52 protein-coding genes (1 of these 52 only partly in view) are annotated in these 55,046 nt (G+C 73.4%); 23 read left to right on the top strand and 29 right to left on the bottom strand.

Annotated elements, in window-relative coordinates:
* Both ACZ6PY_RS28855 and ACZ6PY_RS28850 read right to left on the bottom strand, forming a co-directional pair.
* Positions 1-1,757: the 5' portion of a helix-turn-helix transcriptional regulator gene (locus tag ACZ6PY_RS28855; RefSeq protein ID WP_466077907.1), read on the bottom strand. Its footprint begins 271 nt before the window's first position; only the first 1,757 of its 2,028 coding nucleotides appear in the window; it begins with the start codon at positions 1,755-1,757; the stop codon falls past the left edge of the window.
* A gap of 177 nt (positions 1,758-1,934) precedes the next feature.
* Positions 1,935-4,058: a hypothetical protein gene (locus ACZ6PY_RS28850; protein ID WP_466078033.1), complete on the bottom strand. Its 2,124-nt coding sequence runs from the start codon at positions 4,056-4,058 to the stop codon at positions 1,935-1,937.
* A 367-nt stretch (positions 4,059-4,425) separates the two neighbouring features.
* On the opposite strand from ACZ6PY_RS28850, the gene ACZ6PY_RS28845 reads away from it, so the two are divergent.
* Positions 4,426-4,965 (top strand): DUF1697 domain-containing protein, encoded by a 540-nt coding sequence (locus ACZ6PY_RS28845; RefSeq protein ID WP_466077904.1) that lies wholly within the window; start codon positions 4,426-4,428, stop codon positions 4,963-4,965.
* A gap of 45 nt (positions 4,966-5,010) precedes the next feature.
* On the opposite strand, the gene ACZ6PY_RS28840 is transcribed toward ACZ6PY_RS28845, so the two are convergent.
* On the bottom strand, positions 5,011-6,000 hold the full coding sequence (locus tag ACZ6PY_RS28840) for an MBL fold metallo-hydrolase (RefSeq protein WP_466077901.1): 990 nt from the start codon (positions 5,998-6,000) through the stop codon (positions 5,011-5,013).
* Between the two features lie 154 nt (positions 6,001-6,154).
* Positions 6,155-7,036, bottom strand: a complete 882-nt coding sequence (locus ACZ6PY_RS28835) for a serine hydrolase (protein ID WP_466077898.1) — start codon at positions 7,034-7,036, stop codon at positions 6,155-6,157.
* Positions 7,037-7,084: 48 nt separating this feature from the next.
* Between ACZ6PY_RS28835 and ACZ6PY_RS28830 the strand changes: the two genes are divergently transcribed.
* Together ACZ6PY_RS28830 and ACZ6PY_RS28825 are read left to right on the top strand one after the other, a co-directional pair.
* Positions 7,085-8,071, top strand: a complete 987-nt coding sequence (locus tag ACZ6PY_RS28830; RefSeq protein WP_466077895.1) for a LysR family transcriptional regulator — start codon at positions 7,085-7,087, stop codon at positions 8,069-8,071.
* Between the two features lie 141 nt (positions 8,072-8,212).
* Complete coding sequence (locus tag ACZ6PY_RS28825) at positions 8,213-9,067, top strand: aldo/keto reductase (RefSeq protein WP_466077892.1); 855 nt, start codon at positions 8,213-8,215, stop codon at positions 9,065-9,067.
* 46 nt (positions 9,068-9,113) lie between these two features.
* On the opposite strand, the gene ACZ6PY_RS28820 is transcribed toward ACZ6PY_RS28825, so the two are convergent.
* Positions 9,114-9,950 (bottom strand): helix-turn-helix transcriptional regulator, encoded by an 837-nt coding sequence (locus ACZ6PY_RS28820; RefSeq protein ID WP_466077889.1) that lies wholly within the window; start codon positions 9,948-9,950, stop codon positions 9,114-9,116.
* Positions 9,951-10,052: 102 nt separating this feature from the next.
* Here ACZ6PY_RS28820 and ACZ6PY_RS28815 point away from each other — a divergent pair, with 102 nt between their 5' ends.
* Together ACZ6PY_RS28815 and ACZ6PY_RS28810 are read left to right on the top strand one after the other, a co-directional pair.
* The gene (locus ACZ6PY_RS28815; RefSeq protein ID WP_466077887.1) at positions 10,053-10,802 is read left to right on the top strand and encodes an SDR family oxidoreductase; all 750 of its coding nucleotides are present in this window, start codon (positions 10,053-10,055) and stop codon (positions 10,800-10,802) included.
* 63 nt (positions 10,803-10,865) lie between these two features.
* Positions 10,866-11,849, top strand: a complete 984-nt coding sequence (locus ACZ6PY_RS28810) for an aldo/keto reductase (protein WP_466077884.1) — start codon at positions 10,866-10,868, stop codon at positions 11,847-11,849.
* A gap of 51 nt (positions 11,850-11,900) precedes the next feature.
* Here ACZ6PY_RS28810 and ACZ6PY_RS28805 read toward each other — a convergent pair whose 3' ends face one another.
* Positions 11,901-13,445 carry a hypothetical protein gene (locus ACZ6PY_RS28805; RefSeq protein WP_466077881.1) on the bottom strand — a complete coding sequence of 515 codons (1,545 nt, stop codon included), beginning with the start codon at positions 13,443-13,445 and terminating at the stop codon, positions 11,901-11,903.
* Between the two features lie 198 nt (positions 13,446-13,643).
* Positions 13,644-14,150: a GNAT family N-acetyltransferase gene (locus ACZ6PY_RS28800; RefSeq protein ID WP_466077878.1), complete on the bottom strand. Its 507-nt coding sequence runs from the start codon at positions 14,148-14,150 to the stop codon at positions 13,644-13,646.
* 130 nt (positions 14,151-14,280) lie between these two features.
* Here ACZ6PY_RS28800 and ACZ6PY_RS28795 point away from each other — a divergent pair, with 130 nt between their 5' ends.
* The 3 genes from ACZ6PY_RS28795 to ACZ6PY_RS28785 are packed head-to-tail and all read left to right on the top strand — an operon-like array spanning position 14,281 to position 16,728.
* Positions 14,281-14,835, top strand: a complete 555-nt coding sequence (locus tag ACZ6PY_RS28795) for an NADPH-dependent FMN reductase (RefSeq protein WP_466077875.1) — start codon at positions 14,281-14,283, stop codon at positions 14,833-14,835.
* A 28-nt stretch (positions 14,836-14,863) separates the two neighbouring features.
* Complete coding sequence (locus ACZ6PY_RS28790; protein WP_466077872.1) at positions 14,864-15,877, top strand: ATP-binding cassette domain-containing protein; 1,014 nt, start codon at positions 14,864-14,866, stop codon at positions 15,875-15,877.
* A complete protein-coding gene (locus ACZ6PY_RS28785; RefSeq protein WP_466077869.1) occupies positions 15,874-16,728 on the top strand; it encodes an ABC transporter permease in 855 nt (284 codons plus the stop codon). Before ACZ6PY_RS28790 ends, ACZ6PY_RS28785 begins: the two co-directional genes overlap by 4 nt.
* Positions 16,729-16,770: 42 nt before the next feature.
* Here ACZ6PY_RS28785 and ACZ6PY_RS28780 read toward each other — a convergent pair whose 3' ends face one another.
* Positions 16,771-20,217 (bottom strand): ATP-binding protein, encoded by a 3,447-nt coding sequence (locus ACZ6PY_RS28780; protein ID WP_466077866.1) that lies wholly within the window; start codon positions 20,215-20,217, stop codon positions 16,771-16,773.
* 169 nt (positions 20,218-20,386) lie between these two features.
* Between ACZ6PY_RS28780 and ACZ6PY_RS28775 the strand changes: the two genes are divergently transcribed.
* Positions 20,387-20,608: a hypothetical protein gene (locus ACZ6PY_RS28775; protein ID WP_466077863.1), complete on the top strand. Its 222-nt coding sequence runs from the start codon at positions 20,387-20,389 to the stop codon at positions 20,606-20,608.
* Between the two features lie 20 nt (positions 20,609-20,628).
* Here the strand turns inward: ACZ6PY_RS28775 and ACZ6PY_RS28770 are convergent, their stop codons facing one another.
* The 5 genes from ACZ6PY_RS28770 to ACZ6PY_RS28750 form a co-directional block, all read right to left on the bottom strand.
* On the bottom strand, positions 20,629-21,033 hold the full coding sequence (locus tag ACZ6PY_RS28770; RefSeq protein WP_466077860.1) for a hypothetical protein: 405 nt from the start codon (positions 21,031-21,033) through the stop codon (positions 20,629-20,631).
* Complete coding sequence (locus ACZ6PY_RS28765) at positions 21,030-21,290, bottom strand: hypothetical protein (RefSeq protein ID WP_313722807.1); 261 nt, start codon at positions 21,288-21,290, stop codon at positions 21,030-21,032. The genes ACZ6PY_RS28770 and ACZ6PY_RS28765 overlap by 4 nt, the downstream gene beginning before the upstream one ends.
* A 13-nt stretch (positions 21,291-21,303) precedes the next feature.
* On the bottom strand, positions 21,304-22,011 hold the full coding sequence (locus ACZ6PY_RS28760) for a hypothetical protein (protein ID WP_466077856.1): 708 nt from the start codon (positions 22,009-22,011) through the stop codon (positions 21,304-21,306).
* Between the two features lie 168 nt (positions 22,012-22,179).
* Complete coding sequence (locus tag ACZ6PY_RS28755; RefSeq protein WP_466077853.1) at positions 22,180-23,433, bottom strand: sensor histidine kinase; 1,254 nt, start codon at positions 23,431-23,433, stop codon at positions 22,180-22,182.
* Positions 23,430-24,086 (bottom strand): response regulator transcription factor, encoded by a 657-nt coding sequence (locus tag ACZ6PY_RS28750; protein WP_466077850.1) that lies wholly within the window; start codon positions 24,084-24,086, stop codon positions 23,430-23,432. The genes ACZ6PY_RS28755 and ACZ6PY_RS28750 overlap by 4 nt, the downstream gene beginning before the upstream one ends.
* Before the next feature lie 132 nt (positions 24,087-24,218).
* Between ACZ6PY_RS28750 and ACZ6PY_RS28745 the strand changes: the two genes are divergently transcribed.
* The 4 genes from ACZ6PY_RS28745 to ACZ6PY_RS28730 all read left to right on the top strand — a co-directional run bounded on the left by ACZ6PY_RS28745 (position 24,219) and on the right by ACZ6PY_RS28730 (position 28,046).
* Complete coding sequence (locus ACZ6PY_RS28745) at positions 24,219-24,773, top strand: hypothetical protein (RefSeq protein WP_466077847.1); 555 nt, start codon at positions 24,219-24,221, stop codon at positions 24,771-24,773.
* A gap of 323 nt (positions 24,774-25,096) precedes the next feature.
* Entirely contained in the window at positions 25,097-26,149 is a 1,053-nt protein-coding gene (locus tag ACZ6PY_RS28740; RefSeq protein ID WP_466078030.1) for a peptidoglycan-binding protein, read from the top strand.
* Positions 26,146-26,841, top strand: coding sequence for an ABC transporter ATP-binding protein (locus tag ACZ6PY_RS28735; RefSeq protein ID WP_466077844.1), 696 nt, complete (start codon positions 26,146-26,148; stop codon positions 26,839-26,841). Before ACZ6PY_RS28740 ends, ACZ6PY_RS28735 begins: the two co-directional genes overlap by 4 nt.
* Positions 26,838-28,046 carry an ABC transporter permease gene (locus ACZ6PY_RS28730; RefSeq protein ID WP_466077841.1) on the top strand — a complete coding sequence of 403 codons (1,209 nt, stop codon included), beginning with the start codon at positions 26,838-26,840 and terminating at the stop codon, positions 28,044-28,046. The genes ACZ6PY_RS28735 and ACZ6PY_RS28730 overlap by 4 nt, the downstream gene beginning before the upstream one ends.
* 68 nt (positions 28,047-28,114) lie before the next feature.
* Here the strand turns inward: ACZ6PY_RS28730 and ACZ6PY_RS28725 are convergent, their stop codons facing one another.
* Positions 28,115-28,960: a helix-turn-helix transcriptional regulator gene (locus ACZ6PY_RS28725; RefSeq protein ID WP_466077838.1), complete on the bottom strand. Its 846-nt coding sequence runs from the start codon at positions 28,958-28,960 to the stop codon at positions 28,115-28,117.
* Positions 28,961-29,060: 100 nt separating this feature from the next.
* Here ACZ6PY_RS28725 and ACZ6PY_RS28720 point away from each other — a divergent pair, with 100 nt between their 5' ends.
* Positions 29,061-29,825, top strand: coding sequence for an SDR family oxidoreductase (locus tag ACZ6PY_RS28720; RefSeq protein WP_466077835.1), 765 nt, complete (start codon positions 29,061-29,063; stop codon positions 29,823-29,825).
* A gap of 75 nt (positions 29,826-29,900) precedes the next feature.
* On the opposite strand, the gene ACZ6PY_RS28715 is transcribed toward ACZ6PY_RS28720, so the two are convergent.
* Complete coding sequence (locus tag ACZ6PY_RS28715) at positions 29,901-32,291, bottom strand: pentapeptide repeat-containing protein (protein ID WP_466077832.1); 2,391 nt, start codon at positions 32,289-32,291, stop codon at positions 29,901-29,903.
* Positions 32,288-33,889: a nuclease-related domain-containing DEAD/DEAH box helicase gene (locus ACZ6PY_RS28710; RefSeq protein ID WP_466077829.1), complete on the bottom strand. Its 1,602-nt coding sequence runs from the start codon at positions 33,887-33,889 to the stop codon at positions 32,288-32,290. The genes ACZ6PY_RS28715 and ACZ6PY_RS28710 overlap by 4 nt, the downstream gene beginning before the upstream one ends.
* 272 nt (positions 33,890-34,161) lie before the next feature.
* Here ACZ6PY_RS28710 and ACZ6PY_RS28705 point away from each other — a divergent pair, with 272 nt between their 5' ends.
* Positions 34,162-35,619, top strand: coding sequence for an NYN domain-containing protein (locus tag ACZ6PY_RS28705; RefSeq protein WP_466077826.1), 1,458 nt, complete (start codon positions 34,162-34,164; stop codon positions 35,617-35,619).
* An 8-nt stretch (positions 35,620-35,627) separates the two neighbouring features.
* Positions 35,628-36,425, top strand: coding sequence for a hypothetical protein (locus ACZ6PY_RS28700; RefSeq protein WP_466077823.1), 798 nt, complete (start codon positions 35,628-35,630; stop codon positions 36,423-36,425).
* Positions 36,426-36,671: 246 nt separating this feature from the next.
* Here the strand turns inward: ACZ6PY_RS28700 and ACZ6PY_RS28695 are convergent, their stop codons facing one another.
* Positions 36,672-37,994, bottom strand: a complete 1,323-nt coding sequence (locus tag ACZ6PY_RS28695) for an AAA domain-containing protein (RefSeq protein ID WP_466077820.1) — start codon at positions 37,992-37,994, stop codon at positions 36,672-36,674.
* A 67-nt stretch (positions 37,995-38,061) separates the two neighbouring features.
* Complete coding sequence (locus ACZ6PY_RS28690; RefSeq protein ID WP_466077817.1) at positions 38,062-38,703, bottom strand: 8-oxoguanine DNA glycosylase OGG fold protein; 642 nt, start codon at positions 38,701-38,703, stop codon at positions 38,062-38,064.
* Positions 38,704-38,962: 259 nt separating this feature from the next.
* On the opposite strand from ACZ6PY_RS28690, the gene ACZ6PY_RS28685 reads away from it, so the two are divergent.
* From ACZ6PY_RS28685 to ACZ6PY_RS28675, 3 genes are all read left to right on the top strand, one after another.
* Positions 38,963-39,718, top strand: a complete 756-nt coding sequence (locus tag ACZ6PY_RS28685) for a hypothetical protein (RefSeq protein WP_466077814.1) — start codon at positions 38,963-38,965, stop codon at positions 39,716-39,718.
* Between the two features lie 98 nt (positions 39,719-39,816).
* The gene (locus ACZ6PY_RS28680) at positions 39,817-40,182 is read left to right on the top strand and encodes a VOC family protein (protein ID WP_466077811.1); all 366 of its coding nucleotides are present in this window, start codon (positions 39,817-39,819) and stop codon (positions 40,180-40,182) included.
* A 186-nt stretch (positions 40,183-40,368) separates the two neighbouring features.
* Positions 40,369-41,295: an NAD-dependent epimerase/dehydratase family protein gene (locus ACZ6PY_RS28675; protein ID WP_466077808.1), complete on the top strand. Its 927-nt coding sequence runs from the start codon at positions 40,369-40,371 to the stop codon at positions 41,293-41,295.
* Between the two features lie 38 nt (positions 41,296-41,333).
* Here ACZ6PY_RS28675 and ACZ6PY_RS28670 read toward each other — a convergent pair whose 3' ends face one another.
* The 4 genes from ACZ6PY_RS28670 to ACZ6PY_RS28655 all read right to left on the bottom strand — a co-directional run bounded on the left by ACZ6PY_RS28670 (position 41,334) and on the right by ACZ6PY_RS28655 (position 44,857).
* A complete protein-coding gene (locus ACZ6PY_RS28670) occupies positions 41,334-42,197 on the bottom strand; it encodes an aldo/keto reductase family oxidoreductase (RefSeq protein ID WP_466077805.1) in 864 nt (287 codons plus the stop codon).
* Positions 42,198-42,386: 189 nt separating this feature from the next.
* Positions 42,387-42,929 carry a hypothetical protein gene (locus ACZ6PY_RS28665; RefSeq protein ID WP_466077802.1) on the bottom strand — a complete coding sequence of 181 codons (543 nt, stop codon included), beginning with the start codon at positions 42,927-42,929 and terminating at the stop codon, positions 42,387-42,389.
* A 165-nt stretch (positions 42,930-43,094) separates the two neighbouring features.
* On the bottom strand, positions 43,095-44,021 hold the full coding sequence (locus tag ACZ6PY_RS28660) for an alpha/beta hydrolase (RefSeq protein ID WP_466077799.1): 927 nt from the start codon (positions 44,019-44,021) through the stop codon (positions 43,095-43,097).
* The gene (locus ACZ6PY_RS28655) at positions 44,018-44,857 is read right to left on the bottom strand and encodes an MBL fold metallo-hydrolase (protein WP_466077796.1); all 840 of its coding nucleotides are present in this window, start codon (positions 44,855-44,857) and stop codon (positions 44,018-44,020) included. The genes ACZ6PY_RS28660 and ACZ6PY_RS28655 overlap by 4 nt, the downstream gene beginning before the upstream one ends.
* Positions 44,858-44,979: 122 nt before the next feature.
* On the opposite strand from ACZ6PY_RS28655, the gene ACZ6PY_RS28650 reads away from it, so the two are divergent.
* Complete coding sequence (locus tag ACZ6PY_RS28650) at positions 44,980-45,315, top strand: winged helix-turn-helix transcriptional regulator (RefSeq protein ID WP_466077793.1); 336 nt, start codon at positions 44,980-44,982, stop codon at positions 45,313-45,315.
* A gap of 228 nt (positions 45,316-45,543) precedes the next feature.
* On the opposite strand, the gene ACZ6PY_RS28645 is transcribed toward ACZ6PY_RS28650, so the two are convergent.
* Both ACZ6PY_RS28645 and ACZ6PY_RS28640 read right to left on the bottom strand, forming a co-directional pair.
* Positions 45,544-46,092: a TFIIB-type zinc ribbon-containing protein gene (locus ACZ6PY_RS28645; protein WP_466077790.1), complete on the bottom strand. Its 549-nt coding sequence runs from the start codon at positions 46,090-46,092 to the stop codon at positions 45,544-45,546.
* 117 nt (positions 46,093-46,209) lie between these two features.
* Entirely contained in the window at positions 46,210-48,555 is a 2,346-nt protein-coding gene (locus tag ACZ6PY_RS28640; protein ID WP_466077787.1) for an acylase, read from the bottom strand.
* 848 nt (positions 48,556-49,403) lie between these two features.
* On the opposite strand from ACZ6PY_RS28640, the gene ACZ6PY_RS28635 reads away from it, so the two are divergent.
* A complete protein-coding gene (locus ACZ6PY_RS28635) occupies positions 49,404-50,273 on the top strand; it encodes a DUF2637 domain-containing protein (protein ID WP_466077784.1) in 870 nt (289 codons plus the stop codon).
* Between the two features lie 452 nt (positions 50,274-50,725).
* On the top strand, positions 50,726-51,664 hold the full coding sequence (locus tag ACZ6PY_RS28630; protein WP_466077781.1) for a replication-relaxation family protein: 939 nt from the start codon (positions 50,726-50,728) through the stop codon (positions 51,662-51,664).
* Positions 51,665-51,765: 101 nt separating this feature from the next.
* Here the strand turns inward: ACZ6PY_RS28630 and ACZ6PY_RS28625 are convergent, their stop codons facing one another.
* The 5 genes from ACZ6PY_RS28625 to ACZ6PY_RS28605 form a co-directional block, all read right to left on the bottom strand.
* Complete coding sequence (locus ACZ6PY_RS28625) at positions 51,766-53,226, bottom strand: SNF2-related protein (protein WP_466077778.1); 1,461 nt, start codon at positions 53,224-53,226, stop codon at positions 51,766-51,768.
* A gap of 153 nt (positions 53,227-53,379) precedes the next feature.
* A complete protein-coding gene (locus ACZ6PY_RS28620; protein WP_466077775.1) occupies positions 53,380-53,787 on the bottom strand; it encodes a GIY-YIG nuclease family protein in 408 nt (135 codons plus the stop codon).
* 9 nt (positions 53,788-53,796) lie between these two features.
* The gene (locus ACZ6PY_RS28615) at positions 53,797-54,060 is read right to left on the bottom strand and encodes a hypothetical protein (protein ID WP_466077772.1); all 264 of its coding nucleotides are present in this window, start codon (positions 54,058-54,060) and stop codon (positions 53,797-53,799) included.
* The gene (locus tag ACZ6PY_RS28610) at positions 54,057-54,320 is read right to left on the bottom strand and encodes a DivIVA domain-containing protein (protein WP_466077769.1); all 264 of its coding nucleotides are present in this window, start codon (positions 54,318-54,320) and stop codon (positions 54,057-54,059) included. Before ACZ6PY_RS28610 ends, ACZ6PY_RS28615 begins: the two co-directional genes overlap by 4 nt.
* On the bottom strand, positions 54,317-54,571 hold the full coding sequence (locus ACZ6PY_RS28605; RefSeq protein ID WP_466077766.1) for a hypothetical protein: 255 nt from the start codon (positions 54,569-54,571) through the stop codon (positions 54,317-54,319). Before ACZ6PY_RS28605 ends, ACZ6PY_RS28610 begins: the two co-directional genes overlap by 4 nt.
* Positions 54,572-54,916: 345 nt before the next feature.
* On the opposite strand from ACZ6PY_RS28605, the gene ACZ6PY_RS28600 reads away from it, so the two are divergent.
* Positions 54,917-55,046, top strand: a 130-nt coding sequence (locus tag ACZ6PY_RS28600; RefSeq protein ID WP_466078027.1) for a GntR family transcriptional regulator, incomplete at its 3' end; no start/stop codon positions are given.

Raw genomic sequence — 55,046 nt, 5'->3', positions numbered from 1 at the left:
GCCGGGCGGCGGCGGGTCGCGGCGAGCCGACGGTCCCACCGCTCGGCCCGCTCCTGGTCGCCGGTCGCGCCGAGGCGCCCGTACCGGGCGGCGGCCTCCTGCGCGGCGGGCCGGGCCTCGGCCAGCCGCACCCGGGGCGAGCGGGCGAGGTCCAGCAGCGCGTCGGCCAGCGCCGGGCCGGCACCGGTGGCCCGCAGCGCCCGCACGGCCGCCCGCAGCGCCGACGGGTCCCGGCGGACCAGCGCGTCGGCGTGCCCGGCCAGCCCCTGCCAGAGGGGTACGGGGGTCCGCTCGGCCACCGCCGCGAGGCGGTCGGCGACGGCCCGCGCCCGGTTGGCGTCGCCGAGCAGCAGCAGGGCGCGGACCAGCCGGGGACCGTGCTGGGCGACCAGCAGCAGCGGGCGTACCGACCGGGCCGCGTCGGCGGCGGCGGCCCGGATCAGCCCGGGATGGCGTAGCGGCTCGGGGTCGGCGGCCGCGGCACAGCGCAGCAGCGCCCACGGCATCCGGTCGGGCCAGGGGTGCTCGGGCAGCTCCCGGTCGAGCACGGCCCGGGCCGCCGCCGGCCGGCCGAGCCGGTACGCGACCTCGACGACGACCGAGAGCAGGGCGGCGCGGGTCTCGTCGGTCAGCGGGCCGGGTGGCCGGTCCAGCGCCAGCCGGGCCTGCGCCCCGGCCTCCGGCAGCTCCCCCACGCCCAGCATCCGCAGGCAGGACAGCGCGAGCACGGCCGGGGTGCCGGAGGCGGGCAGGTCGTCGTGCGCCGCCCGGATCGCGGTGGCCGCGTCCGGGTACTCGCCGAGGGCGAGCCGCACGGCGATCCGCTCGGCGCGGACGGCGGCGGCCTCGGCGCGCAGGGCCGGCCGGCCCGGGTCCACGCCGGCCAGCACGTGGCGGGCACCGGGCACCGCGCCGAGGGCGAGCGCCCGCGCGGCCCGGGCGAGCGCCAGCCGTACGCCGGCCCGGGCGGACGGGTGCGCCGCCTGCGCCCGGCCGGCCTCGCGGAGCAGGGCGTCGGCGCGCGGGTGACCGGCCCGGGCGGCCACGCCGGCCGCCGTGGCGGCGAGCCAGGCGTGGTGTTCGGGTCCGGCCAGGCGGCGGGCCCGGTCGAGCTGGTCGAGCGCGACCGAGGGCCGGCGGCCGGCCTGCCAGGACCCGAGCCGGCCGAGCAGCAGCCCGCGGTCCGGCGCGCCGGCGCGGTCGGCGGCGAGTTCGGCGGCGAGCAGGTCGGCGGCCTCGTCGCCGCGCCCGGCCAGGACGAGCAGGTCGCCCGCCGTGAGCAGCCACCGGGTCCGCGTCCCGGCGTCGGCGCCGGGGAGCACGGCGAGCAGCAGGTCCGCCCCGGCGGACGGGTCGACCGCGGCGTCGGCGACGAGCCGGTCGACCCGCCCGGGATCGACCTCGCCGGTGGCGCGGACCGCCGCCAGCAGGTGCCCGACGGCGCGGCCCGGATCGGCGCCGGCCAGCACCTCGGCCGCCCTCCGGTGCAGGTGGCCCAGGAGGGACGGCGGCAGGGCGTCGGCCTGCTCGCGGAGCAGCCGGCCGGCGGTCAGCCCGCCGCCGGTGTCGGCGAGCAGCCCGCGGGCGGTCAGCGCGGCCACCGCGTCGGCGACCTCCGGTTCGGGCCGGCCGGTCAGCCGCGCGAGCTGCGGCAGCCGGCACGGTCCGGGCGCGAGCGCGGCGGCCCGGGCCACCGCCCGCTCGACGGCGGTCGACGGTGGAGCATCGCGCGGCGCCACCGGCGTCGGTTCGGTCATCCGGCACCCCCTCGGCGCGGGCCCGCCGCGGGCCGGCGGGTCGGGTCCCGCCGAATCAACCACGAGCCGGGCGCGGGTGAAGGGTGTTCATGTGAAAGACGCTCGGGATGGTGACCCGGTCCGGACGGCGTCGGGCCCGCGCCGAGGTGCGGCGCGGGCCCGAACGGGAGGGTGGAGCTACTTGCCGTTGCCCGTGTTCCTCACCCGGAACGTGTAGTCCGCGTCCAGGTAGGTGAGGTCACCGGTCGGCAGGTTGGAGATCAGGACGGCGAAGTCGTCCTGGTTGCCGTTGGCGCACTTCGTCTTCAGGCCGCCGGCGGTGAACTGGTCGCCGGTGGACCGGTAGACCCAGTTGCCGGCGCCGTCGGTGGTCTCCCCCGCCGAGGTGACGCCCGGCGTGAGGTCGCAGTGGCTGACCACCTGGACCGTCCAGTTGTTGTTCTGCACGCCGTCGGTGGTGATCCAGTTGCCCGCCGCGGAGGTGAGGTTCGCCGCGGCCCCGTTGACCCGGACGTCATCGACGAACCAGCCGGTGTCCATGTACGCGGCGTCGGTGGAGTAGCTGAACCGCACGTCCGTGGTGCCGGCCGGCAGGTCGGCGGTGAGGTGCTGGTAGACCGGGTCGTCGACGAAGTACTCGCCGCCGGAGGTGCCGGTCAGGCCGTTGCCCTCCTCGTTGTTGCCGTGCGGATCGTCGTCGGTGGTGACGACCTGACCGGCGTCGTCGCGCAGGGGCACGGTCACCCAGGTGCCGCCGACGAGGGCCTCGACGAAGCCGTAGTCCCAGCCCTCCTCGATGAAGTGCCAGCTCCAGAAGTCCAGCGAGGTGACCGCGCCGGAGGTGGTCACGTCGAGGATGTTGTCGTCCTGGCTCTCGTAGCCGGCGTACCAGTGCGTCGTGCCGGTGTGCGGCGCGATCACCGTCTCGTCGTCGCCGTCGAAGGCCACCGATACGGTCGGGCCGGGGTTGCGGAACCGCTCGACCGACATGCCGAACGGCACGGCGGTGGTGTCCGGGCGGTTCTTCAGCCGCGCCCACTTGGCCTCGGGGGTGGCGCCCTGGTAGCTGCCCCGGCCACCCCAGAAGACGTCGTCGGCGATGTCGATCGTCCACGAGGTGTCGGCCGGGTCGCCGAAGTTGAACGCCTTGATGTCGTAGATCGGCGAGTCCTCGTCGTCCAGGTAGACCGCCACCGACCAGTCGCGGAACAGGTCGGCCGCGCTGCGCAGGTGCGCGCCCGTCGCCGCGTTGAACGAGTCGATGGCGTTCTGCACGCCGGTCATGCCGTCGGCCTGCTCCTCGAAGATCGTCTTGATGAGCAGGTCACCGGCCCTGCCGTCGTACTGCTTGTCCGGGGTGTAGGTGCCGTCGCCGTTGCCGCCCGCCTGCTCCCAGAGGTACTGGAAGTAGGTGAACGCCGCCCCGTAGTTCGCGAGGCTGCCGCCCCACCGGGTCAGCGAGGTCTCCTCGTACAGGACCTGGTGGTTGGTCAGGTGCGAGCCGCCGGCGTCCAGGCCGTTGAGGAAGATGGCGAAGTCCGCCAGGCCCTCGTCGACCCAGGACAGCTCGCCCGGGTCGCTGTAGTTGTGCAGGAGGTGCTGCAGCTCGTGCGCCACCGTGCCCTCGTACAGCTCCGGGCGGTCGTTGGCCGGGTCGGCGTCCCGCCACGGCGAGTCGTTCGGCCCGACCCGGTTCGCCCAGTCCAGGGCGTCGACCACGATGACGTTCATGCCGTTGCTGTCGATGAAGTCCGGCGCGAAGTAGCCGGCCGTGTACGACGTCTGCGCGCAGTCGTAGTAGGCGTCGTCCTGGATGTTGTAGAGCACCATGACCAGCGAGTCGCTGGCCGGCTCGTCCGGGTCGGCCGCGTCCATCGGCCCGAAGTGCTCCTCGTCCACGGCGACGATCTGGTCGGCGAGCTTGTCGCCGACGTAGTCGATCTGCGCCTGGGTGAGCGCGAACTGCGCCGCGGTGGCCGTGGCGCAGGGGGTGAACGCGTCGCCCGGGTTGTGGTCGAACTGCGGGTCGAGGCTGGCCACGCCGGCCGGCGCGGTGCCGTCGAGCGGGGTGCCCTCCGGGACGTAGATGTAGACCGGGGTGCCGTCCGGTGTCGTGTTGGCGTAGACCCGGGTGAAGTCCTGGTTGTAGGTGCCGCCCGCCGCGCTGTCGTTGATCGGCAGCGTGATCGTCGGTTCGCCGGGAAGGTTCTCGTGGTCGTTGGCCTGGGCCGGGGCCGAGACCGTGAAGGCGAGCGCTGTCACGCCCGCCACCGCGGCCGCGATCCGGCTCGGTCGTCGCATTCGCACGTGGTGCCTCCTGCCGTGAGGCGGTGATCAGCTCCGGCCACCGCCGTCGGGTGTGCAGTTGCCCCGTCGGTGCCGCCGAAGCGGTAGCTGACCAGGGGAATTTTGTTCTCAGGCAACCACTTGCGACGGGGGCGGGGAGGGGGCCGGAGGTCACAAATTCGTCACGAACGCGAGTCGCCTGACCGTACGTGCGACCCCCGCCAGCGGCCGGCCGATCCGGGTCGGCGGATCGGCCGAGGGGCCGGCGTCCGCCCGGCCTTCCACAGTGTCCCGACCGGGCCGGAGCCACCACCGTTCGGGTCTTCGGGCCCAGGCACGCTCTAGGCTTGGTCGTCGAGTGACGCCGGCGCGAGGAGGCCCCATGACCCGCTACGCCGCCCTGCTGCGGGGCGTCAACGTCGGCACCACGCGGCTCGCCATGGCCGACCTGCGCCGCCTCGTGGGCGACCTGGGGCACGAGGACGTCAAGACCTACCTGCAGAGCGGCAACGTCGTCTTCAGCAGTCCGCCCACGACGGACGAGATCCTGGCCGAGGGCATCGCGCGGAAGCTCGCCGACGAGCTGGACCTGCGCGTGCCGGTGCTGGTGCGCAGCGGCGACGAACTGGCGGCGGTCGTGGCGGCCAGCCCGTACGCCGGACAGCAGGACGACCCGACGCGGGTGCTGGTGGCCTTCCTCTCGGCCGCGCCGAGTCCGGCCAGGGTCAAGGAGCTGGCGGCGCCGGCCGGGGAGAACCTGGAGTTCACGGTCGACGGGCGCGAGGTGCACCTGCACTTCCCCGACGGTGGCTACGGGCGGACGAAGTTCACCAACGCCCACCTGGAGAAGAAGCTGGGCGTGGTGGCGACCACCCGGAACTGGAAGTCGGTGCTGGCCCTGCGCGACCTGACCGCCGGCTGAGCGGAGGGACCGGCCCCCGTGGCCCGGCCCCTCCGCGACCGATCCTCAGAAGTGGTACGCCGTGTGGTACTCCGGCACCAGCACGCGGCTGCGCGGCGACACCTTCCGCACCGCGGCGATCAGGTCGTCGAGGCGCTTGCGGTCGTTCGGCGCCACCGTCGGCGGGTTGGTCAGCGGCGTCTCGAAGTTGTCCCAGTGCACCGGCACCACGACCTTCGGATAATCGAGGGCGGCCATCAGCCGGGGCACGTAGTCGGCCGTGGCGGTGGTCGCGGCGGAGGCCACCATCGCCACGTCGGGAGCCAGGCCGACCAGGTTGCGCTCGGCGAAATCGCTGGCCCCCATGAAGAACACCGACGGGCCGCCGTCGACGCGGATCTGGTACGCCAGGGTGTCCCCCTCGGGCAGCTCGGAGATCGTCTCCGGTTTCGGCGGCCGGCTGACCCGCACCCCCGGGAAGGCCATCGACCAGGCGCCGTTGCGGCTGTGCAGCGAGCTGACCACCTCGACCGTGTACGCGCCGAAGTCGAGCACCTCGCCGCCCCGGACCGGCGCGAGCTGCCCGCTCGGCAGCCCGTACGCCAGCCCGAGGTGGTAGGCGGTCAGCGTGCCGACGACCCGCGCGCCCGTCCGCCCGGCGATGTGCGGGACGTCGTTGAAGTGGTCCCAGTGGGTGTGCGTGACCAGGATGTTCTCGGCCCGGTCCACCAGCCGGTCGACGACGGCGGCGTCCACCTTCAGCGGGGTGTTCTCGTTGAACGCGCCCGTGAACAGGCCGGTGTCGTAGCGGCTCAGGTACGGGTCGACAAGCACCGTGCGGTCGCCGATGTCGATCCGCCAGCCGGAGGTACCCCACCAGCGGAAGCTGACCGCGCCGGAGCGCCGGGTCCCGGCGGCGGCGACCGGGGCGGCCGTGGCGGCCTGCGCCGGCGCGGCGGATGCGCCGGCGACCAGGCCAGCGGTGGACACGGCGGCGGTGCCGACGGCGGCATCGCGCAGGAAGCGGCGGCGGTCGTAGGGGCGTGTGTCGAGCATGAGGCGTCCTCCCCGGCGGGACAGGTTGATCGGTCCGTCCACCCCACCACCGGCCGCCGGGCGGTGTCCAAGATCGTCCGGCGGAAGGTGCGATACGCGTTCGGATATCGGACCAGGTCGCGGCCGTCGGCGCGGACCGGCCCCGGCCGGATATTCAGCCGGCGCGCAACGCCTCGACGGCGGCCCGGGCGGCCTCGCCCATGGCCAGGTCCACGTCGATCCGGCGGGTGCTGAGCCGCTCGGTGCGGGCGAGGACCGCGACCGCGTACCGGCCGCCGTCGGGATACTCGACGACCCCGGCCTCCAGGTGCAGGCCGGGCAGGGTGCCGGTCTTCCCGGCGACCCGGACGCCGGGCGGGAAGCCGGCGGCGAGCCGGGTCCAGAAGAGCTGCCGGGCCATCAGCTCGCGGACCATCGCGCAGGCGGCCGGCGGCCCCGCCTCGTCCCGCCAGACGAGGCCGAGCAGCCGGGTCAGCTCCCGGGCCGTGCTGGAGGTGGTGTGCTCCGGGTCGAAGACCCGCATGGCCCGGACCCGTTCCGGCGGCAGGGTGGGGAAGATCCGGGCGAAGTCGGCCTCGGTGCGGGCCCCCACGTCGGCGAGCATCGTCTCGACCAGCTGCCGGGGGCCGCCGACGATCCGGGTACGCGGCAGGCCCAGCTCGGCGGCGAGCATCGGCAGGACGTCCGGGCCGACCCGGCGCAGCAGCAGGTCGGCGGCGGTGTTGTCGCTCACCGACATGGCGAAGTAGGCCAGGTCGCGCAGGGACACCTCGACGTCGTCGGCGCAGCCGGCCACGCCCCAGCCGCCGAGCCGGTCGGCCGCGCCGACCAGCACCCGCTCGACCGGGTCGAGCTGGCCGGCGACGGCCTGCCGGGCGAACTCCAGCACCAGCAGGATCTTGAACACGGAGGCGATGACCACCTGCTCGTCCGCCCGCAGCGCCACCTCCCGCCCCGGCACGTCGACGTCCTCGACGTGCAGGCAGCCGCTGATCCCGGCCCGCCCGAAGATCTCCTCGATCCGCTCCCCGCTCACCCCGACACGCTAACCAGCGGCGACCGGGGCGGGCGTAGGGTGCCCGTCGTGGACCTGCTGCGACACCTGCGGCACTTCGTGGTGGTGGCCCGGGAGCTGCACTTCGGGCGGGCGGCCGAGGTGCTGGGCATGGCGCAGCCGCCGCTGAGCCAGTCGATCCAGCGGCTGGAACGCGAGCTGGGCGCCACCCTCTTCGACCGGTCGCAGCGCCAGGTCCGGCTCACCACGGCTGGCCAGCTCCTGCTCGGCGAGGCCGACGAGCTGCTCGCCGGGGAGCGCCGGCTGCGCAACCTGGTCGACCAGGTCCGCCGGGGCGCGCTCGGCGTGCTGCGCGCCGGCGTACCCCCGGAGACCCCGGCCGTGACGCTGCGCGCGCTGCTCGACGGGCTCGCCGCGCGGGCCCCCGGACTCGACCTGGACCTGCACGAGCTGACCAGCGCCGAGCAGCGGCGGATGCTGGCCGAGGGGCGGCTCGACGTGGGCCTGCTGCACCACCCGGTGGAGGAGGCCGGGCTGCGCTTCGGCCCCGCCGTGGACGCGCCGGTCGGGGTGCTGCTGCCCCGGGCCGCTCCGGCGGCCCGGGCCCGCGAGGTGCGGCTGGCCGACCTGGCCGGCCTGGACCTGATCACCGCGCCGCCGGCCACCGCGCCCGGCTGGCACGGGCACCTGCTGGCGGTCTGCCGCCGGCACGGCTTCGCGCCGGCCCGGGTCCGGCCCGCCCGCAACCCGGAGTTCCTGTTCGGGCTGCTGCTGGCCGGTGGCGCGGTCGCCCTGGAACCGGAGCCGGTGGCCCGCCGCGAGCCGCGGATCGCCTGGCGGCCGCTGGTCGACGCGCCGCTGGTCAAGCGGACCTCGGCGGCCTGGCCGGCGCGGGCCGGGCACCCCGCCGCCCCGATGTTCGGGCAGCTCGCGGCCGAGGTGCTGGCCGCCGCGGAGCCGCCACCGGCGACCGCGGCGCTCGCCTCGGCCGCCCGGCCCTGGCCGGTGCTGTTCGAGGCCGGTCAGGACCCCGGTGAGCAGCCGCAGACGGGGTGAACTGGCCGATGGCGGCGCAGATCACCCCGACGGCCGCCGTGACGAGCCGGGCCCAGCGGGTAGAGAAGCCTGGTGGCAAGGCCCGGCGCCGCGCGTGGAAGCGTTCCCCCGGGCACCCCGGACGATCGGAGATGAAGCTTCATGGCCCCGAACAGCGTTCCCGACATCTCACTCAACGACGGCAACACCATCCCGCAGCTCGGCTTCGGGGTCTTCCAGATCGAGCCGAAGGACACCGTGCGGGCCGTCAGCACGGCCCTGGAGGTCGGCTACCGGCACATCGACACGGCCGAGATGTACGGCAACGAGGCCGAGGTCGGGCAGGCCGTGCGCACCTCCGGGCTGGACCGCAGCGAGGTCTTCGTCACCAGCAAGCTGAGCAACGCCTTCCACCGCCCGGACGACGCCCGCAAGGCGTTCGAGTCGACCCTCGCCGAGCTGAAGTTCGACTACCTGGACCTGTTCCTGATCCACTGGCCGCTGCCGACCCGCTACGACGGCGACTTCGTGGCGACCTGGCGTGTGCTGGAGGAGCTGCAGCGCGACGGCCGGGTCCGGTCGATCGGCGTCTCCAACTTTCAGGTGGCCCACCTGGAGCGGCTGGCCGCCGAGGCGGAGATCACACCCGCGGTGAACCAGATCGAGGTACACCCCTACTTCGGCAACGAGGACGTGCGCGCCTACGGCAGGGCCCACAACATCCTCACCGAGGCGTGGTCGCCGATCGCGCAGGGCAAGGTGCTGGACGACCCGACCGTCGTCGACATCGCCGAGGAGGTCGGGCGGACCCCGGCCCAGGTGGTGCTGCGCTGGCACGTGCAGCGCGGCGACATCGTCTTCCCGAAGTCGACCACGCCGAGCCGGATCGAGGAGAACTTCCGGATCTTCGACTTCGAGTTGGACGGCGCGACCGTGGACCGGATCAACGGCCTGAACCGGGGCGAGGCGGGCCGGCAGGGGCCGGACCCGGACACCTTCGACTACATCCCGGACTGAGTCGCCACCGCGACCCGGGGCCGGGCCACCGGCCCCGGTCGCGGGCTCAGGAGCCGACCCGCTCGGCGGCCCGGCGGAACGCGGACTGCGTCGGCGACCCCGGCTCGGGGACGTAGACGATCAGCCGCTGGTCGGTCTCCGGCACGTGCAGCACCCGGCACTCGAACTCCAGCGGCCCCAGCTCCGGGTGGGCGACCCGCTTCACCGTCGGGCGCCGCTCCCCCACCTCGTGCTCGGCCCAGAGCGCGGCGAACCGCGGGGAGAGCCCGAGCAGCTCGGTCACCAGCCCGGCCAGGGCCGGGTCGGCCGGGTAGCGGCCGTACGCGGCCCGCAGGTCGGCCACGGTGGTCCGGGCGAAGCGCAGCACCTCCGGGTCGGCCCAGTGCGACTCGGGCACCGTCGCGCCGAACATCCAGCGGACCATGCTCCGCTCGCCGGCCGGCACCGTCGACAGGTCCCCGACGAACCAGGCGGCCAGCCGGTTCCAGGCCAGCACCTCGTATGCGGCGTCGACCAGGTAGGCGGGCGTCTCCGTCATGGCGTCGAGCAGGTGCCGCAGCCCGGCCGGCACCTCCCGGGCCGGGCCGACCGCGTCCGGCGGGCTCTCCCCGGCGACCCGGAACAGGTACGCCCGCTCGTCCCGGCTGAGCAGCAGCGCCCGGGCCAGCGCGGACAGCACCTGCCGGGACGGGTGCGGCCCGCGCCCCTGCTCCAGCCGGATGTAGTAGTCGATGGACATCCCGGCGAGCTGGGCCACCTCCTGGCGGCGCAGGCCCGGCGTGCGGCGGCGTACCCCCTCGGGGAGGCCGACCTCGGCGGGGCGCAACCGGGCGCGGCGGGTGCGCAGGAACCCCGCCAGCTCGTCGCGGCGCAGTGTGCTCATGCCCCCAGCCTGCCGCACGGCCGGCTCCCGAGGCTGGTACCGCCGGTACCAGCCTCGGCGGGCCTCTCCCGCCACCGGGCGCCCGGCGGCAGCCTCGACCGCATGACGACGACGATCGCCCTGGTCACCGGGGCCAACAAGGGAATCGGGCTGGCCACCGCCCGGCAGCTCGGCGCGCGCGGGATGACCGTGCTGGTCGGTGCGCGCGACGCCACGCGGGGCCGGGAGGCCGCGGACAAGCTGCGGGCCGAGGGGGCGGACGCCCGCTCCGTGCCGCTGGAGGTCACCGACGCGGCGTCGGTCGCCGCCGCGGCCGAGCTGGTCGAGCGGGAGTACGGCCGACTGGACGTGCTTGTCAACAACGCCGGCATCATCCGCGCCGACGGCGCCGGGCTGCCCAGCGAGACCACCCTCGACTCGCTGCGCGAGGTGTACGAGACGAACGTGTTCGGCGTGGTCGCGGTGACCAACGCGCTGCTGCCGCTGCTGCGCCGGGCGCCGGCCGCGCGGATCGTCAACGTCTCCAGCGAGGTCGGCTCGATCGCGGTGATGACCGACCCGGAGGGCGCCCTGTTCGCGCTGACCTCGATCCCCTACCCGTCCTCGAAGACCGCGCTGAACATGGTCACCGCCATGTACGCCAAGGAGCTGCGGGACACCCCGATCAAGGTGAACGCCGCCAACCCCGGCTACTGCGCCACCGACCTCAACCACCACAGCGGCTTCCGCACCCCGGAGGAGGGCGCCGAGGTGAGCGTGCACCTGGCCACCCTGCCGGCGGACGGGCCGAGCGGCCTGCTCTGGGGCTACCAGATGGACGCCGGCGGCGGCTACGGGGTGCTCCCCTGGTGAGGTTTGACTTCGCGCGCACTCGAAGGTGGAGGGTGATGGCACCGTTCTGACGGGGAGGAACCCATGCGTTACCGCACCATCGGCACCGACCCGGCCACCCGGCGCGAGGTCAGCGTGCTCAGCCTCGGCGCGATGCTCTTCGGCACCGCCACCGACGAGGCCACCTCGTACGCGATCCTCGACCGGTACGTCGAGGCCGGCGGCACGTTCATCGACACCTCGGACAACTACGCGTTCTGGCAGAACGGGGGCCAGGGCGGGGAGAGCGAGGAGCTGCTCGGCCGCTGGCGGCGCAGCCGCGGGATCGGCGGCGAGGTGGTCATCGCCACCAAGCTCGGCGCCCGCCCCCTCGCCCCGGGCACCAGTTACCTGGACAACGCCGAGGGCCTGTCCGCCAAGGTGATCCGCGAGTCGGCCGAGCGCAGCCGGGAACGGCTCGGGGTGGAGAAGCTCGACCTGCTCTACGCGCACATCGAGGACCGGTCCGTGCCGCTGGAGGAGACGGTCCAGGGCTTCGCGGAGCTGGTGGCCGAGGGCACGGTCGGGCTGCTCGGCGCCAGCAACCACCGCGCCTGGCGGGTGGAGCGGGCCCGCTCGCTCGCCGCCGCGGCCGGCCTGCCCGGGTACGAGGTGCTCCAGTACCACCGCAGCTACCTGCCCCCGCGGCTGGACCTGCCGAGCGACCTGGATCCCGACGGTGACGTCGGCTGGGTCGGCCCGGACCTGGCCAGCTACCTGCGGGCGGAGCCCCAGCTCACCCTGGTGGCGTACTCGCCGCTGCTCAAGGGCGCCTACGCGAAGCCGGAACGGCTCGCCGAGGGGTACGCCCTGCCGAGCACCCCGGCCCGGCTCGCGGCGCTGCGCGCGGTCGCCGACGAGATCGGGGCGACGGTCAACCAGGTGGTGCTCGCCTGGTTGCTGGGCGGGGATGTGCCGGCGATCCCGCTGGTCGGGTTCTCGTCGGTGGCGCAGCTGGAGGAGAGCCTCGCGGCGGTCGACCTGGAGCTGACCCCGGAGCAGCGGAACCGCCTGGACACCGCCCGCTGACGGCGGCCCTGGCCGGGCGTGCCGAGGCACGCCCGGCCAGGGTGCGCCTGCTCAGCCCGCCGGGAACGGGCGCAGCCCGATGTCGACCGTCAGCGTGCCGCCGGCGGGAACGCTGACCCGCTTCGCGCCGGCGGCGTCGGCGACGCCGTCGTGCCAGCCGGCGTAGGGGGCGAACCCGCCCCACTGCCAGTCGACCGTGACGGTCTGCCGGCCGAGCACCCGCGTCTCGTACCGCCCGTCGTAGTCCCACGCCGACCCGACCACCTCACCGGTGGCGGCGTTGTGGAACGTCAGCGCGGCGCTGACCGGGCGCCCCGCGGGGTCGGTCAGCCCGCCGGTCACCAGGGTGCCGCGCTTCAGCGCCGGGCTGTAGGAGGTGCTGCCACCGGCCCGGACGGTGACCGGCTTCGCCTGGCCCCGGACCGGAACCCCGCCCGACCACTGGAGGGCGTGGTCGGTGGTGGAGAACAGGAGCGGCCAGCGGTAGGGGCCGAGCCAGTCGATCCGGTAGGTGCCCTGACCGTCCAGGTAGGTGCCCCAGCTGAGGTGGGACAGGCCCGAGGAGTGGGCGAGGGTGACCTCACCCGAGGTCACCGGCGCGCCGGTGGCGGCGCTTGTCACGGTGCCGGTGATGGTCCCGGCCCGGTCGAGGCGGACCGGCGAGACGGTGACGGTCCGGCCGGCGGCGACGGTGACGGTGCGGGCCCTCGCCGGGTCACCCGTGCCGGCGTCGCGGCCGACCCACTGCGCCCCGTACGGCGAGTCACCCGTCGGACGCACGAACAGGTTCCAGGAGCCGGCCTCGACGGAGTCGAGGCGGAGGCGCCCGGTCCCGTCGGAACAGGCCAGCGGGCCGACGCCCGGCAGCTCGCCGGTGCCGGCCGGCGCGACAGTCGCGCAGGCGCCCGCGACCGGAGCGCCGGTGGCGGCGTCGACCACCCTCGTCTCGATGTGAGCGGCGGGCGTCAGGTCGACAAGCGCGGCGCCGGCGCCGCCCTCGACCACTGTCACCTCGGCGTCGGTGGCCAGGTGGTTGCCGTCCTCCGTGTAGACCCGGATCGTCTGCGGGCCCGGCACGAGCCGGGGAATGGTCAGCTCGGTGTCGTCGCAGGTGCCGCCACGGCCGTCGGCGTACGCGCAGACCCGGGTGATCGGCGCACCCGTGATCGCGTCCCGCGCCCGCACGGTGAGCGGGCTCGGCGTGAGCAGCCGCTCGGTGACGTCCGTCGTGGCCCCCGCGGTCACGCGGAACGCCTGGGCCTGGGCGTAACCGGTCTTTCCGGGCACCCACTGCCGCAGCCCGTCGTCCGGCTGGTCGGGGTCGACGTACGCCGGTGTGATCCTGATCTTGTAATCGTTGGCGGGCACCTCCACGCTGAGCTGCCCGGACTCGTCGAGTTGCAGGAATTCGGAGTGGCTGTCGTCGGTGGCGGCGAGGTCGACGCTGCCCCGGGCGGCGGTGCCGTCGGGCTGGGTGACGGTGAGCCGGAGCAGCCCGACATCCTGCTCCGGTGCGGCGGAGGCGGCGGTGGCCGGTAGTGCGGCGGCCAGCACCGCGACGGTGAACGCGGCGAGAATTCGACGTGCGACGGACACAGGAGGCCCCCTCTCCGGTCGGTGTGCGCACGGGAACCCGCGGGCCGGCCGACCAGACACGCCCCCGTGCGTCATGTGCCGTCGGCAGCGTAGGGCGACCGGACGGTAGCGCACTGTCCGCGAACCGGCATCCGGCAGCGGTGGCGCACACCCCGCGCGAAGAGGCATATCGGTCGTGCCCGCCTCAACCCTCCCGCGTCATCCCTCCCGCGTCAGGTCGATGCGCCAGTCGTTGGAGCGCATGAGGTGCCCCGGCGGGTATTCGAACTCCGTCTCGCCGAGCAGCGTGAACCCGGCCCTGCGGCACACCGCGTTGGACGCCGGGTGGTCCACCGACGGGTAGGCGTGCGCGAAACGCCGGTCGCCGTGCGCCGCGGCCTCCACGATCAGGGCGCGCACCGCCGCGCTCGCCAGCCCCCGCCCCTGGTACGCCGGCAGCACCGCCCAGCCCATCTCGTAGACCGGCTCGCCGCGCCACTCCCGTTCCCAGTAGCCGACGCTGCCGACCTTCGTCCCGTCGGGCAGCCCGACGGTGAACATGTGCCCGCTGCGCGGGCCGCTGCCCCGCAGGTAGCGCTCGTGCCGGGCGATCACCTGCTCGTCGGTCTCCGGGCCGCCGGTGTGCGCCCGCACCTCCGGCGCGTTGAGCTGCCGCAGCAGCTCCAGGTCGTCGGCGCTCCACGGCGCGAGGCGTACCTCGGTCATGCGTCCCCCTCTCCTCCGGCGCCGATTGAAGCAGCCACCCCCGACACCGGCCCGCCAGATCCGATCTGGCGGGCCGCCGGTCCGCGTCTGGCGCCTGCGGGGTGAGGCCCGACACCAGCGGGAGGGGAGCATGACGCCGTTGCGGCTCGCCGTGATCATCGGCAGCACCCGGGAGGGACGGATCGGCGACCGGATCGGTCGCTGGTTCGTCGCGCAGGCACGCCGCCGCGAAGGGCTCGCGGTGACCGTGCTCGACCTCGCCGGCTACGACTTCCCGGCCAGCCTGCCGGCCGAGCCCACGGCGGCCATGCGGTCGTTCGCGCGGGAGGTGAACCGGGCGGACGCGTTCGTGGTGGTCACCCCGGAGTACAACCACAGCTTCCCGGCGTCGTTGAAACAGGCGATCGACTACGCCTACGACGAGTGGCAGGCCAAGCCGGTCGGCTTCGTGTCGTACGGCTGCCGGTCGGTCGGCCTGCACGCGGTCGACCAGCTCCGGACCGTGTTCACCGCCCTGCACGCGACGACCGTGCGCGACACCGTCGGCGTCGACCTGCTCGACGGCGAGCCGACGGGGCGGGCCGAGGAGCGGCTCCGGCAGGACGCCCGGGTGCTCCTCGACGAGCTCTGCTGGTGGGGCCTGGCGCTGCGCGAGGGCCGCGCGGCGCGCCCGTACGTCTCCTGAGATGGACCGACGAAGAGAGGTAGTGATCATGAGTAACCGGAACACCGGCCTGGCCGTCGAGGCCGACGGCCTGGTCCGGTCGTTCAGCTCGACCCGCGCGCTCGACGGCCTGGACCTCCAGGTCCCCGCCGGCACCGTCTACGGCCTGCTCGGGCCGAACGGCGCCGGCAAGACCACCGCGGTGCGGGTGCTGGCCACGCTCCTGCGCCCGGACGGCGGGCGGGCCCGCGTCTTCGGCCACGACGTCGTCGCCGAGGCGGACGCGGTCCGCGCCCGGGTCAGCCTGACCGGCCAGTACGCCTCGCTCGACGAGGACCTGACCGGCGCGGAGAACCTGGTCCTGCTGGGCCGGCTGCTCGGCCTGGGCCGGCCGGCGGCCCGGCAGCGGGCCGACCGCCTGCTCGCGGCGTTCGGGCTGACCGAGGCGGCCGGGCGGCAGGTGAAGAAGTACTCGGGTGGGATGCGGCGGCGGATCGACATCGCCGCGAGCATCCTCAACACCCCGGACCTGCTGTTCCTGGACGAGCCGACGACCGGGCTGGACCCGCGCAGCCGCAACCAGGTGTGGGAGATCATCCGGGCGGTGGTCGCCCACGGCACCACCGTGCTGCTGACCACCCAGTACCTGGACGAGGCCGACCAGCTCGCCGGCCGCATCGCGGTGGTCGACCACGGCCGGGTGATCGCGGAGGGCACCCCGGGCGAGCTCAAGTCGTCGGTCGGCTCGGGCACCGTCCACGTGCGACTGCGCGACGCCGGGGAGCGACCCCGGGCCGAGCAGGTGCTGCGGACGGCGCTGGGCGTGCCGGTGCAACTGGCGGCGGACCCGGTGGCGCTCACCGCCCGGGTCGGCGAGGACGGCACGGACCTGGAGGCCGGCGAGCAGGCCGCGCGCGCCCTCGGCGAGCTGGCCCGGGCCGGCATCGTGGTGGACGACTTCTCCCTCGGCCAGCCGAGCCTGGACGAGGTGTTCCTGGCCCTGACCGACCACCCCGCCGTCGGGGCCGACGAGCGGGACGACGAACTGGAGGCGGCCCGATGAGCGACACCGCGACCACGACCGGGCGCCCGCCGTCCGTCTACGTGCCGTCCGCCGAGGCGCTGGCCACGGTCCTCGCCCCGGGTGAGCGGCCGCCGAGGCCGGGCGCGCTGGCCGCGTCGCTGACCTTCGGCTGGCGGGCCATGCTGAAGATCAAGCACGTGCCCGAGCAGCTGTTCGACGTGACCGCGTTCCCGATCATCATGGTGCTGATGTTCACGTACCTGTTCGGCGGCGCCCTCGCCGACAGTCCACGGGACTACCTGCAGTTCTTCCTGCCCGGCATCATGGTGACAAGCGTCGTGATGATCACCATGTACACCGGTGTCGGGTTGAACAACGACATCGAGAAGGGCGTCTTCGACCGCATCCGCACCCTGCCGGTCTGGCGGCCCGCCGCGCTGGTCGGCATGATCTTCGGGGACGTGCTGCGCTACGTGCTCGCCGCGGTGGTCATCCTCGGCGTGGGGCTGGCGCTCGGGTTCCGGCCCGCCGGCGGGCCGGTCGGCGTCCTGGCCGGCATCGGCCTGCTGGTCATCTTCTCGTTCGCGTTCTCCTGGGTGTGGACGTTCTTCGGCCTGGTGCTGCGCAGCGAGAAGTCGGTGATGGGGGTCAGCATGATGGTGCTGTTCCCGCTGACCTTCCTGAGCAACGTCTTCGTCGACCCGGTCACCATGCCGGGTTGGCTCCAGGCGTTCGTCAAGGCGAACCCGGTCACCCACCTGGTCGCGGCCGTCCGCGCCGCCATGGCCGGGTCGTCGGACGCGACGAACACCATGTGGCTGCTGTTGTGGAGCGCCGGGTTCGTGGCCGTCTTCGGCACGCTGACCATGTACCGCTACAACCGCCGCTGACGTGGGGGGCGTCGCCCGCACCGGGCGACGCCCCACCCGCCGTCAGAGCCGCCAGGGCACCGGCTCGGGCGGCAGGTAGCGGCAGGTGCTGCCCGTGGCGACCGACTCCCTCAGGTGCGCACCGAGCGCCGGGTGGCGCTCGTCGATCCGGCGCAGTGTGTCCCGGATCCGGGCGGTCACCGCCTTGCGGGCCCGCTCGGCCTGGTCACCGAGCCGGCGGCTGCGCCCGGCCAGCCCGGCGGCGGCCCGCAACTGGTCGAGCAGCGCGGCGCGCTCGGCGTCGAGGGCGGCCAGCCTCGGAGCGTCATCGCGGACGGCGGCCCGGTCGATCTCGTCGTCGAGGCGCCGCAGGTGATGCCGGTAGCGGGCCTTCGCCTCGTCGTCCAGCACGGGATCCCCGCCGAGCCGGCGGGCCGCGACGAGTTCCGGACCGGCCGCCGGGTCGAGCAGCTCGACCGCGGGCACGTCGACACCGGGCCGGCCCAGCAGCAGCCGCAGGTCGTGCAGGCCCTTCGCATCGGGCAGGTGCACGACCGTGCCGGCATAGGCGAGCCGCCACACGGCCCCGTCCCGCCGGAACTCCGGCCGGGCGGCTCGCGCCTCGTCGGCCCGGTCACCGTCGACGATCCCGGGCCCGGCCGAGCCGCCGGCCAGATGACCGGCTGGTGCCGCGCCGCGGTGCTCGCCGACTGCCGCGACGGCACGGGCGTGACCGGCCGCGGGCGCGATCGCCGTCCGGCCGGTGTCGCCCGTACCCCCGGGTACCGGCACCCCGACGGCGTTGCCCGCCCCGGCCGGTGCCGGCAGCGCGACGGCCAGGCCCGCTGCCGGCGGGCCGGCGGGGCCCGCCTCCGCTCCTCCGGCCAGGGGCCCGGACAGGACGGCAGCCCGGATCTCCTCCTCGCCCAGCCGGTGCAACACCTGGGTCATGCCGAGCACCCGCGCCTCGGCGGCCGTCTCGGCGCGCAGCCGGGCCGCCGTGACCGCGTCGCCGGCCCGCCCGCGCGCGGTCAGGGCGGCCACCAGCCCGGCCCGGCTGAGCAGCGACCACGGCCGGGCGCCCATCCGGTCGGCGGCGTCACGGGCGGCCTCGTAGCCGACCACGGCGTCGTCCCACCGCTGCTCGGCGGCGTCGACCGCGGCCAGCCAGAGGTCCACCGGCCCGCTGATGTCGCAGCCGAAGAACGCCGCCATCCACCGGCCCCGGTGCGGCTCCAGCGCCGCCCGCACCTCCGCGCAGCGCCGGGGATCGGCGGTGGCGGCCGCCGCCTGTGCCCGCAGCCGCAACCACAGCGGCGACACCGGCCGCGGGTACGTGGTGCCGGCCGCCTCGATCCCGGCGGTGAGCCGCACGGCGGTGTCCGCGTCGCCACGCTCGGCGGCCGTGATGGCCCGCAGCAGCTCCCGCTGCGGGTGACCGGCCGCCACCGGCTCGTCGAGCAGGGCCTCCGCCTCGGCGAGGCGACCCCGGAGCAGCAGCAGGCACCAGCGCAGGTGCTGGCCCATGAAGGCGTGGTCGGAGTGCTCCCACTCCCCGTACCCGTCCATCTCGGCGAAGTGCGCCTCGGCGGCGGCGAAGTCGCCGCGGAACCCGGCGATGATGCCGCTGTCGATGGCCGCCGCCATCCGCTGGCGGGCGACCTCGCCCTGCCGGCAGCCGGTGACGAACGCGGTCAGCTCGTCGTGGAAGCGCGGGTCGCCGAGCTCCAGCAGCGCGACCCAGCGCAGCGAGGTGGCCCACAGCTCGGTCTCCCGGTCGCCGGTGCGGCGGGCCACCTCCCGGATCTCCGCGGTGACCACCGCCCGGTCCTCGGCGGTGCCGAGCCCCCAGGTCGTGTCGTGCCGGGCCCACAGGCTGAAGGTCAGCGCCTCGTCGTCGCGGCCGTGCCGGGCCAGCGTCTCGGTGGCGGTGATCAGGTCGGTGACCAGCGCGCTCGTCCCCCGCCCGGGCTCGGGCTCACCGATCAACCGCCCGTACGCCTCGCGCACCAGCTCGGCCGCGCCCGTGCGGCGGTGGGCCGCCGCCTCCTGCCGGTGCGCGGTGAGCGCGACGCGGGCCAGCACGGCCGGCTCGTCCAGCGGGCGCGCGAGCGCCGCCGCGTCCACGAGCAGGCGCTCGGCCTCGCCCGGAGTGCCGACGTGCTGCAGCTGCTGGGCCAGCTCCAGCATGAGCTTGACCCGGCGGGCCGGCTCCTCGGCGACCTCCAGCGCGCGGCGGAAATGCTGCACCGACTCCTCCACGGCCAGCCGGCCGCCGGCGTCCCGGGCGGCGGCCACCAGCAGCTCGACGGTGCGCGCCCGGTCCAGGTCGACGCCGGCGAGCCAGGCGTGGCGGGCCAGGTCGGCCGGGATGAGCCGCTCGGCCAGCGCCGCCGACCCGTCGACGGCACGGACGACGGCGGCATGCCGGGCCCGCCGCTCGGCGTCGCTCAACCCGTCGTAGAGGGTCTCCCGGACCAGGTCGTGGGCGAAGGCGAACCGCCCGCCGCCCCGGGCCAGCACGAGCCGGGCGGAGGCCGCGCGGTCGAGCAGCCGGTCCACCTGCGCGACGGGACCGGGTACGCAGGCCGCGAGGACCTGCCGGTGGAAGTCCCGGCCGAGCACGGCGGCCACGGTGAGCGCCTCGACCACCGGGGCGGGCAACTGGTCGAGCCGGCGGCGCACCGCCGCCCGCACACCGGGCGCGATGGTGGTGGCCAGGCCGTCGGTGTGCCAGAGCCGGGCGGTCTGTTCGACGAAGAACGGGTTGCCGCCGGTGCGCCGGTGCACCTCGTCGACGAGGTCGGCCGCCGGGTCGCGCCCGGCGGTGCGGCGGATCAGCGCGGCCACCTCGTCGCGGGCCAGGCCGGTCAGCGTGATGGTGGTGGCCTTGGCGGTCAGCGGCAGCAGCAGCGGCCGGAGCCGGTGCTCGCCGGACTCGACCTCGGCGTCCCGGTAGGTGCCGACCAGCAGCAGCCGTTCGAACCAGGTGTGCTGGGTGGCGAACTGGAGCAGCCGCATCGAGGCCGGATCGGCCCAGTGCAGGTCGTCGAGGACGACCACGACCGGCCGGTGCTGGGCGACGGCCACCAGCGCGGTGGTCACGGCGTCGTGCAGGGCGAACTCGGCCCGGCCGCCGTCGTCGCCCGGGTCCTCCCCGACCGGCTCGGCGGGGGTGCCCTCGCCGAGCAGGGCCGCGAGCCCGGGCCCGGCGGCATCCTGCGCATGTGCCCAGTCGTCGGGGTGGCGGCCCAGGCGGCGCAACACCTGCACCCAGGGCCAGTAGCCGGGGGCGCTGTCGGAGTCCCAGCAGGCGGCGCCGAGCACCAGCGCCCCGCGCCGCCGGGCCTCGTCGGCCGCCGCGCTCACCAGCGTGGTCTTGCCGATGCCCGGCTCGCCCGTGACCAGGACGAGGCCGCCGTGGCTGGTGGTCACCCGGTCCACTTCGGCGCGCAGCAGGGCCGCGGGGTGTTCCCGCCCGATGATCGTCTCGCCGAACCGCGGCTCCATGACTTCCCGACGGTAGTCGACCGGTCCGACAACGCGGGGAGCCCAGCGACGGCCGACCCGCGTCGCGACGCCTCTGCCGCACCACGGCCGTGGCACGCCCCGGGGTCGCGACCGCCCTGGCCGGGTCGGGTTCATGACTAGCGGTGGAGGCAGCGGGTAACCGCGGCCCATGGGTAGCCACAAGCAGAACAAGCACGATCCGGGCGGCGAGTCGGCGCGGGCGGGACGGAATTCGGGCACCGGCGCGCCGGGCCGCCAGGGCTCGGGGATGGAACGCACGGGGAAGCGGCACCAGTTGCACACGGCCACCGGCGCCGGGGGCAGCGAGCGGGATCAGGGCCGGGCCAAGGTCGAGGGCGCGCAGCGCGTGCAGCGGCAGGGCAACAGTTGAGCGGTCGCACCCGCGGGGCGTCAGCGGGCGTCGGTGACCACGTGTGAGCAGGCCGGGCAGGCCGCCGGGCCCTGCTCGGCGAACCACCGGCAGGTACGCCGGATCGCACACTTCGGCAACTGCTCCTCCCCCGGTTCGGCCGTCTCCGCGTAGGAGGCGGCCATCCGCGCGCCCAGGCCACAGTGCTCGCCGGTCCAGAAGCCGCAGGACGACGTGACGCACGGGCCGGCCAGCCGGAAGCGGGACTCCACCGGGGCCTCGGAGCCGCCGGCCGCGGCGAGCGCCACCTCGGCCGGCACGGCCGGCGTGACGTAGGCGACCCGGCCCGCCGGAGTGATCATGCCGAGGAACACCGTGGCGTTCGCCGCCGGCGTGCTCGGACACATCCGCTCCGGCGGGTCGGTACGCCCGACGGCGTCGGTCACCGCTGCATCCAGAAGCCGATGTCGTTGATCTTCTGGCCGAGGTCCTGGGCGAACGGGCCGTCGAGCACCCAGAGGCCGTACCACTCGGGGCGCAGCTTGAGGTTGCCGTGGCCGACGGTGAGCGGGTTGGTGAGCCGGGCGTTGGCGGTGCCGAGGGCGGCCAGGCCGGCCTTCTGGATCTCGCCGGCGATGAGGGTCTGCTGCTCGGGGGTCAGGTCGACGCCGTCGACCACGAACCGGAACTCGTTGCGGGACATGTGCTACCTCCGGTCACTCGTACGATTCGGTGCCCAGCCCGCGGCGCAGGCTGATCCGGGTGAAGGCCGCCCAGCCGGCGTGCGAGGCGGCGTCGGCCGGCTGCCCGGCCCGGGCGAGCGCCCGGCCGGCGTGCTCCGCCCAGCGGGCGGCGGCGGCGGCTCCGTCGCCCCACAACTCCCGGCAGGCGGCGACCGCGAAGGCGACCTGCCCCGGCGCGCCGGTGAACCCGGCGGGCCCGTCGCCGACCCGGACCGTTCCGTCCGGCCGGACGCGCACGCTCGGGAAGTGGTGGTGCAGGCTGGCCACGGTCGCCAGGTGGGCGGCGTCCCGCCGCGCCGCCGCGAAGCCGGCGCGCAGCTCGTCGTCGCGCCGGTAGCGGATGGCGTGCAGGGTGAGGGCGTCACCGGCCGGCGCGACCCGGCCGACGACCTGGACCGGGGTGCTCCAGGCGCGGGGTGAGTTCGCCGACCAGAAGGCCAGCCAGGCGGCCAGCCGGGCGTGGAAGTCGGCCTGGACGGCGACCGCCGCCGCGGTGCCGTCGGGTGCCCGCAGCCCCGCGGTGGCGATCCGGTCCCGGGTGACCAGCGGCGTGGTGGCGCGGACGGCTGTCGCCGTGGCGGCGGTCGGGGCGGCGGCCACGCCGGTCACGGTGACCGCCGAGGCCGCCGCCGCGCCGGCGAGCAGGCGCCGGCGCGAGAACGGGTACGGGTTGTCGTTCATCGTCGGCCTTTCGTCGACGGCCAGTGCACCGACGCTATCGACGAAGACGGATCAGATGAACACTCCCCGTGACGGGAGGTCGACAGGAAAGCCGGGAATCCCCGGCGGCGTGAACAACCATTCCTGTGCCGCGCGGAATCCATTCACGGCGGCCCCGGTGGCGGTTCCTCAGCCGCGCGCCGCGGCGGGCAGCGTCCGCGCCGGTTGGGCCGGGACCGCCGCACCCAGGGGTGGCAGGGTCACCGTCACGACCAGTCCCCCGCCGTCGCGGGGCCGGGCGTGCACGCCGCCGCCGTGCGCCTGGGCCACCGCCCGCACGATCGACAGGCCCAGCCCGAAGCCCCGCCCGGTACCGGCCCGGTCCCGCGCGCCGCTCCGCCCGGGAGCGGCCACCCGGTCGTGGTGGAGCCGCCGGAACGGCTGGAAGATCGCCTCGATCTCGTAGCCGGGCACCACGGGCCCGGTGTTGACCACGACCAGGGTGGCGCGGCCGTCGACGGTTCCGGTGCTCACGTCGATCTCGCCGCCGGCCGGCAGGTTGTGCCGGACGGCGTTCTCCACCAGGTTCTGGGTCAGCCGCTCCAGCAGCACCGGGTCACCCGCCGTGGCGGCGGGCGCGAGCCGCCGGCGTACGGTCAGCCCCGGTGTGCCGGCGGCCACCTGGTCGAGGAGGTGGCCGGCGATCTCGGCGAGGTCGACGGGGGTCCGGTCGACCACCCGCTGCTCCGAGTCGGCCAGGGTGAGCAGCCCGTCGATGAGCCGTTCGTGCCGTTCGTTGACCGCCATCAGCGTCTCCCCGAGCTGCCGCAGTTCGGCGGAGGCACCCGGCCGGGACATCGCCACCTCCAGCAGCGACCGGTTGAGCGCGAGCGGCGTACGCAGCTCGTGGGACGCGTTCGCCACGAACCGCCGCTGCCCGTCGAAGGACCGGTCCAGCCGTTCCAGCATCAGGTCGAAGGTGTCGGCCAGCTCCTTGACCTCGTCCCGCGGCCCGCGCAGCGCGATCCGCTCGTGCAGGCCCCGCCCGCCCGCGTCGGCGGCGGCGATCCGCCGGGCGGTGCCGGTGATCTGGTGCAGTGGCTGCAACGCCCGCCCGGCGATCAGCCAGCCGAAGCCGAGGGCGACCATCGAGATCAGCAGCAGCGCCACCCCGCCCTGGGTCAGCAGCGACTCCAGGGCGTTCCGCTTCGCCTCGTCCTGGGCCTCCTGAAGCAGGAACCGCACCTGTTCGGCCGCGCCGGGGGTGGGGAGCTTGCCGAACGGTGCCTTGACGATGTCGGCCTTGGCGATCACGCCCGTCAACGGCTCCCGCATCCGCTGGTCGACCAGCACGTACGTGACGGCGAGCAGGACCACGCCGGCGAGCAGCAGGAGCCCGCCGTGCACCAGTGTGAGCCGGGCCCGGATGGTCAGTCGTTTCACGGGATCTGATACCCCACTCCCGGCACCGTCTCGACGACCTGCGGGTCGCCGAGCTTGCGGCGCAGCTTCATGACGGTCACCCGCACCACGTTGGTGAACGGGTCGATGTGCTCGTCCCAGACCCGGTCCAGCAACTCCTCCGCGGAGACCACCGCCCCGCCGGCCCGGACCAGCTCCACCAGCACCGCGAACTCCTTGCGGGACAGCGCGACGTACCGGCCGTCGCGGTAGACCTCCCGGCGGGCCGGGTCGACCACCACGCCGGCCCGGCTCAGCCGGGGCGGTGCCGCCGGCCGGGCGCGCCGGGCCAGCGCGTGCACCCGGGCGGAGAGTTCGACCAGCGCGAACGGTTTGACCAGGTAGTCGTCGGCGCCGAGGGCCAGCCCGGCCACCCGTTCCCGGACGGCCGCGGCGGCGGTCAGCATCAGCACCCGCGTCTCGGCGCCGCTGTCCACCACCGCCCGGCAGACGTCGTCGCCGTGCACCACCGGCAGGTCCCGGTCGAGCACCACGACGTCGTAGTCGGTGACGCCGAGCCGTTCCAGCGCCGCGTCCCCGTCGTACGCCACGTCCACGGCGAACGCCTCCCGGCGCAGCCACTCCGCGATGGAGTCGGCCAGCAGCGTCTCGTCCTCGACCACCAGTACTCGCACGTCCCCCATGGTGCCGCGCCGGCGGATAACGGCGGCGTTAACGCCGGTGGTTACGCCCGGGATACCGCCGCTGCGGTCGACTCGTCCGTATCGGCCGGCGATCGGCGCCGGCCGGGAGGAAGGAGTTGTGCCATGCGCCGACGAATGTCGGGCACACTGCTCGTCCTGCCCCTGCTCGTGGGTCTGGCGGTCACCGGCTGCGCGGGTGCCGACCGGGACGGGGACCGGGTGGCCACGGCCGGCGGCGGGGCGGGCGGCGCGTCGCCCAGCGCCGGCGTCGCCCCGGTCAGCGACGAGGACCGGCAGCGCGAGTTCGCCAAGTGCATGCGGGAGAACGGGGTGCCGGACTTCCCCGACCCGGAACCCGGCGAGGGCGGCGGCTTCCGCATCCGGATGCCCGCCGGCACCGACAAGGCGAAGGTCCAGGCGGCCATGGAACAGTGCCGCAGCCTGATGCCGGGCGGCGGCAAGGCGCTCAAGCTGGACCCCGAGCAGGTGGAGAAGGTACGGAAGCTGGCCCGGTGCATGCGGGAGAACGGCGTGCCGGACTTCCCGGACCCGGGTCCCGACGGTTCCATCGAGCTCAAGGGCGCCGCCGGCATCGACCCGGACAACCCGACCACCCGGGCCGCGCTGGAGAAGTGCCGCGAGGGCGACGCGCCGCTGCTGATGAAGAGGACGTCGTGAGCGCGAGGAGCGAGCCGGGGCTCGCGAGCCCCGCAGTCGCGAACAACGGCGGCCCCGCGAGCGCGAGGAGCGAGCCGGGGTTCGCGAGCCCCGCGGTCGCGAACAACGGCGGCCCTGCGAGCGCGAGGAGCGAGCCGGGCCTGGCGAGCCCCGCAGTCGCGAACAACGGCGGCCCCGCGAGCGCTACGAGCGAGCCGGGCCTGGCGAGCCCCGCGGTCGCGGACAACGGTGGCGCGGTGAGCGCGGGCACCGCACCGGTCGCGGCGACCACCACCCCGCCGCCGGGCACCGGGCGTGGCCGGCGCCGCCGGGCGCGTACCCCGCTGGTGGTGGCCTCGGCGGTGGTGGTCGCCGCCGCGGCCGGCGTCACGGCCGCGGTGGCGGCCGGTGGCCGCGACGGGGGTACGGCGGCCGGCGGCAGCCTGCCCCCGGCGACCGCCCAGGTCACCCGGCAGACCCTGGTCGACGCGGAGAGCTTCGACGGGACACTCGGCTACGGCGCCAGCCACCGCGCGGCGCCGCGCGGTGGCGGCACGGTCACCTGGCTGGCCGCCACCGGCGCCCAGGTCACCCGGGGCAGGCCGCTGTACGCGGTCGACGACGCCGAGGTCGTGCTGCTGTACGGGAAGCTGCCCGCGTACCGGACCCTGGGTCCGGGCACGTCCGGCGACGACGTGCGGCAGTTCGAGCGGAACCTGGCCGCGCTGGGCTACTCGGGGTTCACCGTCGACGACGACTACACCTCGGCCACCGCGGACGCGGTCCGGGACTGGCAGGAGGACCTCGGCCTGCCCGAGACCGGCCGGGTGGAGCCGGACCGGGTGGTCTACGCCGACGGCGCGGTCCGGGTGGAGAGCCACGACGCGGAACCCGGCGATCCGGCGCAGCCCGGGCAGGCGGTGCTGACCTGGACCGGCACCACCCGGGTGGTGACCGTGTCCCTCGACGTCGACGACGAGCGGCTGGCCAAGAAGGGCGCCAAGGTGACCGTCTCGCTGCCCGACGGCAAGGAGGTCGCCGGCACCGTCGCCGACACGGAAACGGTGATCGAGACCGGCACCGACGGCGGGGCGGGCGGCCAGGGCGATCCGGAGACGAAGATCGAGGTCACCGTGACGGCGGCCGACCCGAAGGCGCTGACCGGCTTCGACCAGGCCTCGGCCAAGGTGGCGTTCACCGCCGCCGAGCGCCGCGACGTGCTGACCGTGCCGGTCGCCGCGCTGCTGGCGCTGGCCGAGGGCGGGTACGGGGTGCAGCTCGTCGAGGGCGCCGCCACCCGGATCGTCGCCGTGCAGACCGGCCTGTTCGCATCCGGCCGGGTGGAGGTCTCCGGCGCGGGGCTCACCGAGGGGGCGACCGTGGGGATGCCGACATGACCGGCGACACGGTGGTCGAGCTGACCGACGTGACAAAGGTCTACCCGGGTGGCGTACGGGCCCTGGACGGGGTGTCGCTGACCGTCCGGTCCGGCGAACTGGTCGCCATCGTCGGCCCCTCCGGGTCGGGCAAGTCCACGATGCTGCACCTCATCGGCACCCTGGACCGTCCGTCCACCGGCCGGGTACGCATCGACGGACACGACGTGGCCGCGCTCGGCGACCGGCAGCTCTCCGCGCTGCGGTCCACCCGGATCGGCTTCGTCTTCCAGCAGTTCCACCTCGCTCCCAACGTGCCGGTGCGCGACAACGTCGCCGACGGGCTGCTCTACGCGGGCGTACCCCTGCGGGAGCGGCGGCGGCGGGCGGAGGCCGCGCTGGCCCGGGTCGGGCTGGGGCACCGCCTCGACCACCGGCCGCACGAGCTGTCCGGCGGCGAGCGGCAGCGGGTGGCGATCGCCCGCGCGGTGGTGGGCGCGCCCGCGCTGCTGCTGGCGGACGAACCGACCGGCAACCTGGACTCGGCGTCCGGTGCCGGGGTGCTGGCGCTGCTGCGCGACCTGCACGCGGCCGGGACCACCATCGTGGTGATCACCCACGACCTGGAGGTCGCGGCGGGCCTGCCCCGCCGGGTCCAGATGCGTGACGGCCGGATCACGGCCGACCACCGGCCGGTGGGGGTGCCGGCATGAGGGGGCCGGTCCGGCTGGCGCCCGCCCGGCTCCGCCCCCGGGACGTCCTGCGGGTCGGCGGCGTCGGGCTGCGCACCCGGCCGCTGCGGGCCTTCCTGTCGGCGCTGGGCATCGCCATCGGGATCGCCGCCATGGTGGCGGTGGTCGGGATCTCCGCGTCGTCGCGGGCGGACCTGGACCGCACGCTCGCCGAACTCGGCACCAACCTGCTCACCGTGGGTCCGGGCAACACGCTCTTCGGTGACGACGCCCAACTGCCGGCGGAGTCGGTGGCGATGATCGGGCGGATCGGCCCGGTACGGGAGGTCGCCGCCACCGGGCTGCTGTCGGACGCGCGGGTGTACCGCTCCGACCTGATCTCGCGGGGCGAGAGCGGCGGGATCGCCGCCCGCGCCGCGGGCCTGGAGCTGCGCGACACGGTGGGACTGGAGGTGGTCAGCGGCACCTGGCTGAACGCCGCCACGGCCCGTTACCCGGCGGTGGTGCTCGGCGCCACCACGGCCCGGCGGCTCGGCATCGGCGCCGCCGGACCGGACGTCCGGGTCCAGGTCGGCGGGCGCTGGTTCACCGTGGTGGGCATCCTGGCGCCGGCGCCGCTCGCGCCGGAGCTGGACCTGTCCGCGCTGGTCGGCTGGGACGCCGCGAGGTCGTACCTCGACTTCGACGGGCACCCGACCACGGTCTACACCCGGACATCGGAGACGGCGGTCGAGGCGGTCCGCGGGGTGCTCGCCGCCACGGCGAACCCGGAGGCGCCGAACGAGGTCAAGGTGGCGCGCCCCTCGGACGCGCTCGCCGCGAAGCAGGCCACCGACGAGGCGTTCACCGGGCTGCTGCTCGGCCTCGGCGCGGTCGCCCTGCTGGTGGGGGGCGTGGGGGTGGCGAACACCATGGTGATCTCGGTGCTGGAGCGGCGTCCGGAGATCGGCCTGCGCCGGTCGCTCGGGGCCACCCGCGGGCAGATCCGCACCCAGTTCCTGGCCGAGTCGCTGCTGCTGTCCGCCCTCGGCGGGCTCGGCGGGGTGCTGCTGGGCAGCGCGGTCACGGCCGGCTACGCGGTCTCCCGGTCCTGGCCGGCGGTGGTGCCGACCTGGGCGCTGGGCGGCGGGGTGGGCGTGACCCTGCTGATCGGCGCTCTGGCCGGGCTCTACCCGGCGATCCGCGCGGCGCGGCTCGCGCCGACCGAGGCGCTCGCCACGCCGTGAGCGCCGGCCGGCGGGTGGTGACCGGTGACCGGCCACCACCCGCCGGCCGCTTCCGTGACCCGCCTTGATCAGGTGCTGGCCGGGAAGCGCTCGTTTCCCAGCACGGCGAGCAGCCGCAGCTTCTCGTAGCCCTCGCTGCGCGGCGGCGCGGTGAGCACGAGCAGGGCCTGCGACTGGTCCTCGGTGAACAGCACCTGGCAGTCCAGCTCGATCGGGCCGAGCTCGGGATGGATCAGCGTCTTGTGGTCGGCGAAGCGCTGGGCGACCTCGTGCCGCTCCCACAGCTCGGCGAACTCGGGGCTGATCTTCTGCAGCGCCCGCACCAGCTCGCCGGCCCGCGACTGGGGGCCCATCGACCCGTACGCGGCGCGCAGGTTGGCCACCTGGGCGCGGCTCTGCCGCTCGCGGTCCTCCTCGGGGTACCGGGACCGCTCGGCGGGGTCGGTAAACCAGCGGTAGATCTCGCTGCGGGCCAGCCCCGTGTGACCGGACCGATCCCCGAACAAAGCCTCGGCCATCCGGTTCTGCACGAGGATCTCGCCGAGGCTGGACAGGATGAGCGCCGGTGTGTCCGCCAGCCGGTCCAGCACCCGCAGCAACGCCGGTGCGACGTGCGTCGCCGCGGACACCGGGGACGGCGGGTTGTGCCCCGCCACCCGGAAGAGGTAGTCGCGCTCGTCGCCGGTCAGCCGCAGCGCCCGGGCGAGCGAGGCGAGCAGCTGCGGGCTCGGCTGCGGGCCGCGCTGCTGCTCGAGGCGGGTGTAGTAGTCGGTCGACATGGTGGCGAGGGCGGCCACCTCCTCGCGCCGCAACCCGGGCGCGCGGCGGCGGACGCCGGTGGCCAGCCCGACGTCCCCGGGCTGCAGCGCCGCACGGCGGCGGCGGAGGAAGTCGGCCAGGGCTGCGCGGTCCATGATCCCAGTATCCGCCCGGCGTCCGGGCCAACCAGGGATTGCCGATCCCCCGATAACCGGTCTCTGCCCCCGTACCGCAATGGTGGGCCAGGCTTTAGGCATGAACATTTCCGGAAACACCATCTTCGTTCCCGGCTCCACGAGCGGGATCGGCCTGGCCCTCGCCCTCGAACTCAAGGCCCGGGGCAACACCGTGATCATCGGCGGCCGGCGCACCGACCTGCTCGAGAAGGTCGCCGCCGAGCACCCCGACATCGACACCGTCGCGATCGACACGGCGGATCCGGCGAGCATCGCCTCGGCGGCCGCGCAGGTGCTGGCCAAGCACCCGGACCTCAACGTCCTCGTCACGATGGCGGGCATCATGCGCGTCGAGGACTGGCACCAGCCCGAGTCGTTCCTCGACTCGGCCGAGGCCACCGTGACGACCAACCTGCTCGGCCCGATCCGCCTCATCGCCGCGTTCATCGAGCACCTGCGCTCGCAGCCGGACGCCACGATCATGACGGTCTCCTCGGGCCTCGCGTTCGCGCCGCTCAAGGTCACCCCGAGCTACAACGCCTCGAAGGCCGCCATCCACATGCTCAGCGAGTCGCTGCGGCTGCAGCTCGCCGACACGAGCGTGAAGGTCGTGGAGCTGGAGCCGCCGTCGGTGCGTACCGCGCTGATGCCCGGGCAGGAGAGCAGCGAGATCGCCATGCCGCTCGACGAGTTCGTGGGCGAGGTCGTCGCGTTGATCGAGGCGCAGCCGGACGCCACGGAGATCCAGGTCGAGCGGGTGAAGTTCCTCCGGTACGGCGAGGCGCGCGGCGACTACGACCAGGTCGTGGCGACCCTCAACGCGCACGACCCGCACGGGAAATAGTCAGCACCGGCCCCGCGCTGTTCGGCCCCGGCCGGCGTCGGCTGGCCGGGCCGCTCCGCGAGGATGGGCGGGCAGTCAGTCGAAGGTCGCCGTGGTCGGGTTCTCCTGAACGACGTGGGCACACCCCTCCACCCGGCAGGTGTCCTCCAGGAGCGACCGGATGGCCGGCGTCACCCGGAGGTTCTGGGCGAACCCCACCATGTCCGCGTAGAGCTGACTGTGCGTGCGTTCGTACCGGCGGCGCTTCGGGATGGCGGTGAGGAAGCCGGCTCGCACCGCACCGCTGAGCACGGACGCCGGGTCGACGATGCGCCGTCCCGACAGCAGGCCCTTCTCGTCGAGGGAGTCACGGCGGTAGTGGCCGTCCGGCCGGACGAACTTCAGGAACAGGAACCGCAGTTGAAGGGCGGTGGGGCACGGGCCGACGAAGGGGTGTTCCCGGCGCCCGTCCGCGCCCAGAAGCTTGACGAAGTCCGCGACGTCCTCGATCGGGGTGCGCGAGTCGATCTCCACGGAGACGAAGCCGGTGAGGTGCCCGAAGTCGGCCTCGGCGAGGGTGGGCAGGCAGGCGTCGAACCGGGTGCCGTGCAACGTCGCGTCGGACAGGTCGCAGCCGGTCATGACGCAGTTGTGGAAGCGGGTCGATTCCAGGTTCGCGCCGCGGAAGCTCACGCCGGCCAGCGACAGGCCCGAGAAGGTGAGCCCGGAGAGGTCCTGGCGTTCCAGCGGAGCGTGGATCAGCAGCCGGGCGCAGTCGGGAAGCCCGAGGAGCACCTGGAGGATGTTGCGGAACGCCGTAGGCGTGGCGGTGGCGCTGGACAGCCGGGTGAGCAGCTCCTCACCGGCGGCCAGTTCCCTGATCCGCGCGCACAGCACCCGCAGGGCGAAGGAGTCGGGCGGGAACGGGCGGCAGTCCAACAGCTGCGCGAACCGCACCGGGTTGACGGCGAAGTACTGGGCGGCGCGGATGCCGATCTGGTGCTCGAAGATCACATCCTGCGCGAAGCGGACCCGCTGCCGCTCCGACGCGGCCCGGAAGACCGGCAGGCGGCAGATGGCCGCGGTGCACCGCTCGCGCTCCGGGTCGGACAGGTCCGAGGGAATCACGAACTCGGCGAGCTGGCCGATCTCGTCGATCGGCACGCCGCGGTTGTCGTTCTCCAGCTCGGCGACGGCGACGTGACTGATGACGTCGAGCAGGTCGTGCCGGGAGACGACGTGCTCCTGCAACTGCTCCTTCTTGTACTCGCGATCCATGATCGCGTCGACGGCGTCGTGGACCAGGTCCATCTCGGAGTAGTCGTTCGGTATCCCGTCGGTCTTGCCCTCGTCGACGCGCTCGGCGAGCAGCTCGGCGTAGTACGGGGTGCCGCAGAGCTTCCTGAGCTGCGGCTTCGCGTCGAGGATCGCAAGCAGCTCCCGGTCCTTGTCCTGCAGGCGGATGCGCGCGAAGGTGGTGATCGACTCGGGCTGCCAGGGCAGCAGGCGGAACTCCTCGACGTACTCGTGGGCCACCGTGAGGAAGTCCCGCAGCGCCTGGTTGGAGCTGAGCAGGGAGTCCCGGACGCAGAGCAGGATGCGCGGGGTCGTCGGGTTGTCCGGCCGGGCGACGATCTCGTGGATGTACTCGAAGAAGCCCGGGTCCTGGGCGATGACCTCGTCCAACCCGTCCAGCAGCCAGCTCGCGAACCCCCGCGTGAGCATCCACTGGAACGTCGGCTGCTTGACCGGCCGAGCGACCTCGGTCTGCAGCAGCGCGTCGACCATCGGGCCTAGCGCGGGCGCGCTCGCCAGCGCGGCGTAGTCCGGCAGGAGCGGCAGCGGGCGGTAGGCCCGTCGCAGCTGCTTCTTCGCCTTCTGGAAGTTGGTGTAGAGCGTCGCGAACAGCGACTCGAACAGGACGCTCTTGCCGTACCCCGCCGGCGCCGTCACCAGCACGATCGGGCGGTCCCAGCCGGCCGGGCTGTCGAAGCGGCGAGCCAGCTCGGTGAGCAGGTCGCTGCCCACCACCTTGGTGCCCACCGCTTCGAAGGGCTGCGGGGTACGCCGCCGCTCCGCCATCTCCCCGTCGCGACGGAGCTGCTGCGCGGCCGTTCCCGCCAGCGTCGACACCGACGTGTCGTCCCACTTGAACCGGGCGTCGAAGAACTGGATCGGGACCCGGATGTCGACGTTGTACTCGTGCTTGGCGACTCTGCGGAAGTCCGTCGACAGCCCCTGCGTGGACTCCACCAGCAGGAACTTCGCGCCCGGAGTGCGCGCCTCCTCCGCGAAGCGTTGCAGGAGGGTCGCCTCGCGGCGGTGCAGCTCCTCCGCGTCCGGGACGGCCGGGCACCACACCGTCATGTGCTCGCTGTTGTCCGCGTACGCCGCCCGCCTCGCCCGGACGACCTCGCCCCGCGACTCCCCGGGAACCGACCAGCCTTCCGACTCCAGGAAAGTGACAGCCTCGTCGTACAGCGTCATGAACCATCCTCCATCAGGAATCGAAAGGGTTCCCACCGGTCCGGGCGGCCGACGACGTGCAGGTAGGCGCAGGCCCGGCTGACCGCGATGTAGCTGGTCGTCCAGTCCTCCTCGCCGTCGTCGGCGTAGACCACGGCCGGCGCCTCGCAGCCGTGGAACTGCCGGACCGTGCAGACCGCCAGTTCGTCGCCGCGGAGCCCGTTCATCGTCCGCACGCCCCGGTCGGCGAGGGTCCGGCGAATCGCGGCCTGGTTGGCCGTCGTCGACGTGAGCAGCACCAGCTGGGAGGCCGGCAGGTCCTTCAGGATCTCCTGGGCGGCGTCCGCGCAGGCCGCCGCGAGGTCCGCGGAGCCGCCGCTGAGGCGCGGCGGCCGCCCGGCCGGACCGGTGACGGGCGTGTGCGCTCCCGAGATCCGTGCGACGAGCTTCGCGATCGGCAGGACGTTGCGGCAGTTCTCGGTCAGCCAGAACTCGTTGAACGACCCGTCGGGGCGTGGGCGCCACGTCCCCGAGGAGTCCCGCTGGTACGGGTCGGCGAACAGCACCACCGAGCCGTCGGGGCGGACGAGTTCCCGCAGCGCCTCCAGCAGGTCCTCGTCGTGACTCTGCGCCTCGTCGACGATGAGGCAGTCCAGCGGCTTGCCGTACGCCTCGGCGAGGGCCAGCACGGTGACCCACAGCTGCTCGCCCTCGTACTCGCGCAGGCGGTCGGCGCCGTACAGGTCACACAGCACGTCCTCCGGTTCACCCGAGCTGACGCCCTCCACGCGCAACCTGCGCCGGATCTCCAGGCGCAGGTTGCGCTGCTGCCCGATCACGGCGACCCGCAGCCCCCGGGCCGCCAACTCGCGCGCCCGTTCCTGAGCGAGGACCGTCTTGCCGGTGCCGGCCGCACCGAGGACCAGCGAGGCGCGCTTCTTGGAGGTCCCCTCGAGCACCTCCAGCTGGCGACCGGTCAGGCGGATCTGCCGCTGGGTCAGGCGGGCGAGGTCGTCGGAGGCCAGATCGACGTCGTAGCGGAGGGTGCGGGCGACGACCGCGGTCGGCGCGAACGCCTCCAGGGCCTTCTCGAAGTCCGACTGGCTGGCCCAGCCGTGCTGGTCCCAGTGCGCCATGACGCGTTCCACGACCATCGCCGCGTGCTCCAACGCCGCCGCGGTCAGCACGATCGTGTCCGGCGCGTGCGGACCGAGATTGCCCGAGGGCCGGCCGTCGGCGAAGACGACGCAGTGCCCGGCCGGGACGTGCCGGATGCCGGCGGCGTCGCGCAGCCACCCGGCCAGGGCGTACTTGTTCCGAACGGCCTGGTCGAACGGGTCGGCGTTCAGCGGCGCGTCACCGCCGCGGCGCTGGGCGAACCACTGCCGGCCCTCGACCCGGTAGGAACCGTCCTTGACCTCCATGATCAGCAGGCCGCGCCCGGGGTGGAGCAGGACGAAATCGGCCTCGCCCATCCGCCACCTCGGCCGGCCCGCGTCGAAGAACGACAGGCTGTGCAGCACGAACCACGAGTCGTTGAGAGACCGGAGCTTGTCGAAGACGACCCGTTCGCCGCGAGTGGCGTTCGCTCGCAGGTGCTTGGGATAGAAGCGCGCCACAGTCCGCCTCCCCGACGTGGGCCGTGCGGCGACTGTGGTGACGGCCCAGAATCCACATTGTCCGCTCGCTCGCGCCTTGTCGCGCTCCACCGGACTTGTGGTCTTCTGTGGACGATCGGTCATCCGGGGGTCACGCACAGCGAACCGAACGCCCCGGCGGCGTCGCACAAGTGATGGACATCGTGGCCGAACGGATGAAGAAGCAGTGTGGGGACACGGAGGCAGAATTCGGAAATCAACCGCGCCTCGATGAGCTCACGGAGGAGCCGCAGATGGCCGTCGGAAACAAAGGTGTCCTGCTGGTCGACTGGGACAACCTGGCCGGCGCGATCATCGGGCGCGGGCACCTAGTGGAGCGGGGCATCGTCGACGCCCTCTGGAGCGACGCGACCGCCCGGTGCGGCGGACACCTCCAGTACAAGCACATGGCGGCGACGAAGTTCGACCGCAGCATCTCGACGGCGATGGACGAACACCTCATCGACGACGATGTGGTGGGCAGCGCCAAGGAGCAGGCCGACATCCATCTGACCGTGCTGGCGATGGACTACCTCCACCAGGACTGCGGCCAGTTCGTCCTGGTGACCGGCGACCAGGACTTCATCCCGCTGATCCGCCGCCTGCTGCGCGACGGCTGCCGGGTCACCGTCGTCTACGGCGACAAGGGCCGGCTCTCCCCCCAGTTCCGTGGCATCCTCACGCTGCCCGGCCTGGACTCCCTCTGCATCGACGACATCTACACCCTGCAGAAGCCCCCGCCGGCCACCTGCCGGGCGCTGCTCGGCCTGCTCGAACTGCAGCGCCGCGGCATCATCCTGGGCGGCAAGGAACAGGCCGAGCGCACCACTACCCTGGCCCGGTGGGGCATCCTGGAGAACGAGGACGAGACCCGGTACTGGGCGCTCATCGAGTCCCTCGGACAGAAGGTCACCCGCACCGACGCGGCGGTGCGGGCCAAGGACCAGTTCCTGCCCACCAACCGCACCCGCACCTACGTCGACGTCGGCTCCGGCCGCTTCGCCGACGTGCTGGCCATCGACTACGTGGTCCGGCGGCTCGCCGCCCGACCCAAGGGACTGACGGTCACGGAACTGCGCGCCGGCCCACTCCAGGCGGACAACGGCTCCCGCCTGCTGCGCGCGCTCGACGCGCTGACCGCCGTGCAGCTCGTCCGCAGGGGCGCGGACGACGCGTACGCGGTGACCGTGGACGACCTCGCCCTGGGATACCTCGAACCGCTGTGGCGGGTGCACGCCGGCCTGGCCATGGAGAGCTTCCGCACCCAGAGCCGGACCATCCCGTTCCGCCGCCTTCCCGGCCTGCTCAGCGCGACAGGCGTCGGGCAGGGCCCGGAGAAGTTCAACGCCGGCCTGGTCAACCGGGTCCTGAAGTACGCGAGCGCGGCGGGCGTCGTGGACGCGGTCGCGGTCGGCGGTGCCCGCCACGCGCTCCCCACGAACTCGCCGTTCGCCCGTCCCATCGAGGACGCCTATCACGAGCTCTACCGCGCCTTTGTCGCTCGGGCTCCCAGCCCGGTACCGGAGAGCGAGATCCTCGAGTTCATGGCGGTCAAGGACCGCGCGCGGGCCGAGCCGGTCTTCGGTTACGACCAGCGTGACCGGCACCGGATCCTGCGCGTCCTGGCCCAGTCCAGGGCCATCACCTGGCGGAGCGAGAAGGTCACCATCCCCCAGACGCGGTGGGGCGACGCCGGCTCCCCGTTCGCCTAGGGACGCGCGTGCCGCGCGGGACGTGGACCTGGCTGGGCGGCGCCGGCGGGTACGGGCTGGCGGTGCTGCGCCGGACCTGGGCATGGCTGCGCGGTGCCGGCAGGTACGGGCTGGTGCTCGCCGGGGCGCTGGCGGTGTGCGCCGCCGGCGCGGCCCTCGTGGTGGCCTTCACCTGGCGGGCCCAGCGGGCTGCCGCAGTCGCCGGCTCCTTCGCCGCCATCGCGTCCACCATCGGGGTGCTGGCGGCGATCTACCTCTCCCGGCAGGCGCTGTCCCGAACCGACCGGCAGCTCACCGAGACCCGCCGGGCCCTGGTGCTCAGCCGGTACCCGCTCCTGCTGCCGGTCCACCAGTCGGTGGCGTTCCCGGACTCCGGCGGCATGCTGGCCCAGCACCCACCCGCCCAGGAGCGCTTCGCGCTGACCTCCGCGCCCGCCCCGGCGTACGCGTTCCTCGCGGTCACCAAGGACCGGTTCCTCATCCCGGTGGAGAACGTCGGTGAGGGGCCGGCGCTGCGCGTCCGCGGGACGCTGTGGTGCTCGGACGGGCGCAACGGCCCGGTCGACGGCGTGGCGGCCCTGGGCGCGGGCCGGACCGGCGTGATGGCGGCCGTGATCCGGGCGGACGAGCGGCCGCTGCCGGAGGAGTTCCGCGCCGCCCTGGACGACGCGGCGGGCGTCGCCTACTGGCTTGATCTCGACTATGCCGACGTCTTCGCGTATCCCCGCCGGACGGTGGCGCTGTTCGACCCGCGAGGGCTCGGCGCCTGGCACTACGTGCAGGGACACGAGCCGGGCACGCTCTGACCGCGCCCGCCGTCCCTGCGGACAAAGTGAAAGCCCCAGCACGGAGGCTGGGGCCGGGTATTGAGACGGATCGAACGATGACTACGTTTCAGCTCATCATCGCCAGCCACCATCTCCCCTATGAGTAGAGGCTACGGACACGCTCCGCGAGCGTCAACTCGGCCACCCGTCCGTGTCTGCACTCCGTTCAGCCATCGAAGACCGCGATTCGACGGTCGCCGCCGGCCATGAGGTGAGCCGCGTACCTCACGGGGCGCGGTGCAAGCCGAGGTGGGCGAGCATCGTGTGGTTGGCCTCCCAGCCGTCCGGGAACTTCACCGGCACGTCCAGGTGCACCCGCTCGGTCGACGGGTGCGCGTCGAGCAGCTCGGCGATCCCCGCCCGCGCCACCACCACGCACGCGTGCCGGTGCCGGGACGCCAGCACGCAGAGCCGCCCCGACTCCAGGTGGAACGCCGTCGCGTCCCGCCGGCCCGAGAGCGGGTGCAGCACGATCGTCACGTCGTACTCCCGGCCCTGGAGGCGGTTGGCGGTGTCGACGGTGATGCCCGCGCCGGCCGCGCCGAGGTGCGACCGGATGGCCGCCACCTGGTCGCGGTGCGCGGCCCCGACGGCGATCCGGTCCGCGGTCACCGGCGCGCCGCCGGGCGCCTGCTCGGAGAACCCGACCGGTCCGCGGTCCAGGAATCGCCGGGCGAGGGCGGCGCAGGCCGCCGCGGCCTCGGAATCGGTACGCGGCGTGTGCCGGGCGGGCAGCTCGTGCAGCGCCCAGCCGGCCGCGGCCGCCACCTCGACCGTCGCGTCGAAGCGGTCGCCCGGCCCGGGCTGGGTGAGGGTCAGCGCCCGGTCGGCCGGCCCGGTGCCGGCGCGGAACCCGGTGAACGGGTAGAAGGCGGCGGCCACCACCGGCGCGGCGGTGGCCGGCAGCCGCCAGGACACCGGCAGCCGGTGCACCGGCAGCTCCGGGTTGTGCCGCAGCAGGGTGGCCACCGCCGACTGCATCGGATCCCAGGTCAAGCCGGTCCACCGCGCGGTCTCGACGGTGGAGAAGGGGTCGAGCTGCCCCGGATCGCCCACGAACAGCGCCCGCTCGAACCGCCCGGCCACGCGCAGCAGGGCGTCCGACCGCATCTGGTACGCCTCGTCGACGATCGCCCACGGCCAGACGCCCTCGGTGACGGTGGCCCATTTCGCGGCCGTACCGACGATGGCGCCCACGCCGCCGAGGTCGGCGACCTTGGCGGCGACCCGGACCGTGTCGTGGCCCTTCACCCGGTCGGTGGGCTGGTAGTCGGTCGCGGAGAGCCGCCCGATGGGCAGCTCGGGGGCCTTGCGGGCGAGCCGGTCGACGAGGTCGTCGACCTGCTCGTTGGTCTGCGCCACGATGATCAGCGGCTCGCCGGCGGCGGCCAACTCGACGGCGGCGCGGACCACGAGGGTGGACTTGCCGGCGCCCGGCGGCGAGTCGACCACCACGCCCCGGTGGTCGCCGGAGCGCAGGTCCGCCAGCACGGCGGTGATGACCCGCTCGGCCTCGACGGCCGGCGGAGCTGCCAGTTCCGCGAGCATGAACCACCCTCCCCGAGCCGACTGCTGCGCCCCGACACCATACGAGCCGGGTCCGTCAGCTCCCCGGTCAGCTCCAACGGTCGTGGAACAGCGCCATCTCCACCTCGTCGGGCTCGATGCCCCGGCGGTGCGCCTGATCCGCCGCCCAGCCCAGGTAGGCCAGCCACTCCTCCGACACCCAGCCGGACTCGCGACGCACACCGGCCTCGACGGGCAGCCGGCGCCGGACGACGCTGTCGAGGATCAGCGGTTGCCGGCCGCCCGCACCGCGCCGGTAGCCGGCGAAGTAGACAAGCTTGGTGAAGAACGCGGGGCCGAGCCGGGGCAGCCGCGACTCCCTGGGATCACGCAGGCGCTGGTAGGCGGTGCGCAGGGCGTCCTCGTCCGGCGCGGGCGCGCGCAGGCCGTCGAGCGCGTGTGCCAGCCGCTTGCCGTCCGGGTCGCCCTCCAGGGACCGCGCGGTGCGCCACGGGCCGTAGCCGATCGGGCCGTAACCCCACATGAGCACGGCGCTCAGCAACTGCCGCGCGGTCGCCTCGCCGGCGTGCCAGGCCTCGGCGACGGCGAAGACGTCGCGCCGCCACACTTCGCCGGATTCGGAGAACCCGTCGGGCCAGGCCTCCTTTGGAAGCGCGGCACGCCACCGGTCCGGGTGAATGGTGACGGGCTTCAGCTCGCCGGGCAGTGCGGGGCTGGGCGGCTGGCTCACGGCGTCCTCCTCGCTGTGGTGGGATGCCCGAACGCTATTGGCGGCACCGGGCCTCGGGCCGCCCCGAACCGGCAGGTGGCGGTATCCCGTCGTGTCCTGGTTCGGCGCTCCGGCCAGGTGGGCGGTTGAGGTACCGGTCACCCGTCCACCCGGAAGGTGACTCGTTTTCCGATTTGACCGTCGCGCAGGTCCGCCGCCATACGATCACCGAAGCGCCCCACGCTGTCGTGCGTCGGCCTGATGAGCTGCGGAGGGAGACATGGCACCGAGCCGTACACTTCGGACACTGGCGTCGGCGGCCGTCGGCGGCCTGATCGCCATCGCCGCGACCGCACCGGCCGTGGCCACGGCCCCATCGCTCCCCGGCACGACACCGGCCGCGACACCATCGCTTCCCGGCACGGCCCTGGCCGGCGGCTTCGCACCCGCCCCACCGGAAGAGCCACGGCCCCCGCTGCTCCCGGCGGACTTTCAGGGAACGGGTCGGTACATCGTCCGCGACCTCGGCATCGATGTCCCCTTCTCCTGGCAGGGCCGCGCCGGCGACAGCCAGATGATCGCCGGGGGCCCGGAGTACCCGATCTGGTTCACCAACCTGATCTACGACAATGCGCTCTACACGCTGACCTACAAGTGGCCGGGCATCCCGCCGGACCCGCCGCAGCCCTGCCACCAGGTCGGGTTCTTCAACCGGCAGATGTTCAACGACCTGCTGAAGACCGCGCGATTCGTCGGACCGGAGATCCTGCAGGGGAACAACGGTCGGCACGTCGACCACTGGCGGGTCGGCGTGGTTGCGGGCTTCACGCAGCCGGGAGAATTCCCCCGGATCCCGCTCGCGCTCGGTGACATCTACGTCGACCAGCGGGATCCGAGCCGGTGGGTGCAGGTGCTGCAGTTCGGCCTCCAGAACCTCTACGACCCGGCGCTGGATGAATGGTTCACGACGAACACGTTCCGGCACCAGCCCGGGCAGGTGAGCCTCCCCGACAGCTGCCTCCCTGCACCGGCCTGATCTCCCGGGTAGCCCTCGGCGCCTGTCCACCCTGTCGACGTTCGCGCCGGTGAACGGCGTCGAGTTGCGCCGGAACCGACCGGACTAGGGTCGGACGCATGAGTGTGCACCCTCGGGTCGTCGCCGACGACTTCCCCGCCACCCTGCGCTTCTACACCGACCTGCTCGGTGAGCCGGAAACGGTTGTCCGCGACTTCGAGTACGCCAGCTTCGACCAGAACGGCGAGACGGTCCTCGCGATCCTCGGCCGGCGCGCGGCCGAGGCGGTGCTGCCGGTGGGCCAGGGCGACGGCGGCGTGCTCGTGGTGATTCCGGTGCCCGATGTGGACGCCACCATCGCCGCCCTGACAGCCGAGCTGGTGGTGGCCGAGGCCGCCGACCGACCCGGGTGGGGCGTGCGCTCGGCGTACCTGCGCGACCCGGAGGGCAACCTGGTCGAGGTGCAGACCTGGACGGCCCGCTGAGGGTGCGGCCATGCGCTGGCCGGTGCGGCCAGCCGGGAGCCGGCGGTTGGTCCGGTTTCCGCCCTGGCACCGGACGCGACAGGTCTGGGGCGGGCCGGGCTGTGTGGGCGACACACCGACCGGCCATCACATGCCGGGCCGGTCGCTCGTCTACCGGGGTGACACCTGAAGAAGGGAACCCCAGCCATGAGAGTTCTGCTCGCGGGCGCCTCGGGCGCCGTCGGCCGGCCCCTCACCCGCCAACTCATCGCCGCCGGCCACCAGGTGGTCGGGATCAGCCGTAGCCCGGGCAACGCCGAGCGGCTGCGCGACGCCGGCGCCGAGGCCGTGGTGGCCGACGTGATGAATCGGGAGAACCTGCTCGCCGCCCTCAAAGACGTGCGGGCCGACGCGGTCGTGCACGAGTTGACGGCGCTGGGCACCACGAAGATGGGCGAAGCGCTCCAGGGCACGAACGCCCTTCGTACCACCGGGACGGCGAACCTGCTCGCGGCGGCCCGGGCGGTCGGCGCCCACCGCTTCGTCACCCAGTCGATCGTGCTGGGCTACGGCTACCGCGATCACGGCCCGCGCGTGATCACCGAGGACGACCCGTTCGCCGAGCCGGTCGGCGGCAAGCTCGGCGGGGCCGTGGCGGCGATCCGCGCCACCGAGGAGCAGGTGTTCGCGGCCGACGAGATCGAGGGCGTCGCGCTGCGCTACGGGTTCTTCTACGGGCGCGACCGCATGACCGACATGATCGTCAACCTGGTGCGCAAGCGCCGGCTGCCCGTGCCCTCCGGCGGCGGCTTCGCCAACTTCATCTACCTGGAGGACGCCGCCGCGGCGACCGTGGCCGCGCTGGAGAAGGGGCGTGCCAGGCAGGCGTACAACATCGTCGACGACGAGCCGGTGCGCTGGGGCGACTACCTGGACACCCTCGCCGCCGCGGTGGGGGCTCGCCGGCCGTGGCGGGTCCCGAGCTGGATGCTGCGACCCATCCCGTACGCCCACGCCATGATGACCACCTCGATGCGCGTCTCCAACGCCAAGGCCAAGCGGGAGTTGGGCTGGGCTCCGGCGGTGCCGACCTACCGCGAGGGCATCCCGCTGGTGGCAAGAGCAACCCGTTGAGCGCCTCCCCGTCAGTCGATCCCGCTGAGCACCCGCCGTCAGTCGATGCTGTTCAGCTCGGTCAGCGCGTCGTCGGGGAGCGTCAGCGCGGCGGCCGCGACGTTCTCGCGCAGGTGCGCGACGGAGGAGGTGCCGGGGATGAGCAGGATGTTCGGGGACCGGTGCAGCAGCCACGCCAGCGCCACCGCCAGCGGGGTGGCCTCCAGGCGGGCCGCGACGGCCTGCAGCTCCTCGGACTGCAGCGGGTTGAAGCCGCCGAGCGGGAAGTAGGGCACGAAGGCGACGCCCTGCGCCGCGAGGGAGTCGACGAGCGGGTCGTCGTCGCGGTTGGCGATGTTGTAGAAGTTCTGCACGCACACCACCGGCGCGATGGACTGCGCCTCGGCGACCTGCTCGGCGTTGACGGTGCTCAGCCCGAGGTGCCTGATCAGCCCCTGCTGTTGCAGCTCCGCGAGGACCGTGAACGGCTCCTCGATCGAGCCGGGGGCGGGCCGGTCGAACCCGCCGACGCGCAGGTTGACCACGTCCAGCACGTCGAGACCGAGGCGCTCCAGGTTGTCGTGCACGGCCTGGCGGAGCTGCTCCGGAGCGAGGGCCTGCGGCCAGTTGCCCTCGGCGTCGCGCAGCGCCCCGACCTTGGTGACGATGTGCAGGTCATCGGGGTACGGGTGCAGGGCCTCCCGGATGATCTCGTTGGTGACGTACGGGCCGTAGTAGTCGGACGTGTCGATGTGGTTGATGCCCAGGTCGACGACCTCGCGCAGCACGGCCACGGCCGCGTCGCGGTCGGCCGGCGGGCCGAAGACGTGCGGGCCGGCCAACTGCATCGCGCCGTACCCCATCCGGGTGACCGTCAGATCCCCCAGCCTGAAGGTCCCGCCGGGAAGGCTGGTCAGTGTCATGGGAATTCCTCTCCCTGTTCTCGCAAATCCGCAAGCTTCCCGCCGACGGGGTTGGCAAACCCCTCGCACCGGCCCGGAAGCGTCCCGTTTCTCAACCTGGAGCGCCGCCGTGCCGGCCGCCCGCCGTGCGCCGCGTCCGGTCACGGATCGACACAGCTCACCGGAGTACGAGGCGCTGTGGACTCGCCGTCACCGGCACGAAGGGTCCTCGAAGTCGGCCCCGTCGGCCCGGGTCATGTCGAACGAGACCGTCGGTGAATCGGATCCGGCGGCGAGCGTGGTGAACGACGTCCGGATCCGGAGCAGGTCGCCGTCCCAGTCGCCGTCGAGTTCGTTCAAGTGCGGGCCCGGCCCCTCGTCGGCCGGGCGGGTGTGCAGCGAGAAGCGGGTGCCGCGCCAGTTGAGCGGGTCCCCCCAGATTTCGTAGGTCTCGGCGCGCCCCGCCTGACAGACCTTGATGACGCCCTGGAGATCCGGGCAGTCTCCGCAGCGGTCGGTCGCGCTCGGCTCGTCGTCGGTCAGGTGCAGCACGGCACGCCGGTCGTCGCCGGGGCCGTACGGCACCACTCCCTGCCAGTAGCCGGTCAGCGCCGGCCTGCCGGGCAGCGCCAGGGCCCACGGGTTCGCCGCGAAGTGAAGCCCGTAGACCAGGCCGAGGCCGACGACGATCAGCCCGGCGAACATGGCGAAGAAGCGCACCTTGTTGGGCTTGCGCCGCGGTCGGACGGCCATCCGAATCTCCTTCGAGTCGGCCCACACCGTACGCGCCACGATCGTGCGCTCGCCGCCCCATCACTCGGGGCTGTGGAGCCAGAAGCCTGGTACGTAAGGGATTTCCGGCATGGTGGTGGCGGGCCAGGCGGCGGAGCATGGTGAGGCCGCCGCGATGCGGCCGCCTCAGCCGAGGTGCCGGTGCAGGAACGTGGCTGCCGCGTCCGCTGCCTCGGTGACGTACGGCTCCACGTCGTAGAGGTCGATGTGCTGGGCGGCGTCCAGCCAGATGATCTCCTTCGCACCGGCCGCCCGGCGGTGCAGCTCCGCGGCGAGTTCGGGCGCGCAGTACGCGTCGACCCGGCCGTGCACCACCAGCAGCGGGGTCGCGCCGAGCAGCGGGGCCGCGCCGAGCGCGTCGAACGTCATCAGCGAGTGCAGCGAACCCCGGGTCACCTGGTTGCGCCAGTGCGGGGAGGCGGACCGGCTGGTGCCGTAGTAGGCGTACGGCTCGTCGCCGCCCATCGCCGCCTCCGCGCCGCCGGCCGCGACGGCGGGCAGAAATTCGTCGTACGCGTCGAGAAAGCCGCCGAGCGCCGAGCGGTAGTTGTCGACCCCCATCCGCTCGACGAACCAGGCCGGGCTGTTGTAACCGCCGGCGATGCCGACCACTGCCTTCACCCGGGGGTTCTCCGCCGCGGCCCGGACCGCGTAGCCGCCGCCGAGGCAGACGCCGACCAGGCCGATCCGGTCCGGGTCCACCTCCGGCCGGGTTCGCAGCAGCTCGACGGCCGCCCGCAGGTCGGCGAGCTTGCCCTGGCTGTCCTCGTGCCCGGGGCGGCCACCGCTCTCGCCGAAGCCGCGATGGTCGAAGGCAAGGGTGACGAAGCCGGCCCGGGTGAGCCGGTCCGCGTACGTCCCGACGACCTGGTCCTTGACCCCGGTGAACGGCCCGGTGAGGGCGACGGCCGGCGCCGGCCCGGCGGCGGCCGGCAGCCGCAGCTCGCCCACCAGGTCGATGCCGTCGCTGGTGAAGGTGACGCGCTGCTGCTGGCTGCTCATGCGTTTCTGGGTGCCGAGGTGTTCCTGGGTCGGGTGTTCCCGGGCGCTCATGCGGCGGGCACCGCCTCGGCGGCCAGCTCGGCGGCGACGGCGTCGGCGCCGAGGCCGACGAGCCAGCTCAGCGGCGCGTCCGGCAGGAACCGGGTCATCAGCTCGGTCAGCTCCTGCCGCTGCGGCTCACTGAGCGTCGGTGCGCCGTCGGCGATCCGGCGGACGGCCTCCCGGTACATCAGCAGGTACCGCCGCTGCGCGGCCAGCACGCTCCCGTCGCTGGGAGCGCCGTGCCCCGGGTAGAGCGGGAGGCCGTCCAGCTCGCCGGTGAGCCGGTCGAGGGCGGCCAGCCAGCGGCCGGTGTGCCCGTCTGCGGTGTAGGCGTGGGTGCCGTCGAAGGCGAGGTCGCCGATGAAGCCCATCTGCCGGTCGCCGCGGGCCACCAGCAGGTACGAGTCGGCGTGGCTCTCCGCGGCGCCGACGTCGTGCACCGCGATCCGGAGCCCGGCCACCTCGACGGTGCCGCCGGCTGGCAGTGGGTGGTCCGGGACGCGGTACCGGTCGGGCCACTCGTCCCCGTACACGGGCTGCCACTGCGCCCGCTTCGGCGCGGCGACCTCGGCGATGGCGCCGGCCACGGCAGCGGCGGCGTAGACCGGGACGTCGTCGGCCACCACGTACGGCAGGCCGTTGAAGTGGTCGGGGTGGGCGTGGGTGACGAACGCGGCCAGCAGCGGCTTGCGCAGCGCCGCGAGCCGCGCGGCCAGCGCACGCGCGTCGGAGACCAGCAGGTTCGCGTCGACGAGCACCACCCCGTCGGCGGTCTCCAGGAGGTAGCTGTTGGCAAGGATGCCGCTCTCGGCGGCGGTGTAGGTGTGGATGCGGAACTCGGTCACGGTCGACCATCCGATCGGCGTCGGCGAACTAGGGTTGACCCCGACGCTAGGGCGGCCTACGGGCACCGACCAGAAGGCACTTTCCGGTGCCCTTGCCGGCCGTCCGCCGATCGGGAGGTCCGATGGTTCTCGTCATCCCCGACGTACTTCAGGAGAGCTGCTCGACCCGGCAGGCGCTGGAACGGTTCGCGGCGAAGTGGCGGGTCCTGCTGATCTACGCGCTGCTGGCCGGGCCGCAGCGGCACGCGCAGCTGCGCCGCCGCCTCCCGGGCATCAGCCAGAAGGTGCTGACCGAGACGCTGCGCGGGATGGAGGCCGACGGGCTGGTGCGCCGCCGGGTGGTCAAGGCCAGCGCGCCGCAGCACGTCGAGTACGAGCTCACCGACCTCGGGCACACGCTGGAGAAACCACTCGCGGCGATCTGCGAGTGGGCGGCGAGCCAGCCGTCACCCGACTGAGCGGCGGGACCAGGGTCGGGGGCGCATCGTCGCCGACGACTTTGCGGCCACCCTGCGCTTCTACTCCAGCCTGCTCGCCAAGCCGGAGACGGTTGTCCCGGACTTGGAGTACGCCAGCGTCGATCAGGGCGGCGGCGAAACCGTCCTCGCGATCCTCGGCCGCCGTGCCGCGGAGGCGGTGCTGCCGGTGGGCCGGGGTGGCCTGGACGGCCCGCTGAGGATCGGTCGTCAGCGCGGCCGCTGGTCGGACGACGGCTGCGCCGTCAGCCGAGGTTCCACATCCTCCGGCAGCTCGGCACCGCAGAGCGCGCAGATGTAGTCGTCGTCGCGGACGAGGTTGCGCTCGCCGCATTCAAGGCAGCGCCGGAAGACGACGGCCACGGTGAAGCCTTCCGGACGGTCGATACCCGCCCGGTCGAGGGCGTCCGCCACCGCCGCCCAGGAGCTGGGATCGGGGCAGTAGCCGGTGGAGTGGTTGCTCACCTCGGTGACGGACCAGCCGCCCCGCTCGCCGGCGAAGGCGATCTCGCCCGCGCCGAGGACCTCCGCACCGCCGGCGCAGGCGACGTGCTCGCTGCGTCTGGGCGCGAGCCGCAAGGCCCCGGCGGTGTCGATGACGTAGGTGAAGGGCTCGTCACGGTCGCGGGGATCCGTGGCCGCGAGGTAGGCGTCGAGGTCGGCGGGTGATCGGATGGGCCGGCCCTCGGGGGCGCCCGCGACCGAGGCCCGCACGTCGGCCGGGCCGACGTAGCGGTATCGATGCCCCGCTCCTACCACAGCGCCGACCCTACGCCCGCGCCGCGGCCGCTGGGGACGATCGCAGCTGAGCTGGGCGCGGCGGCCGGCCGGCTGGCCGGCCGCCGCGCCCTCGCTGGCGAAGCGGGTGCTGCCGGCCTACCGCTCCCCCACACGGTACGTGACCAGGTTCGGGTCGGCCTTGAGCTGCCGCTCGGTGAACTTGATGGTGTCCCAGCCCTTGCCCGAGTAGAGCCGGGTCTGGTCGGCGTACCAGGGTGAGTTCGGGTTGGCCGACTGCGAGTAGGTGAGGATCTGCCGCCCCGACGGCCCGTTGCGGCCCAGCTCGACGGCCATCACGAACGACGAGCCGTGCTGCACCTTCGAGTAGCCGACGCCGGGCTGCAGCACCCCGATGATCATGTTGAAGACGCCGGCTTCCGCGCGGCCGCCGTGGATCGGGATGCGCTCGGCGCCGCGCGGCTCGGTCTGGACGTCGCCGAGGCGAGCGTCGAGCGGGATGCCGTCCAGCTTGCGGACGGCGTTGGCGAGGGCGGTGCGTACCCTCGGGTCGTCGACGGCGAGCCGGCTCGGCGTGGTGAGCGGGGCGGCCGGGTCGAACGCGTCGGCGAAGCGCAGGCCGCCGGCGAGGGCGAACTCGGTGAACAGGTGCGCGCCCCGGCTGTCGAGGTTGACCTTCAGGTCCCAGCCGCGCAGGGCGGCGCAGGCGGCGGCCAGGTCGACGGTGGTGCCGTCGGAGGCGGTGGCGGTCGGCTGCGCCTCGCAGACCCGGACCAGGTCGTCGCGGACCAGCTCACCCCCGTACGCCCGGTTGCCGAACGTCACGTCCCACAGCTTGCCGGTGGTGAAGCCCTTGCCGGGGAGCCCGTCGGTGCCGGCGATCCGCTGCTGCACCTGGTGCACGCCGAGCCGGGTACGGAGGCTCCGCGGGGTGCGCTCGTCGCCGATGATGCGCGGGTAGCCCTCCAGGGGTTTGGTCGGGTTGGCCAGCCAGTAGCTGTCGTTGGAGTTGGTCACGTAGTCGCCGCGGACCAGCGCGGGCAGGTTGCCCGGGCCGAGGATGCCGGGCACCGCGGCGTCCGGGTCCCGGCCCAGCTCACAGGCGGAGCGGGAGCCGTCGAGGACGGCCTGGCCGCTGCTGGCGTACAGGGGCTGGAAGGGCGCCGGGATACAGACGGCCGCGAGGGAGCCGGTGACCCGGGGCACGACGGAGTGGTCGGCGTAGAGGGCGTTGCCGTCGCGGTCGGCGGCGATGACGTTGACCCAGGGCAGGAACTGCCGCCGGTCCAGCATCGCCCGCAGCTCACCCACCGACTTCGCCCGTCCCATGGCGAGCCAGCCGTCGAGCGCGCGGTTGTTGGCGGCGTTGACGTCGGTGATCGCGTACGCGGCCTGCGCCGTCCAGTCGAAGGTGCCCGGCACCACGACGACCGGACCGAAGTGGGTGTCGTAGAAGGTACGGGCAACCGGGCCGCCCGGCGTCTGCACGGTGACCGTGCGAGCGGTCATCTTCCGGGGCTGGCCGTCGTAGAGGTAGCTGGTCGGGTCGCCGGGCACCAGGGTGAGCCGGTGCCACACGAAGCGGCGGGCGGTGGAGACGGTGTGCGACCATGCGATCCGGCCGTTGTGGCCGATCTCGACGATCGGGTCGCCGACCAGGGCCGCGCCCTCGACGTCGTACCGGCCGGGCACCTTGAGGTGCATCCGGTAGAAGCGCTCGCCGCCGTCCCACGGGAAGTGCGGGTTCGCGAGCAGCATGCCGGCGCCGCTGGCGGTGGCGTCGCGGCCCAGGCCGTACGCGTTGCTGCCCACCCCGGCCGGCGCCCCGTCGCGGGCGGCGACGACGGCTTCGGCCTGCGGGGCGCTGCTCTTGTCCGTGGTGGGCGGCGCGCTGGTCCCAGCGGGCGGCGCGGCGGCGACGATGCCGTCGGCGAGCGCGCCGGAACTGGCCCGGATCATCCGCGTCCAGTTCGCCCGCCACATGTCCAGCTCGGTGATCGGACGTACCCAGCCCTTCCCCGTGCAGGCCGGGTCGGTGATCTTGTTCCTGGCGTCACGGAGGTAGGCGTTGTAGCCGGCGACGAAGCCGCGCATCTGGTCGCGTACCTCGCTGGAGGGCGCGTGGATGCCGTCGCGCGGGCCGGCCAGCCAGCGCTCGGCGGCGCGGGCGTCGATGGCCTTCTGGTGGAACAGGTCGCTGGTGACGTTGCCGGTGGTCGCGCCGAACCAGCGGGATCGCTGGGCGTTGACGGTGACCATCTGCTCCGCGATCAGGCAGATGTTGTCCTCCGCCTGGACGTAGCCGACGCCGTAGCCGAGGCTGGCGAAGTCGCGGGCGGTGATGTGCGGTACGCCGTAGGAGGCGCGCTGGATCAGGGCGGAGTAGCCGTTGCCGTGGGCGGCGGCGGTGCCGCCGGTGACGGTGAGGCCGGCGGCGACCAGTCCGATAGCTGCTGCCGCGGCGGCGAATGGGCGGGGCTTCATCGGCCGGCTCGCTTCATTGGGACGTCCTCCCCCGAGTAGTTGACTGTCCACCTCCGACCGACGCTAGCGGTGAAAGTTGCTCCGGTCACGTGTTGATCGTCGACGATTGCCTTTATCCCGTCCATGGCCGTGCCGGAGCTTGAGTGCCCTGGCAGATTCCACTGCGCTGGACTGGCGTCATGGTTCGGTGATTAAGCCGCACGGAAATCGGGGTTGACTCGGCGGGCGTTCCCGAGGCGTACTCGATATACGTTCCCGCACCGCCGGCTGGCGCGTTCGGCCAGGAAGACGAGCGCGGGCGCTCCCAGAACGGGGTGCCTGCTGTTGTCCGCGCCGGTGTTGCGGAGGCCATGAGAGATGGGAGGTCCCGCATGAAGGATCCCTCGTCGGCGAGTTGAGCGACACCACTGTGGCGCTCGTCGGGCGCTGCCGGTGACGAAAGTCGTGACCCTTGTGGCGCGGCCTGGCCGTCTGCCCTCCTGCCCTGCCCGCTGACCTTGGCCTCTAGGACGGGCTGTGGCGGTACTTGCTGCCCAGTTGCCTGCCCCCGGATTGTTCGTCGGCTCGATCGAAGAGAGGTATTGGCCGACCGCTGCACGCACAACGGTTCCGCCTTGCCGGGCATTGCCGGCAGGGGTCGCGCCTGCGCGAACCTGCCCCGGTTCGGGTAGGCGCGACCGAAGGCGCTGCCTCGTCGCTCTTGAATCCCTACCCATGAAGCCGGAGCACGAAGATGATCTCGACCCTCATGAATCCGAATAGGCTGGCCGTTGCCTTATCGGTTTGCCGGCCCAGGGTGACGCCACTCGAGGCTCTACCCGGACGACGTGTCGACAGGTGGTGGGCCGTTGGCACCACGTGAGCAACGGCCCCCGGACCTGCCCGACGAGGTGCGGTCGGGGCGGGAGCGGCTGGAGAACCGAATCCAGGTGCTGATCATGCTGTTGATCGGCGGCGCGGCCGGCGCAGCCTCGTTCCGTCACGTCCATGACGTCGCTGCGGCGCACGGCCAGCCGGGCTGGCTCGCCTGGGCCGACGCGGTCGTCCTGGAACTGACCTCCATCGCCGCCGGTCTGGAACTGCGCCGCAACCGGCGCTGCCGCAAGAGCGTCGCCTTCCCTGCGACCGTGCTGACCCTGGCGGTGTTCCTGTCCCTCGCGGCTCAGGTCGTGGAGGCCGAAGCCTCGGTGATCGGCTGGGTCGCCGCCGCGCTGCCCGCGCTCGGCTTCCTGACAATGGTGAAGATCGCCCTCGGCCGCGCCGACCCCGCCCCACCCGACCACGGCGCCCGACCCGCAGCGGGCGAGCCAGGACCGCCGCAGATCGTGGATGCCGCGGTCCCGGACACCCGCGAACCGGTCCCCGGAACGCCGCTGCCGGTCCCCACGAGCACTGCCACGGTCCGGGACACCACCACCGCGGTCCCGGCTAGGGCGGACCAGGACCCGGCGGTCCCGGACCGCCGCAGCGGCGGCCCGCTGGTCCGGGACCGGGGCCCGGAGATCACCGCGTTGGTCCCGGCCGCCCGGACCGCCGCCCACACGCTCGCCGCCCACGGGACGCCGCTGTCCCGCAAGGAACTCGCCCGGCAACTCCGCGCGGACGGGCACCACCTGTCCAACGCCACCGCCTCCGCGCTCGTGCGCGTTCTCCGCGCCGAGGCCGCCACCCCACCGGCCCCGGCTTCGCCGAACCTGTCCCACCCGGAGGCCGCGTGACAGACCGACAACAGATGACTCCTGTCAGACCGAGCCGCCCCGGGCAGACCAGCGCCTGTCAGGAAACCGGCCACCTGACAGAACCTGACCGGACCTGTCAGAGCAAACGCCGTCCCGCCCGCCGCGGCGCAGCAGCCAGTGCACCTGCTGCCGCTTCAGCCGGATCCCGACCCGCAAAGGAGCAACGAACATGCTGATCCAGGTCAACGACCTGCACCCGCGCCACCAGCGCTGCCCCCGATCCGCATCACCCGCCCTCGCACACCTGGATCCAAGCGGTGTGACCGGCAGTGCCGGTGTCAGTGTCGATCTCCGTCTCACCGTCCGCCTTGATACTGACCCCCAAGCCGACCCCGCTTCCTCGCTGACAGCCCAGATCAGGCCCGCTGCCAGCGGCGCCGATCGGTTCCAGACACACCCTCATGTGTGGGGTGTCCCCCCAGGGGCCGCCCATGCGTAAACCGCTACCCGCGCCGGATCCGCTGCTGCGCCTGCAGGCCAGCATCACCGCCCGCGACGACCGGCTCCTCGGCTGGCTCTACGACCACGGACTGCTGACCACCGACCAGATCGCCACCGCCCTGTTCCCGTCGCTGGATTTCGCTCAACGCCGGCTACGCCGCCTCACCGTCCTCCGCGCGGTGGACCGGTTCCGCCCCAACAAACCCGACGGCGGCTCCTACCCGTACCACTACGTCCTGGACCAGCTCGGCTACAGCCACGTCCGCGCCCAACGCGGCCTCGGCCCGCCACGCCGGGACCAGGCCCGCCGCCGCAAGCAATCCCTCACGTCCCGCCCGGACCTACCCCACCTGCTTGGCGGCAATCAGGTCTTCATCGACCTGGCTGCCCACGCCCGCACCCACCCCAACAGCCGTCTGGACCGCTGGCAGCCCGCGTCCGCCTTCCACGACCCGGGCGTGTTCTACCGCAGAGGCGGGGACCCGCAGATCATGGTCCACGGTCCGAGCGGCCTGCCCCGCCCGGACGGCGCCGGGGTGTGGACCGAGCAGGACCGTTCGGTGCCGTTCTTCCTCGAATACGACACCGGCCGTGAACGCCTCGACGTTCTCACCGAGAAGATCGCCAAGTACGAACGCTTGTATGCGATGACCACCTGGGCATGGCCGGTCCTGTTCCACCTACCAGCGGCGCGACGTGAGGCGAACCTGCACCATCGCCTCACCGACACCACGCCACGAGCGTTCATCGCCACCACCACCGCCGACCTACGCGCCGCCACCGGCGCGAGCCCCGCTGAGCAGGTGTGGCACCTGATCGGTGTCAGCGCCGGCCGTCGCCGCCTCATCGACCTGCCCTACATCGACACCCACCACGACCAAGAGTTCCCCACCCGCACCACGGCCGGCCCGCACGGGCGAGCAACCTGACCGCCTTGATGGTGCGAGCAGCCCGGTTGACCGGGCTGCTCACACCATCTACTCCGTAGCGGCGGGTGCGGGAGGACCAGATGCCGGGCGAGCACCTGCGATCAAGCGGCGAGCCAGAAGACGAGGAGCTTTCCGGGGCCGTCCACGGCGCGGGCTTCGCTGACGGCCTGGAGTAGCCGCTGGAGTTTGGGATCGTCCGGCGGCAGTTGACGGGCCATTTCACGGAGGTCCGGGTCCGTCGGGAGGGGAAGCTTGGGCGGGTCTTCGTCCGGTTGGGCCTCGGGAGCGTCGGTCAGATCCGTGATGGCCGGCTCGCCGGACGCCACGATCCGTCGAGCGAGGGCCGGCAGGCAGCTCGACGCCTGCCTCTCGAGAGTGTCGAGAATCAGGCGGACCACGACCGGGTTGTAGCGGGTGAGCAGCTGGTCCCGGCGGGCTTCCAGCAGGCGGTCGTAGAACTGGCGCTGCACCGCTGTGAACGGCACCGACACGGTGTGGGGCTCACGGATGGTGAACCCTCCGATGTCCCGTCGGCGGGTGCGGTTCACCAGTGGCGCGAGAGTGTTCAGCTCCTCGATTTCGCGCACGCAGCGGACCCGGTCGTCGGTCGTCAAGCTGGCCGCGTCCAGACGCCCGCGCACATCGTCATACCGGGGATCGATCGCGATCGCCTGCCGGCCCCAGCTGGTGTCCGCCGCGGTGTCCAACGCCTTGAGCGCCTCCTTCGCGGCCTCGGGCGCACCGCTGCGCAGTGCCCGTACGGCGGCATTGAGGTGTCGATTGGGCTCTACAACCTCGAAGAACGTCTGCCGATCCGGAAAAAGGTCCGGGCGGAGCAGGTTGAGCAGGGTGAACAGGTCCCTGGCCTGCGTTTGCACCGGTGTGGCCGAGAGCAGGACGATGGCAGTGCTGATCTCGCTGAGGTACTCGGCGAGCTCGTGCGAGTTTGCGCCCGGCGTACGCAGGTGGTGTGCCTCGTCGGCGATCACCAGGTCGAAGGCAGGCGGCGGGTCCAGCTCGCGCAGGCCCTTGTCCTTCTTCCGCTTGGCATCCCCCTTCAGGTATGCCGTGCGGGTGAACAGCTCGTAGTGCACGATCGCCCGCCGGTACTCCTCGGGCCAGGCGCCGTCCAGGTGCGCCTCGTTGAGGCAGTAGCGCAAGCTCGACGAGTCGAGCACCCGGAAGTCCTCGTCGAAGCGGCGCATTTCTTCGCGCCACTTGACGGTGAGCGCCTTGGGGCAGAGAACCAGCACGTGGTCCAGCGGCTGTCGGGCGGCCAGCTCTTTCATGATCAAGCCGGCTTCGATGGTCTTTCCGACGCCGACGTCGTCGGCGATAAGCAGCCGCGGCTCGTCGGCGCGGGCAAGGCGCAGGAGCGGCCGGAACTGAAACGGCACGTACTTGATCCGCGCTGCCCGCAGCGAATAGACGTGATCGGTGAGCGAGTGACTGAGCCGGGCGGCGACCAGGCGGGCTCGGAACTCCTCGGGCGTCAGGCCGCCAGTCGTTGCCTCCTGTTTCGCCGCTGCGAGCACCAGTTGGTCCTCTGCGTACTCGCGCATGCTTCCCGCTTCGTGGAAGACGCGATAGCGGCCGAACCCATCGACGCTCTGAAGAATCTGGATGACCGGTTCAACCGTATGGAGATCGATCTGCGCCGAAGGTCGGAGGCCAGAGCCGTTCCGGCTTGGGGCAGTCACCCACGCGCCGCTCCGTTATTCGCCACCGCCCGCGTGACGTGGCTTCGGCACCTGCCGGTTGAAGCGCGGCTTGAGGGCGACGACCAGGGCTTCCTTCGTACCCTCCGGGTTGTCGGTCTCCTGCCAGCGGACCTCGCACCGACCCAGCCAGTCGGCGATGTCGGCGGCCGACGCCGCGTTGTTCGGGGTGTCGAGGAGCTGTCCGACCTGGTCGTGCAGCACCGACGAGTCGCGGTTGCCGTTCAGGTGCTGCCGGAGGCGATCCCGCAGACCCCGCCTGGTCCGGCCGACGTAGATGACCACGCCGCCGTCAAGGACCACGTGCACGCCGGGGGCGCGGGGAGCGCCGGCGACAGTTTCCATGGTGTACGGCTGAGGATCCGTGAAGCCGGCCAGCAGGTCGTCGTGCGCGGTGTCGGGCATCCCCGGACGCTACCGGTGTGGACCGGCATCCGTGGCCCCGCACGGGCCGTCGTGGTCGTTGCGGCGTCGGCAGCGACCGGCGCCGTCGAGCTTGGCGTCACACCAGATCCGGGTACGCACGAACTGACGATCCTCCTCGCTGAGGGTGGTCTCGCCGAAGTCAAGGGCGGTGACGTGGCCGAGCGAGTCGCGTAGGGCTGCGGCGAGGGTGATGGCCGCGTCGAGGCTGTTCAGGGTGGTGGGAAGGTGGATGATCCAGCGGGGTGCGGTCATCGCTGCCACCGGCTGTTCGGTGAGCCTGGATCTGTGTGGCGGCAGCCGGTGTGACGGGCCTGCCACTGCCGCAGCGCCTGGCGGATGCGTTCGGCCTCGGTGTTAGCCGTGGTCAGCTCGCGGTGCAGACGCTCGAGTTCGTCGGCCACCCGGTTGAGGTAGTCGTGCACCTGGGCGGGGTCGAGGCCGCGCCAGCGGGTGTCGAAGGAGGCGACGCGGGCGTGGTGCGGGTGCAGGGGCTCTCCGGTCACGTAGATCATCGCTGCGACGCCCCCTGCTCGGCGATCAGCGCACGGATCTGCCGGTCGGTGAGGCCGCGCTGGTCGAGGACCCGGCGGCCCCACCGGTGCAGCCGGCAGGGGTGGGGTGCACGGTCGTTGCGACACCGCGGACCGTCGGGCCACTGCTCGGCGGCGTGCAGGGTGACCGCCTTGACCGCGAACCTGACATCTTCAGCGGTTACGTAGGGCGGTAGGGGTAGTTCGCCGAGGATCTCGTCAATCGAGTCCATGTCCCTCCCTGAGTTGTTGGGTGTGGCGCCGAGGCGGGCGGGGACGATCGGTACGGCCGCGCGTCCGCACCGGCCGGAGCCCAGCACCCACCCCGGGCCTGCTTCCTGCTCTTTCGCCGAGATGCGGCCGAGCAGACGTGTTCGGCGTCGGAGCAGCGCGCCGGACCCTGAGTCGGGTATCCGCACTGGCGGTAGCTGCTCCGACGAAGGCAGGGACCTCAGTGCCTAGCTGGGGCCTTTCCTCGCCTTCGCACCCTACCGGCATTGCTGGTAAAGTCAACGTTGCCCTTGAAGTTCTCCTGGCTGCCGTGATCAGATGTGTGGGCCTAGCTGGGAGTACTACGCATGCCCGCACCACGAAAGTTCGAGCCGCACTACCGCCGGATCATTGCCGACATCAGGGAGCGCATTGCCTCCGGCGAGTGGCCGCCGGGCCACAAACTGCCGTCCACCAAGGCGCTAGCCGAGATGTATG

This window comes from Micromonospora sp. NPDC048907, from assembly GCF_055586885.1.
Note: the sequence above shows the minus strand (reverse complement) of the source record. Positions and strands in the feature narration are given on the sequence as shown.

Excerpts from the sequence above, each read along its gene's own strand:
- ACZ6PY_RS28610 (WP_466077769.1), bottom strand. The coding sequence starts at position 54,320 with ATGATCTACGTGACCGGAGAGCCCCTGCACCCGCACCACGCCCGCGTC.
- ACZ6PY_RS28825 (WP_466077892.1), top strand. The coding sequence starts at position 8,213 with ATGGCCCCGAACAGCGTTCCCGACATCTCACTCAACGACGGCAACACC.
- ACZ6PY_RS28720 (WP_466077835.1), top strand. The coding sequence starts at position 29,061 with ATGAACATTTCCGGAAACACCATCTTCGTTCCCGGCTCCACGAGCGGG.
- ACZ6PY_RS28715 (WP_466077832.1), bottom strand. The coding sequence starts at position 32,291 with ATGACGCTGTACGACGAGGCTGTCACTTTCCTGGAGTCGGAAGGCTGG.
- ACZ6PY_RS28660 (WP_466077799.1), bottom strand. The coding sequence starts at position 44,021 with ATGAGCGCCCGGGAACACCCGACCCAGGAACACCTCGGCACCCAGAAA.
- ACZ6PY_RS28665 (WP_466077802.1), bottom strand. The coding sequence starts at position 42,929 with ATGGCCGTCCGACCGCGGCGCAAGCCCAACAAGGTGCGCTTCTTCGCC.
- ACZ6PY_RS28845 (WP_466077904.1), top strand. The coding sequence starts at position 4,426 with ATGACCCGCTACGCCGCCCTGCTGCGGGGCGTCAACGTCGGCACCACG.
- ACZ6PY_RS28670 (WP_466077805.1), bottom strand. The coding sequence starts at position 42,197 with ATGACACTGACCAGCCTTCCCGGCGGGACCTTCAGGCTGGGGGATCTG.
- ACZ6PY_RS28775 (WP_466077863.1), top strand. The coding sequence starts at position 20,387 with ATGGGTAGCCACAAGCAGAACAAGCACGATCCGGGCGGCGAGTCGGCG.
- ACZ6PY_RS28745 (WP_466077847.1), top strand. The coding sequence starts at position 24,219 with ATGCGCCGACGAATGTCGGGCACACTGCTCGTCCTGCCCCTGCTCGTG.
- ACZ6PY_RS28780 (WP_466077866.1), bottom strand. The coding sequence starts at position 20,217 with ATGGAGCCGCGGTTCGGCGAGACGATCATCGGGCGGGAACACCCCGCG.
- ACZ6PY_RS28695 (WP_466077820.1), bottom strand. The coding sequence starts at position 37,994 with ATGCTCGCGGAACTGGCAGCTCCGCCGGCCGTCGAGGCCGAGCGGGTC.
- ACZ6PY_RS28735 (WP_466077844.1), top strand. The coding sequence starts at position 26,146 with ATGACCGGCGACACGGTGGTCGAGCTGACCGACGTGACAAAGGTCTAC.
- ACZ6PY_RS28815 (WP_466077887.1), top strand. The coding sequence starts at position 10,053 with ATGACGACGACGATCGCCCTGGTCACCGGGGCCAACAAGGGAATCGGG.
- ACZ6PY_RS28605 (WP_466077766.1), bottom strand. The coding sequence starts at position 54,571 with ATGGACTCGATTGACGAGATCCTCGGCGAACTACCCCTACCGCCCTAC.
- ACZ6PY_RS28760 (WP_466077856.1), bottom strand. The coding sequence starts at position 22,011 with ATGAACGACAACCCGTACCCGTTCTCGCGCCGGCGCCTGCTCGCCGGC.
- ACZ6PY_RS28675 (WP_466077808.1), top strand. The coding sequence starts at position 40,369 with ATGAGAGTTCTGCTCGCGGGCGCCTCGGGCGCCGTCGGCCGGCCCCTC.
- ACZ6PY_RS28820 (WP_466077889.1), bottom strand. The coding sequence starts at position 9,950 with ATGAGCACACTGCGCCGCGACGAGCTGGCGGGGTTCCTGCGCACCCGC.
- ACZ6PY_RS28625 (WP_466077778.1), bottom strand. The coding sequence starts at position 53,226 with ATGCGCGAGTACGCAGAGGACCAACTGGTGCTCGCAGCGGCGAAACAG.
- ACZ6PY_RS28840 (WP_466077901.1), bottom strand. The coding sequence starts at position 6,000 with ATGCTCGACACACGCCCCTACGACCGCCGCCGCTTCCTGCGCGATGCC.
- ACZ6PY_RS28640 (WP_466077787.1), bottom strand. The coding sequence starts at position 48,555 with ATGAAGCCCCGCCCATTCGCCGCCGCGGCAGCAGCTATCGGACTGGTC.
- ACZ6PY_RS28725 (WP_466077838.1), bottom strand. The coding sequence starts at position 28,960 with ATGGACCGCGCAGCCCTGGCCGACTTCCTCCGCCGCCGCCGTGCGGCG.
- ACZ6PY_RS28810 (WP_466077884.1), top strand. The coding sequence starts at position 10,866 with ATGCGTTACCGCACCATCGGCACCGACCCGGCCACCCGGCGCGAGGTC.
- ACZ6PY_RS28680 (WP_466077811.1), top strand. The coding sequence starts at position 39,817 with ATGAGTGTGCACCCTCGGGTCGTCGCCGACGACTTCCCCGCCACCCTG.
- ACZ6PY_RS28650 (WP_466077793.1), top strand. The coding sequence starts at position 44,980 with ATGGTTCTCGTCATCCCCGACGTACTTCAGGAGAGCTGCTCGACCCGG.
- ACZ6PY_RS28620 (WP_466077775.1), bottom strand. The coding sequence starts at position 53,787 with ATGCCCGACACCGCGCACGACGACCTGCTGGCCGGCTTCACGGATCCT.
- ACZ6PY_RS28705 (WP_466077826.1), top strand. The coding sequence starts at position 34,162 with ATGGCCGTCGGAAACAAAGGTGTCCTGCTGGTCGACTGGGACAACCTG.
- ACZ6PY_RS28615 (WP_466077772.1), bottom strand. The coding sequence starts at position 54,060 with ATGACCGCACCCCGCTGGATCATCCACCTTCCCACCACCCTGAACAGC.
- ACZ6PY_RS28685 (WP_466077814.1), top strand. The coding sequence starts at position 38,963 with ATGGCACCGAGCCGTACACTTCGGACACTGGCGTCGGCGGCCGTCGGC.
- ACZ6PY_RS28790 (WP_466077872.1), top strand. The coding sequence starts at position 14,864 with ATGAGTAACCGGAACACCGGCCTGGCCGTCGAGGCCGACGGCCTGGTC.
- ACZ6PY_RS28730 (WP_466077841.1), top strand. The coding sequence starts at position 26,838 with ATGAGGGGGCCGGTCCGGCTGGCGCCCGCCCGGCTCCGCCCCCGGGAC.
- ACZ6PY_RS28795 (WP_466077875.1), top strand. The coding sequence starts at position 14,281 with ATGACGCCGTTGCGGCTCGCCGTGATCATCGGCAGCACCCGGGAGGGA.
- ACZ6PY_RS28850 (WP_466078033.1), bottom strand. The coding sequence starts at position 4,058 with ATGCGACGACCGAGCCGGATCGCGGCCGCGGTGGCGGGCGTGACAGCG.
- ACZ6PY_RS28765 (WP_313722807.1), bottom strand. The coding sequence starts at position 21,290 with ATGTCCCGCAACGAGTTCCGGTTCGTGGTCGACGGCGTCGACCTGACC.
- ACZ6PY_RS28800 (WP_466077878.1), bottom strand. The coding sequence starts at position 14,150 with ATGACCGAGGTACGCCTCGCGCCGTGGAGCGCCGACGACCTGGAGCTG.
- ACZ6PY_RS28630 (WP_466077781.1), top strand. The coding sequence starts at position 50,726 with ATGCGTAAACCGCTACCCGCGCCGGATCCGCTGCTGCGCCTGCAGGCC.
- ACZ6PY_RS28785 (WP_466077869.1), top strand. The coding sequence starts at position 15,874 with ATGAGCGACACCGCGACCACGACCGGGCGCCCGCCGTCCGTCTACGTG.